The sequence below is a fragment of the Pectobacterium sp. 1950-15 genome (assembly GCF_037136835.1).
Classification (GTDB): domain Bacteria; phylum Pseudomonadota; class Gammaproteobacteria; order Enterobacterales; family Enterobacteriaceae; genus Pectobacterium.
Window position 1 is genome coordinate 1 of record NZ_JBBBQR010000010.1, and the last position, 57,671, is coordinate 57,671.

Consider the following 57,671-nt stretch of genomic DNA (forward strand, 5'->3'; position numbering starts at 1 on the left):
CGCTATTTGGGAGTGCGTGAGGAAGATAAAACCGTCAGGAAGACCAATTATGAATCTCTATATCCAAATCCGTAAAAATCAAATCACAGTACGCCACCTTGGTACGCAGCTTGAAGCTTCGACGCAGAGTGCATTCAGCAATAATAGGATCCTGGTTGCTGATTTTATGGCTGCTTCTAAGGCATTGCGAAGTGTTATCCGTCAGGTTACTCCCTTCGATTGGCGTAGCTGGTTCAGGAGCACGACTCTACTGATTCACGCACTGGAAATGAATGAAGGAGGGCTTTCTCCTGTAGAGGAGCGCATACTTCAGGAGATCACCGTGATGAGCTGTCGTAAATCCAGACTCATTGTTATTTCTAGCGCTGTTCCCCTGAGTGATTCTGACGCGCTCAAACGTATTCAGCAGAAGTAGTAGGGGGCTCGTGAAACATTTTCACCTTATGCGCTGAGCGCTCGACATTAGTACGAAAACTCGCTATCTTCGGGCATCTGGATGTCTAAACGTTTAAACGTATGCTTTGAGGATATAAGGTTATGCCAATTCGGGTTCCTGATGAGTTACCAGCCGTCAATTTTCTGCGTAATGAGAACGTCTTTGTCATGACGTCCTCGCGTGCTAAAACGCAGGAAATTCGTCCCCTCAAAGTGCTGGTGCTGAACCTGATGCCGAAAAAGATCGAGACTGAAAACCAGTTTCTGCGCCTGTTATCCAACTCTCCCCTACAGATTGATATCCAGCTGTTGCGTATTGATAGCCGTGAATCAAAGAATACGCCGGCCGAGCATCTGAATAACTTCTACTGCGATTTCGACGATATTCAGAACGACAATTTTGATGGCCTGATTGTGACGGGCGCACCGTTGGGATTAGTCGATTTCTGTGATGTTGTTTATTGGCCACAGATCGCGCGTGTCATCGAGTGGGCAAAAGAGCATGTTACCTCCACATTATTCGTGTGTTGGGCTGTGCAGGCTGCTCTCAATATCCTCTACGGCATTCCAAAAATGACCCGTAAAGAAAAGCTATCTGGCGTTTATTCGCATCAAACATTGCAACCCCATGCGTTGTTGACCCGCGGGTTTGATGAAACGTTCCTGGCTCCACATTCTCGCTATGCGGATTTCCCGGTTGATGTGATTCGGCAGCATACAGATTTGGATATTCTGGTTGAGTCGGAGCAGGCTGGCGCCTATCTGTTTGCCAGCAAAGATAAGCGCCTGGCGTTTGTTACCGGACACCCAGAGTATGATGCCCTGACGCTAGCGGGAGAGTTTTTCCGTGATTATGACGCCGGATTGGATCCGGCTGTACCGGTTAACTATTTCCCTGACGACAACCCTGAACTGGCACCTAAAGCGAGCTGGCGTAGCCACGGCCATCTGCTTTTTGTTAACTGGCTGAATTATTATGTCTACCAGATTACGCCTTATGATTTACGTCGAATGAACCCTACGCTGGATTAATCCATCTCCCTTCTTTTCTCTAAGGCACCTTTAAGGTGCCTTTCTTTTTTGTGCTGAATCATTTCATTTCTTCTAATGAGTGAAAGTCATTTCTTTTCTCTTCCTATTTTTATCTTCATTTTTATTAATGGCTTATGATTAATTTTATATAAAAATGGAAATTGTTTTTGATTTTTTTTTTCTTGTATTACGCTTAATTCTGTCGGCTAAGAAATGTACATACTGGTTTGCCGATTTGGCGGTTGTTGATGAATGAAGCGGAATCTGAAAAGGAACCACGAATGATGCAGCAGACGATAAACAGAGAATTGGCGTTTAGTCAGCGTTTTGGTGAAGGTGAGAAGCAAATTCTTACGGAGGAAGCGATTGATTTTTTAACGGAGCTGGTTGCGCATTTTACACCGGCACGTAATCAGTTGCTCGCCGAACGGCAGCTCCAGCAGCGTAATATCGATCAGGGTAAGCTGCCTGATTTTATTTCAGAAACGGCTTCCATTCGTGATAAGGCGTGGACAATACGCGGTATTCCCGATGACCTTCAGGATCGTCGTGTTGAGATTACCGGCCCGGTTGAACGCAAGATGGTAATCAATGCATTGAATGCCAATGTGAAAGTTTTCATGGCGGACTTTGAGGATTCTCTGTCACCGGGATGGGAAAAGGTCATCGACGGGCAAATCAACTTACGGGATGCCGTACGCGGTACGATTTCCTATATCAATGAAGCAGGAAAAATTTACCAGTTGAAGCCCAATCCTGCCGTATTGATTTGCCGCGTGCGCGGTTTGCATCTGCCTGAAAAACATGTGTCCTGGCAGGGGGAGGCCATTCCTGGCAGCCTGTTTGACTTCGCACTGTATTTTTTCCACAACTATCAGGAATTGCTGAAGAAAGGTAGCGGCCCTTACTTCTATCTGCCCAAGACGCAGTCATGGCAGGAAGCGGCCTGGTGGAATGATGTTTTCTGCTATACGGAAGATCGTTTTGACCTGCCGCGCGGGACGATCAAAGCGACGGTGTTGATTGAAACATTGCCTGCCGTTTTCCAGATGGACGAAATTCTCTATCACTTACGCGATCATATCGTTGGGCTGAACTGTGGCCGCTGGGACTATATATTCAGCTATATCAAAACATTAAAGAACCACGGCGATCGCGTTCTGCCTGACCGCCAGTCGGTAACGATGGAAAAACCTTTCCTTAGCGCTTACTCACGACTGTTGATCAAAACCTGCCATCGCCGTGGCGCGTTCGCCATGGGTGGGATGGCGGCGTTCATCCCAAGTAAGGATGCGGAACGCAATAACTGGGTGTTGGATAAGGTACGTAAAGACAAAGAGCTGGAAGCTCACAATGGGCATGATGGCACCTGGGTGGCTCATCCGGGGTTGGCCGATGCGGTGATGGAGGTGTTCGATCGGGCGTTAGGTGGGCGTAAAAATCAGCTCGATATTCGCCGTGAACAGGATGCGCCTATTCGCGCTGAGGAATTGCTGGAGCCTTGTCCGGGCGAGCGCACGGAAGTGGGGATGCGCGCGAATATTCGCGTTGCGGTGCAGTACATCGAGGCATGGATATCCGGCAATGGCTGCGTCCCGATTTATGGGCTGATGGAGGATGCGGCGACGGCAGAAATCTCCCGCACCTCAATCTGGCAGTGGATTCGCCACGGCAAGACATTGAGCGATGGTCGAGTGATCACCAAGGCGCTGTTCCGTCAGATGCTGGCCGAAGAGATGTTTGTGATTCAGGAGGAGCTCGGCGATGCCCGTTTCAGTGGAGGGCGCTTTGATGACGCCGCCCGGCTGATGGAGCAAATCACCACGCAAGATGAGCTGATCGACTTCCTGACACTACCTGGCTACGCACTGCTTGATTAATCCTGACTGATAATAAAAGGAACCTCTGCTATGACGACCTCTCGTACCCAACAAGTCCAGCATATTGAAAAAGAGTGGAAAACCGCCCGCTGGGAAGGGATTACGCGCCCCTACAGCGCAGAAGATGTGATTAATCTACGGGGTTCGGTGAACCCGGAATGTACGCTCGCGCAGCTCGGTGCTGCGAAGCTGTGGAACCTGCTGCATGGTGACGCGCGCAAAGGTTATGTGAATTGCCTGGGCGCGCTGACAGGCGGACAGGCTTTACAGCAGGCGAAAGCGGGCATTGAGGCGATTTACCTTTCCGGCTGGCAGGTGGCGGCGGATGCCAATCTGGCGTCCAGTATGTATCCCGATCAGTCGCTCTACCCAGCGAACTCCGTGCCCGCAGTGATTGAACGCATCAATAATACGTTTCGGCGTGCCGATCAGATTCAGTGGGCGAACCACATTGAGCCGGGTGACAAGCGTCATACCGACTACTTCCTGCCGATTGTGGCGGATGCGGAGGCGGGATTTGGCGGCGTGTTGAATGCGTTTGAGCTGATGAAATCGATGATTGAAGCGGGTGCTGCGGCGGTTCATTTCGAGGATCAACTGGCATCAGCGAAGAAATGCGGGCACATGGGGGGCAAGGTGCTGGTGCCGACGCAGGAAGCCATTCAGAAACTGGTTGCGGCGCGTCTGGCGGCGGATGTCTTGGGTGTGCCGACCTTACTGGTTGCGCGAACCGATGCGGATGCAGCGGATTTGCTGACTTCCGATTGTGATGAGTATGACCGTGATTTCATCACCGGAGAACGTACGGTGGAAGGCTTCTATCGCACGCGAGCTGGAATTGAGCAGGCAATCAGCCGCGGTTTAGCCTACGCACCGTATGCCGATTTGGTGTGGTGCGAAACCTCAACGCCGGATTTATCGCTGGCGCGTCGTTTTGCCGAAGCAATCCATGCGAAGTTCCCCGGTAAGCTGTTGGCGTACAACTGTTCACCTTCCTTTAACTGGAAGAAGAATCTGGATGACAGCACGATTGCGCGTTTTCAGGATGAGCTGTCGGCGATGGGCTACAAGTACCAATTCATTACGCTGGCCGGCATTCACAGCATGTGGTTCAACATGTTCGACCTGGCGCATGCCTATGCGCAGGGTGAAGGGATGCGGCACTACGTAGAAAAAGTGCAACAGCCTGAATTTGAGGCGATTAAAGACGGCTATACCTTCTCATCACACCAGCAGGAAGTGGGTACCGGCTACTTCGATAAGGTGACGAACATCATTCAGGGAGGCGAGTCTTCAGTGACGGCGCTGACGGGATCGACGGAAGAACAGCAGTTCTGATCCTGACCCGGTCAGTGTTCGGCTGGCCGGGTTTCATCTGGAGATCATGATGACGCGTGACCTTGAAAAGTTGGTGGCGCAGACGATCCTACAAGGATTTGATGCGCAATATGGACGTTTTCTTGAAGTGACGGCGGGGGCGCAGCAGCGCTTTGAACAGGCTGACTGGCCTGCCGTACAGCAGGCGATGAAACAGCGTATTCACCTATACGATCACCACGTTGGTTTGGTGGTCGAACAGTTGCGCTGTATTACCGGTATCCGCTGCGATGATGCGGATTTTTTAGCGCGCGTGAAGCATATCTACACCCGCTTACTGCCAGACTACCCGCGTTTTGAGATTGCCGAGAGTTTCTTTAATTCCGTCTACTGTCGGCTGTTTAACCATCGGGAACTGACGCCGGATAAGTTGTTTGTTTTCAGCTCTCAGCCTGAACAACGTTTTCGTGAGATTCCCCGACCTATCGCCAAGACGTTTGTGCCCACTGACGGTTGGCAGAACATGTTGGAAAAGCTGCTGGGTGATGTGCCACTGCGGTTACCGTGGGAGGATTTACCGCGTGATATTGGCTATATCGTTACGTATTTACAGCGCACGTTTTCTGCGGAGCAGCTTGCTCAGGCGACGTTACAGGTGGCTAACGAACTGTTTTATCGTAACAAAGCGGCCTGGCTGGTGGGCAAGCTGTCGCTCCCTGACGGTATTGTTCCGTTCCTGTTGCCGATTCATCACAATGAACGTGGTGCGCTATTTATTGATACCTGCTTAACCAGCCAGGCGGACGCCAGCATTGTGTTTGGTTTCGCCCGTTCTTACTTCATGGTGTATGCCCCGCTGCCGTCTGCGCTGGTCGCCTGGCTGCGGGATATTTTGCCGGGGAAGACGACGGCGGAGCTTTACCTGGCGATTGGCTGTCAGAAACACAGTAAAACTGAGTATTACCGTGAATATTTGCACTACATTGCCGAATCAGAAGAGCAGTTCATCATCGCTCCCGGCGTGAAAGGGATGGTGATGCTGGTGTTTACGCTGCCTTCTTTCGATCGCGTCTTTAAGGTCATCAAAGATCGTTTTGCGCCACAGAAAGAGGTGAGTGCGGAGCGGGTCATGGCGTGTTATCAACTGGTGAAAGAACACGATCGCGTCGGGCGTATGGCGGACACGCAGGAATATGAAAACTTCGTCATTGATAAGCACCGTATTAGCTCGGAACTGCTGGATGAACTTTGGCGTGAGGTGCCGGATAAGCTGGAAGATCTGGGCGATCGGTTGGTGATCAGGCACTTGTACATGGAACGCCGGATGACGCCGTTGAATCTCTATCTGGAGCAGGCAAACGCACAGCAGTTGCATGATGTGATTGAAGAATACGGCAATGCGATCAAACAGCTGGCTGCGGCGAACATTTTCCCCGGCGACATGCTATTCAAGAATTTCGGCGTCACGCGCCATGGGCGAGTCGTGTTCTATGACTACGATGAAATTTGCTACATGACCGAGGTGAACTTCCGCAAAATACCGCCACCGCGTCACCCGGAAGATGAGCTGGCCGCCGAACCGTGGTACAGCGTCGCGCCGAATGATGTGTTTCCCGAAGAGTTTCCCCATTTCCTGTGTAGCGACCGCCACATTCGTACGCTGTTTGAGGAAATGCACGGCGATCTGTTTTGCGCGGATTACTGGCGAGCACTACAGCAGCGCATCCGGGAAGGGCACATTGAGGATGTGTACGCCTACCGACGCCGCAAGCGCTTCAGCCAGCGTGCTGATCCGCGGTACACAACTGCTGAGAAGGATTCTGGTTTTTGTCGTTATCCGGCGTAAAAAATTATGCAGCGGTGGGTTTGACCGCCGAGTGAGCGACAGGACGTCGCGAAAGCCAGTGCCGCGTATGGAACGCGTCACTGGCGGCTCGACTAGCGGTCAGGAACACCGATGGAACCGCGTCAGCGGCATAATTTAGCCGGAAAGCCTGGGTACACAGGGCGGCGGCGACTGAGCGCCCTGTGTCGGGCGCGTGCTACGAAGTAGCATGAAAATAACGGCACTATTGCGCACGAAACCTTCCACAGTCTGCATAAACATGCGCCTAAAAGGCTTATAACCCGCTGTATTCCTGCATCACCTGTTTCGCAGCTTTGATCACCAGCGCGCCGAGTTCTGTGACGCGGTCGTCCGTGATGCGAGATACGGGGCCAGAGATGGAAATGGCAGCGAAGGCTTCCTGATGTTCATCCAGAATACAGGCCGCGATGCAGCGTAGCCCCAGCGCATGCTCTTCATCATCGAAGGAGTAACCCTGCTTGCGAATCAGCGACAAATTTTCCTTGAGGGCTTGTGGCGAGCTGAAAGTGTGCGGTGTGTAGCCGTGCAGCCCTTTCTTGTGTAGCAACTGTGTGACCTGCGCATCGGGCAAATGCGCCAGAAACGCTTTCCCGGCACCGGAAGCATGCATCGGTAGCTTACCGCCGATCGGTGCAGACATACGCATCAGCGCCGTACATTGCACCTGATCGATGATGATCGCCTGACTGTCTGTCTGATCGAGTACAGCCAGATTGACGGTTTCGCCCGAGTCTTCCATCAACTTGCGTACTATCGGATGCACAATCGCCAGCAGGTTGCGGCTTTGCAGAAAGCTGCTGCCGACGATAAAGGCGTGTGAGCCAATCGTCCACAGCCCCAGATCGCCAACCTGACGCACAAAGCCCTGCTGCTGCATGGTGGTGAGTAGACGGTGGGTCGTGGAATTCGGTAAACCGGCCTGCTGAGCGAGATCGGTTAGCGCCACGCTGCCGTTGGCTTTGGCGATATATTCAAGCAACGTCAGGCCACGGGTCAGCGACTGAACCTGCCCGGTTGGCTGTGCAGCGGTTCCCGTGCTGGCTCTGGGTTTTTTCCCGCGTTTGGCTGGCTCTGGTGGCGTCATGGCATCGATTCCTTTTTGTGGTAATGGAATTGATTTTCGTTTTTTTACCACAGAATGCAACTCTTCTTTCTCTGTGTTTTTTATCGGCAAATGACCTGAAAAAGTCTCATGCTACACCGCGTCAGCGTGTTCACAACTTATGCTAGGATAGACACAACATATCGTATTTATTGGCCGAGAATGGGGTTCGCGTGAGTAATCGGGTAGACGAATTGCGGCGTCAGTTGGCGCAACGCATTATGGTGCTGGATGGTGGTATGGGAACCATGATCCAGGGTTATCGCCTGCAGGAAGCAGATTATCGCGGCGAGCGTTTTGCCGACTGGCCGAGCGATGTGAAGGGAAATAACGATCTGCTGGTGCTCACCAGGCCGCAGGTGATTAGTGAAATCCATGACGCCTATCTGGAAGCCGGTGCCGACATTCTCGAAACCAACACCTTCAACGCCACCACCATTGCGATGGCGGACTATGATATGCAATCGCTGTCGGCGGAAATTAATACCGTTGCCGCACAGCTCGCGCGTGCCAGTGCGGATAAATGGACGGCATTAACGCCGGATAAACCGCGTTATGTTGCCGGCGTGCTTGGCCCGACGAACCGCACTGCCTCGATCTCCCCCGATGTTAACGATCCCGCGTTTCGCAACGTCAGTTTTGATCAACTGGTGGACGCGTATCGCGAATCGACACGCGCCTTGATCGCGGGCGGCGTCGATCTGATTATGATCGAAACCATCTTCGATACCTTGAATGCTAAAGCGGCGAGCTTCGCGGTCGAAAGCGAATTTGAGGCACTGGGGATCGTCCTGCCAGTGATGATTTCCGGCACGATCACGGATGCGTCAGGGCGTACGCTATCCGGCCAGACAACCGAAGCGTTTTACAACTCTCTACGCCATTCGCGCCCGCTCTCGTTCGGTTTGAACTGTGCGCTGGGGCCGGATGAACTGCGCCAGTATGTCGCTGAGCTATCACGTATTTCAGAATGCTATGTGAGCGCGCACCCCAATGCAGGACTGCCCAATGCCTTCGGGGAGTACGATTTAGATCCGGCCGATATGGCGAAACATATCGGCGAATGGGCGCGATCCGGTTTTCTGAATATCGTCGGCGGCTGCTGTGGATCGACACCCGCGCATATTGCCGCGATGGCGAAAGTGGTGGAAGGCGTGCCGCCGCGTAAGCTGCCGGAGATCCCGGTCGCCTGCCGCTTATCCGGTCTGGAACCGCTGACTATCGATGCCAAGACCCTATTTGTTAACGTGGGGGAACGGACGAACGTTACCGGTTCTGCGCGTTTTAAGCGACTGATTAAAGAAGAAAAATACAACGAAGCGCTGGATGTCGCCCGTCAGCAGGTGGAAAGCGGCGCACAGATCATCGATATCAACATGGATGAAGGCATGCTGGATGCGGAAGCGGCGATGGTCCGTTTCCTGAATCTCATTGCTGGCGAGCCGGATATTGCCCGTGTGCCGATCATGATCGATTCCTCAAAATGGGATGTGGTTGAGAAAGGGCTTAAATGCATTCAGGGCAAAGGGATTGTTAACTCGATCTCCATGAAGGAAGGCGTTGAGGCCTTTGTCCACCATGCCAAACTGGTGCGGCGCTATGGTGCTGCCGTGGTGGTCATGGCGTTTGATGAAGTCGGTCAGGCAGATACTCGCGCACGTAAAATTGAAATTTGTCGCCGGGCCTACCGCATCCTGACGGAAGACGTCGGTTTTCCACCGGAAGATATCATCTTCGACCCGAACATCTTCGCCGTGGCAACGGGGATCGACGAACACAACAACTACGCGGTGGATTTCATTGAGGCCTGTGCAGACATCAAGGCGCAACTGCCGCATGCGATGATCTCCGGCGGCGTGTCCAACGTGTCGTTCTCATTCCGTGGCAACGATCTGGTGCGTGAAGCGATCCACGCCGTTTTCCTCTATCACGCCATCCGCAATGGCATGGACATGGGGATAGTGAATGCCGGTCAGTTGGCGATCTATGACGATCTCCCCGCGGAACTACGCGAGGCGGTGGAGGATGTGATCCTGAACCGTCGCAGCGATGCCACCGAACGGATGCTTGAGCTGGCGGAAAAATATCGCGGCAGCAAAACAGAAGATGAAGGCAGTAAAACGCAGGCGGAATGGCGCGGCTGGGATGTGAAGAAGCGTCTGGAATATTCGTTGGTGAAAGGCATTACCGAATTTATTGAGCTGGATACTGAAGAAGCGCGTCAGCAGGCCGCACGGCCGATAGAAGTTATTGAAGGCCCGTTGATGGATGGGATGAACGTTGTCGGCGACCTGTTCGGTGCAGGGAAAATGTTTCTGCCACAGGTAGTGAAATCTGCTCGCGTCATGAAGCAGGCGGTGGCCTACCTCGAACCCTATATTGAAGCCAGTAAAGCCAAAGGTACGTCAGCCGGAAAGATCCTGCTGGCGACGGTAAAAGGCGACGTTCACGATATCGGTAAAAACATCGTCGGCGTGGTGCTGCAATGTAACAACTACGAAATTATCGATCTGGGCGTGATGGTGCCGACGGATAAGATCCTGAAGACCGCGCGTGAAGAGAAGGTCGATATCATCGGGCTGTCTGGGCTGATTACGCCGTCGCTGGATGAAATGGTCAACGTAGCGAAAGAGATGGAGCGTCAGGGCTTTACGCTGCCGCTGCTGATTGGCGGCGCGACGACCTCTAAAGCGCACACTGCCGTGAAGATTGAACAAAACTACAGCGGCCCGACGGTCTACGTGCAGAATGCGTCCCGCTCTGTTGGTGTGGTGTCAGCGCTGCTGTCTAGTACGCAATATGACGACTTTGTTGCGCGTACCCGTAAAGAGTACGAAACGGTGCGTATTCAGCATGCGCGTAAAAAGCCGCGAACGCCGCCAGTGACGCTGGAAGCGGCGCGCGCTAACGCCTCTGCGCTGGACTGGGAAAATTATACGCCGCCGGTTGCGCATCGTCTCGGTGTTCAGGAAGTGACGGCCAGCATTGAAACGCTGCGTAACTACATCGACTGGACGCCGTTCTTTATGACCTGGTCGCTGGCGGGGAAATATCCCCGCATTCTGGAAGATGAGGTGGTGGGAGAAGAGGCCAAACGCCTGTTTGCCGATGCCAATGCGATGTTGGATGACTTATCCGCACGTGGGGCGCTGAATCCTCGTGGGGTGGTGGGATTATTCCCGGCGAACCGCGTTGGGGATGACGTGGTGATTTATACCGATGAACGGCGCGACACGGTGCTGTCAGTCAGTCACCATCTGCGCCAGCAGACGGAGAAAACCGATTTTCCGAACTATTGTCTGTCCGACTTCGTGGCGCCGAAGTCCAGCGGTAAGCCAGATTATCTCGGTGCCTTCGCGGTGACCGGTGGGCTGGAAGAAGATACGTTAGCCGATCAATGGGAAGCTCAGCATGATGATTACAACAAGATCATGGTGAAGGCGATCTCTGACCGTCTGGCGGAAGCTTTTGCAGAATACCTGCATGAGCGCGTGCGTAAAGTTTACTGGGGCTATGCGCCGAATGAGAACCTCAGTAATGAGCTGCTGATTCGGGAAAACTATCAGGGGATTCGCCCTGCGCCGGGCTATCCGGCTTGCCCGGATCACACGGAGAAAGTGCAAATCTGGCAGCTGTTGGATGTGGAAAAGCATACCGGCATGAAGTTAACTGAATCCTATGCCATGTGGCCGGGCGCGTCGGTATCCGGCTGGTACTTCAGCCACCCCGACAGCAAATACTTCGCCGTCGCGCAAATCCAGCACGATCAGGTAGAGGATTACGCGGTGCGCAAAGGTATGGAAGTGAGTGAGGTGGAGCGCTGGTTAGCGCCGAATTTGGGTTATGATGCGGATTAAATTGCGACCTAAGTCGAGTATGACAACATCAACCTTGGAGAGGTTGTCATCTCAACTATGTCAGTGAGGGGGCGTTTCGTGCGTGATAGACCACATTATTTCTCTGTGGTACTAGCGCCACGCCCGCTCAGGGCGCTCAATCGCCGCTGCCCTGAGAACCCAGGCTTTCTGGCGAAATTATACCGCTGCGCGGTTCCTTCGGCATTCGAGAACGCTAATCGTGCCGCTAGTGACGCGCTCCCGGCGCGGCACTAGCTTTCGCAGCGTCCATGCTGCTCACACGGCGTCCTCGTCCGCCTCAGTATAATTTTTAACGCCAGTTGGAAAACAAAACTGATTAGCTCGTGGATGTTTTCTGCCTCTAAACCTGTCATCACATGAAACTCATTATGATGAGAATAGTTATCAGTCTTATTGATGCGTCTGTCTCGCAATGATAAGGTGATTAACAATCTCTGCGGCGAATATGTCGCTGCGTCTCACGCTATGTCCGTTAACTGCAGGCCTGATTCTGGGCGTTAAACAGGATGAGGGTATTTTCCCGCTCATGCTCAAACGACTCTTTTCCATTGAGGATTTCTTCGACATCGGTGAACGTTACGGGATTGATTACCACTTCCCGCAGCTGTCGTCTTGCCGCGATCGCACGAAAGAAAAGCGTATCGTGGTGCAGGGGGATGTCGAAGAGATGACGCTATCTTCCGGTATTTGCCTGACGAATTCCAATGTGCGCGTGTTGCAGCCTTACGAATCGACCTCTTTGCACTGCTGCCCGTTTTATACGCTGGTGGTGCTGGAAGGGTGCGTCGCGCTGCGCCTGAACGGTAAAGAATTTGTTGTGCGATCGGGCATGGCATTCAGTACCCGGTTGGGCGACCCGCTAGTCATGAACGCCAGCCACCTTGCGGATTGCCACCTTCGCACCGTATCGCTGGGTATTTTTCCCGCCACTTTTGCTTTGGATCCGCTGTTAGGCTCGCTGCTGAACGAGTGGGAACAAGGGGGAAATCCGACGTTTTTATGGCAGGTTCCCGGCTACTTGTTATCTGGGTTGCAGCACGCGCTGGAAAACACTACGCCGGGATTATCGCGCCAGATGATGTTGGAAGGCGTGATGCTACAGCTGCTGGGGCAAGGCCTGTCATTCGGGCAACGTGGCGGAGAACGGCGCGTATTGCCTCCGCCCGGCGAACAGGAGCGGCTGGAGAACGTTCGACGGCGTCTGGCACAACAGCCTGAAAAAGAGTACACCCTTAATGAGCTGGCGCAGCTGGCCGCGATGAGCAGCAGCAGCCTGCGTACCAAGTTTCGTCAGGCATATGGTCATTCGGTCTTTGACTACCTGCGCGACTGCCGGCTGGAATTGGCCCGTCGCTATCTGGCGCAGGGATACAGCGTGCAGCAGGCGGCCTGGATGTCGGGCTACCAGCACGCGACCAACTTTGCCACGGCTTTCCGGCGGCGTTATGGTATTGCGCCAAGCGATGCGCGCATGGTCAGCTAACGCTTCCCTTTATCACTCCTCTGAACCTTATTGATGTCAGAGGCTGCCTGCCTGACGCTTTCCCACTGAGTTCCCGTTTTGTCATTACGCATACGCACGCTGTCACTGCGCATAGCTATCACAAGACTAAAAACAGTAATAATTCTTATTTACAATAATAAGGTCTGTGGAGATTCCCATGTTCAGAAAAACGCGGCTGGCGCTGGTGGTCGGCTGTTTCACCAGTGGATTTACGGTGTCGGTACTGGCGCAGGATACGCCATCCTCTTCTTCTCCGGGTGATACGGTCGTCGTCACGTCTCAAACGCAACGCGGGGCGACCAAGCTGGAAACGCCGGATGTCGAGACTCCTCAGGCCGTTTCTATCATTACGCGCGATCAGATTCAGGAGCAGGGCGCGACCAGCGTTCGGCAGGCGGTCGGCTATACGCCGGGCGTGTATAACAATCAGATCGGCGCGTCCAACCGCTTTGACTACATGGTACTGCGCGGCTTTTCCGACGGTAGTCTGGATAACGTCTATCTCGACGGGCTGAAGATGATGGGGGATACCAACTCCCATAGCTCGCTGGTTATCGATCCCTGGTTCCTCGACAGCATTGAAGTGGTCAGAGGCCCGGCGTCCGTCCTCTACGGGCGTTCTTCTCCGGGTGGGATTGTGGCGCTGAATTCCCGCCAGCCGTCGTTCGATCGCAGCGGACAGATCAAACTGTTCGCAGGCAACAATGCACAACGTGGTGCGGCGTTCGATGTCACCGGCCCGCTGGATGATGACGAACGTTTTGCGTTCCGTCTGGGTGGGATGGTCCGTGAAGCGGATACCCAATTTGGGCCGCTGAAAGAAGAACGCTATGCGATTGCGCCCAGCCTGCTGTGGCGGATTTCCGACAAGACACGGCTGGAATTGATGGCTTACCTGCAACGCGATCCTGAGGGCGGAAGCCATTCGGGTTTACCGTATGAAGGCACGGTGGTGGCGCATAACGGGCGGAAAATCTCGAACACCTTCTATGAAGGGGAAGAGAATTATGAGAAGTACGATCGTAAGCAAAACATGGTGGGATACAACTTTGAGCATGGTTTCGATAACGGCTGGGCAGTGCGCCAAAAGCTGCGTTATCTGCGTACCAAAGTGCATTTGGATCAGGTGTACGCCTACGGCTGGGAACCATTGGGTAACAATACGCTGACCCGTTATTACTCGGGTTCCCGCGAGTCGCTGTCCGCGTTAACGTTAGATAACCAGCTTGATGGCAGCGTGGATACCGGTGCGGTGAACCATCGTCTGTTGGTGGGGATCGACTATCAGCAGCGTAATAATAATGTGGACTGGCCTTCTGGCACCTTCCCGGCGATTGACGCGTTTAATCCCGTTTATGGTTCCGGGCCAACAGGTATGTCCAGCTCGCAGGAAAGACACAAACTGCAACAGACGGGGATCTACGTTCAGGATCAAATGAGCTGGGAGCGCTGGCGCTTAACGCTGGGTGGTCGCCACGATCAAGTAAAAGTGACCCACGTTAACCACACCAAAGGCACACACAGCGAGTTGGATAAAAACAACTTTAGCTCACGTGCGGCTTTGCTCTATCTGTTTGATAACGGCTTTGCGCCATATGTCAGCTATTCCACGGCCTTTACGCCAACCAGCTTCGCCGATGATAACGGCAACGTACTGGAACCAATGAAAGGCAAGCAGTGGGAAGCCGGGATGAAGTATCAGCCGGAAGGTTCTCAAGATCAGTACAGTCTGTCGGTCTTCCGTATTAATCAGAAGAACGTGGCGACAAAAGTTCAGCCTAACGACCCTTACCGTTCTGTAGGTGAAATTGAATCGGAAGGCGTTGAACTGGAGGCCGTGAGCCATATTACCGATAATCTGCGTCTGCAAGCCGCTTATACCTATACGGATATTCGCTATAAGAAAAGCAGCGTGGCTGAGCAAGGGAAACGGGCGGTGTACGCACCGCGCAATCAGGCCAGCGCCTGGGCCAGCTATGATGTCAAAAGTGGTCTGCTGGACGGCCTGACGATTGGCTCTGGCATACGTTACGTGAACGGGGTGACCTCCGATCGCGCCAACACCCACACGCTGCCTTCTTATACGCTGGTGGATATGGCGATAGGATACGATCTCTCGAAGGTGGGTCTGAAAGGGCTAAGCGCGCAGCTTAATGTCAACAACCTGACCGATAAACGTTATGTTGCTTCCTGTAACTCGCTGGAATTCTGTTACTTCGGTGCCGAGCGCAGCGTAATCGGCAGCGTATCTTATTCGTTCTGATCGCGTGTTTTGCCGCAATAAAACGAAAGCCGGGTTTCCCCGGCTTTTTCATATCATGTATTCGCTAACGATCAATACAGGCCAATTGCCTTCCACCACAGCAGACCTGCGCTCATGAAGATTGCCTGATTGACCAGACTGACGACGAAGCCGGTGCGCCACCAGATGGCGGTGGGCACGTAGCCCGCGCCGAACAGGATGGGGCCGCGCGCGTGGGTATATTGCGTCAGTGAACAGTACAGGCTGCTGGTAAACGCCAGCATGAATGCCATCGGCACCGCCGGAATGTTCAGGTTGATCCCGACACCCAGGAACACCGCAAAAAGCGCGGCGATCTGCGCGTTGCCGCTGGCGAAGAAATAGTGGGTGTAAAAATAGGCCGCATTCAGCAGCAACAGCACCAATACCCAACTGGTTCCCTGCATTAAGTGGCCGATGTTGCTGCCGATGAGATCGCCAAACCAGTTCGTGAAGCCGAGCTTTTTCAACTGATTCGCCATCATCAGCAGCGCGGCGAACCAAATCAGCGTATCCCAGGCGCCTTTCTCGCTTTTCACGTCTTCCCAGCTCAGTACGCCGGTTAACAGCAGGAAAGACAGCCCAACGAACGAGGCTGTCGTGGCATCCACGCCTAATTTATCGCCAAAAATCCACAGCACCAGCAGGAGGATAACGGTGAAGGCCATCAGCCATTCACCGCGGCTCATGTTGCCCATCTTTGCCAGTTCGGCGACGGCCAGTTTTGGCGCATCCGGCGTATGGCGAATTTCCGGTTTGGTTAGCCAATAGACGAGCAGGGGGACAACAGCCAGAGAGATTAAACAAGGCACGAGCGCTGCCAGAAACCAGCTTCCCCAGGTGATGGTTACCCCCGCGTTGGCTGCAAGCTTCACCGCCAGCAGGTTGCCGGTGTAGGCGGTCATAAACAGCGCTGCCGTCACATCGTTAACGTTACCGATGCAGGTAATCAGGAAGGTACCGATCTTACTGCGTGAGGCATCTTCCGGTTTGGAATCAAAGCTGCGCGATAGCGAATCGGCAATCGGATAAATAATCCCGCCGCAGCGTGCGGTATTGCTCGGCATCGCAGGGGACAGCACCAGATCGGCGAAGGCCAGCCCGTAAGCCAGACCCAGCGTGCGTTTCCCAAGCAGGCGGATCATCTGCAAGGCGATGCGGCGGCCCAGACCCGTTTTGATAAATCCGCGCGCGATCATGAATGCCACAACAATCAGCCAGATCAGCGAGCTGTTCAGGTCGCTGAGTGCGGTCTGTATCGCGCCGCTGGCTGTTTTATCCCCTGCGGCATACGTCAGCGCAAAGAGCGTGATACTGATAATACCGATAGCCCCAATCGGGAGCACGTTAGCGACAATAGACACGATCGTTGCGACGAAAATGACGGCTGAGTGCCAGGCGGCGGGACTTAAGCCCGTTGGGGGTTCCATTTGCCAAAACAAGGCGGCGATGGCAAGAATCACGATCAGTGGGAGCCAGTTCAGTCCATACGAGGTTTTCGTCTTCATCCATTTTCCTTACACGAGCTAGCGGAATACTGCGGGGTTATAACCCATAAGAGTTATAGGGATAAAAAGAGCATAGCGCTAACCGGGGAAGGTGTGAGGCAAAATTATGGGCTTATTGATTTGGATTCTGTTTTTTAAATATTGTCAGTTAATTAATTTTTATCAGTAATTGATTACTGAATGATTTTTCTCCAGCGCGGGCTGCCTCGCAGTAAGGCCTGCTAACATCTGGTAAGATGGTCGTTCATTACGTCATCAACAGATCGTATTTCATCAACACATGTTTAGCTGGAGGCGCGGATTTTTTGTTAACACTGCTGAATCTCCTTTCTGCGATTGCGTTACTGGTGTGGGGCACTCACATTGTCCGTACCGGTATTATGCGGGTTTATGGCACCCAGTTACGGCGGGTTCTCAGCGACAGCGTTGAGAAAAAACCGTTAGCTTTTATGGCTGGTATTGGCGTTACTGCGCTGGTGCAGAGCAGCAATGCGACCGCGTTGCTGACAACCTCGTTTGTCTCACAGGGGCTGGTGGCGCTAACGCCTGCGCTGGTGATTATTCTCGGGGCAGATGTCGGGACGGCACTGATGGTGCGAATTCTGACGTTCGACCTGTCCTGGCTTTCTCCGCTGCTGATTTTTCTTGGCGTGATATTTTTCCTCAGCCGCAAGCAGACGCGGGTTGGGCAGATTGGCCGTGTGGCGATTGGGCTCGGGCTGATTCTGCTGGCGCTGGAAATGATTGTCGTGGCTGCTGCCCCGATCACGCAGACGTCGGGCGTGAAGGTGCTGTTTTCCTCGTTGACGGGCGACGTCATGCTGGACGCGCTGGTTGGCGCGTTGTTCGCGGTGATTACCTATTCCAGTCTGGCGGCGGTACTGCTGACGGCAACCTTGACGGCAAGCGGTGTGATTTCGCTGGAAGTAGCGATGTGTCTGGTCATTGGGGCCAATCTGGGCAGCGGGTTACTGACGATGATGAGCACCTCGACGCAGAATGCGGAAGGTCGACGCGTGGCGCTCGGCAGCATGCTATTCAAGCTGATCGGGTGTCTGGTCGTGCTGCCGCTGGTTGAGCCGCTTTCGCGCTGGCTGACGCGTATTCCGTTGGGTGCCGAAGAGCTGGTGATCTACTTCCACCTGTTTTACAACCTGATTCGTTGCCTGCTGCTGATTCCGCTTACCGGCGTGGTGGCGCGCCTGTCCTGCGCGATGATTGCTGATTCACCGCAGGTCGATGTCCAGATGAAACCGCGCCATTTGGATACCAGTTCGCTGGACACGCCAGCGCTGGCGTTAGCCAACGCCGCGCGGGAAACGCTGCGAATTGGCGATGTGCTGGAGCAGATGCTGCGGTTGTACCGCGAAGTGTTGCAGGGCGACCATATGCAACGCCGGGAAATTCGCCGGCTTGATGATGATGTCGATATTCTTTACACCGCGATTAAGCTCTATCTGGCGCAGATTCAGAAAGATGGCTTAGATGAGCGGGATTCTCGGCGCTGGGCGGAAGTGATCGAAGTGGCGCTGAATCTGGAGCAGGCGGGAGATATTATCGAGCGCATGGCAGACGACATCGCCAATCATTCCTCCGGCGTACGCATGGCGTTTTCTGCACAGGGTCTGGAAGAGTTGAACCATTTGCATGAACAACTGCTGGCGAATCTGCGTCTGGGGCTGTCGGTTTTCCTGTCGGAGGATATCACCAGCGCGAAACGCCTGCGTCGGGCCAAACATCGCTTCCGTATTATGAACCGTCGTTATGCGCACGCGCATGTCGATCGCTTACATCAGCACAACGTACAGAGTCTGGAAACCAGTTCGCTCCATCTGAGTTTACTCGGGGACATGAATCGACTGAACTCACTGTTCTGTGCGGTAGCGTATAACGTATTGATTGTGCAGCAGGATGGTGAGGAAGAACGCGAAGAGTCACCGCTGACACTGTGATTCCCTTTGTAGGGGCTCACTGGATACAGCCGTCTATTTTTATGCTGACTGAGAGATAGTTTCGTGCGCGATAATGCTGCCATTTTCATGCTACCTCGTAGCATGCGCCCGACACGGGACGGTTCAGACGCCGCTTGCCCCGTGACCCCAGGCTTTCGGCGGAAATTATGCCGCTGACGCGGTGCCTTCGTCGATATCGGGCTTAACGGACCGCTTGCGACACGCTCCATGCGTGGCGCAAGCTTTCGCCGCGTCCTGCGGCTCATCCTAAGCCTGCTATCTCCTCTGCATAATTTTTTACGCCGGATAACGGCAAAATCCGCGTCTGCATAAAAATATAACGAAGAGACCGACTACGCGTCGTGAATTTACTCGAACAGGCTGCGGTGCAGCGTCTGCACGACTCGCTCGGCATCATCACCCGGTACCAGGAAGCACAGGTTGTTGCTGCTGGCGCCGTAGCAGATCAGGCGAATACGGAAAGGTTCCAGTACGCCAAACACTTCTTTTCCGACCCCACAGGCCTGAGACAGATTGTTGCCGATCAGTGCGACCAGCGACAGATTCTCTTCAACCTCGACACGACACAGCGATGACAGTTCGGTCAGCAGGGCGCTGGACAGCAGGCTGTCGCCCGTGGAGGTGGAACCGGTGGTGTCGAGCGTCAGCGCGACGTTGACTTCTGACGTGGTGATCAGGTCAACGGAGATGTTGTGACGCGCCAGAATGCTGAACACTTCGGCCAGAAAACCGCGTGCGTGCAGCATGTTCAGGCTATACAGCTTAAGCAGCGTTTGTTTACGACGCAGCGCCAACGCGCGGAACAGCGGCGGGTTTTCGGTTTTATTGCACACTAGCGTACCGCCCGCGGCTGGATCTTTGCTGGAGCCGACAAACACCGGTATATCGCTACGCACAGCGGGCAGCAGCGTCGCGGGGTGCAGGACTTTCGCGCCAAATGTCGCCATTTCGGCGGCTTCTTCAAACATGATCTGGTCGATTCGTTTTGCCGTCGGCACCACGCGTGGGTCGGTGGTGTAAATGCCGGGAACATCGGTCCAGATATCAATCCGGCTGACGTTGAGGGCTTCGCCCAGCAGCGCCGCGGTATAATCGCTACCGCCGCGGCCCAGCGTAGTCGTGCGGCCTTTCGCCTCACTGCCGATGAAGCCCTGTGTGATCACCAGACCTTGCTCAAGGCGCGGCTGCAGCTGGCTGCGCGTCAGTTCGCCCAGCACGTCGCAGTCCGGCTGTGCACGGCCAAAGTGATCGTCTGTGCGCATGATTTTGCGCACATCGAACCATTCTGCCACGACATCACGCTGGCGCAGAATCTCGACAAACAGCAGAGTCGACATGAGTTCGCCGTGGCTGACCAGTTCATCGGTCAACGCGTTGGACGTCGCGAGCGCCGCGGCTTCAGACAGCGTGGTGACGCTGTCTAGCATGCGGTCAATTTCATCGCGAATAACGCTTTGGTTGGTCAGCCTATCGATGATGGCGTATTGGATCTGGCGGATTTTCGCCAGATGCTCGGCGCGAATTTCCGGCGCCTGGCCTTCGGCGAGCGCAACCAGTAAATTGGTGATACCTGCCGACGCCGACAGCACCACAACTCGTACATTTGGATTCGATAACACCACATCGGCGCTGCGATTCATGGCGTCAAAGTCCGCCACGCTGGTGCCGCCAAATTTGGCAATAACGGTAGAATTCGCGTTTGCGGAAACTTCAGTTGCAGACATGTCAAAAAACCTCGTGTCAGGGGTAGGCTGTTTTCAGTAAACAGCATTCCATTAATCAGCCTTGGCACAGGGGGAGAGCAGAAGTAGGGGGCAGGCGTAGAAAATGACTACGATACACCCAGAAGCGCTCCACCTTGCTGGACGTCCATCAGGACAAATCCGGTGACAACCCAGAGGATTCAGCCTCTGTAGTCGATAGGGTGAAAGCCGTATTTCACTCCATCTCGGCGTCGCTCCCCCTCGGATATCATCAGCGGATTACGGTTCCTCCGATATCTTACCTGGGCGACGCGCCTCTTCTGGCTTGCACACCGAGTGTGCAAGTACGGTGTTACAAATAACGGGTTATGCGGTTTCTGTCAATAAACAATCTGTCAGTAAACAATCTGTCCGTAACCTACAGGGCATAAATCGCTTTTAGCAAGAAAAGGGATCTCAATCTGGATTTTAAGGGATACAATCGATTCAGTCACTTTGAACTCATGCTTAGAGAGAAAGTCGCATTATGAAAAATATCAATCCAAGCCAAACTGCCGCCTGGCAGGCATTACAACACCATTTTGACGCGATGAAAGAGGTGCAAATCAGCGAGCTGTTTGCACAAGATAGCGATCGTTTCGCGCATTTTTCCGCGACGTTCGACGATCAGATGCTGGTGGATTACTCCAAAAACCGCATCACGGCCGAAACGATGGAAAAACTGCACGCGCTGGCGCGGGAAACCGACCTGTCTGCGGCGATTAAATCCATGTTTTCCGGTGAGAAAATCAACCGCACGGAAGACCGCGCCGTTCTGCACGTTGCCCTGCGTAACCGCAGCAACACGCCGATTCTGGTAGATGGCAAAGATGTGATGCCGGAAGTCAACGCGGTGCTGGCGAAGATGAAAGATTTCAGCGAACGCGTGATCGGCGGTGAGTGGAAAGGCTATACCGGAAAAACGATCACCGACGTGGTGAATATCGGTATCGGCGGCTCCGATCTGGGGCCGTTCATGGTAACGGAAGCGCTGAAGCCGTATAAAAATCACCTCAACATGCACTTTGTCTCCAACGTTGACGGCACGCATATTGCTGAAACGTTGAAGCCGCTGAACCCGGAAACCACGCTGTTCCTCGTCGCGTCAAAAACCTTCACCACGCAGGAAACCATGACCAACGCCCATAGCGCACGCGACTGGTTCCTGAACACGGCGCAGGACGAGAAGCACGTTGCCAAGCACTTTGCCGCGCTGTCCACCAACGCGAAAGCCGTCGGCGAATTTGGCATTGATACCAACAACATGTTCGAATTCTGGGACTGGGTGGGCGGACGCTACTCCCTGTGGTCGGCGATTGGACTGTCGATCATTCTTTCTCTGGGCTTTGAGAACTTTGAAAAACTGCTCAGCGGCGCGCACGCGATGGATAAGCATTTTGCTTCCACGCCAGCGGAGAAAAACCTGCCTGTGCTGCTGGCGCTGATCGGTATTTGGTACAACAATTTCTTCGGTGCCGAAACCGAAGCGATTCTGCCGTATGACCAGTACATGCACCGCTTCGCCGCCTATTTCCAACAGGGAAATATGGAATCCAACGGAAAATATGTCGATCGCAATGGCAATCCGGTGGATTACCAGACTGGGCCAATTATCTGGGGTGAGCCGGGCACGAACGGCCAGCATGCGTTCTACCAGTTGATCCATCAGGGCACCAAGCTGGTTCCGTGTGATTTCATTGCGCCAGCGATTAGCCATAATCCATTGAGCGATCACCACAGCAAGCTACTGTCGAACTTCTTTGCACAGACGGAAGCGCTGGCGTTCGGTAAGAGCCGTGACGTGGTGGAAGCGGAATTTGCGGCGGCAGGCAAAAGCGCCAAAGACGTGGAACACGTGGCGCCGTTTAAAGTCTTTGAAGGCAACCGTCCAACCAACTCCATCCTGCTGCGCGAAATTACCCCGTACAGTCTGGGTGCGCTGATTGCGCTGTATGAGCACAAGATCTTTACTCAGGGCGCGATCCTGAACATCTTCACGTTCGATCAGTGGGGCGTGGAGTTAGGTAAACAACTGGCGAACCGTATTCTGCCAGAGCTGGAAAATGACAGTACGATCGACAGCCATGACAGTTCCACTAACGGGCTGATCAACCGTTTCAAAGCGTGGCGTAACTAAGCGGGCCTGTGCCCTTTGGTTTTTCAATCGCAAGGAGGAAGACATGCAGGTTCGTATTTTGTTGGGACTCGCCGCGGCAGTGCTGCTGGCGGGATGCAGCAGTAGCAGTAGCCAACTCAGCGCCGCCGGGCAGGCCGTGACGTTCACGGATACCAAGCCAGGCAGCGAATGTCAGCTGTTGGGGCAGGCCAGCGGTAGCCAGTCTAACTGGCTGGCGGGCAATCATAGCGATGGCAGTTCTATGCGCGGTGCGGCAAACGATCTGCGTAATAAAGCGGCGGCGATGGGGGGCAATACGGTCTATGGCGCAACCAGTCCGAGTGAGACCTTCTGGTCAAGCTTTGCGCCGCTGGACAGCAAGATGAGCGGCAGCGTCTACAAATGTCCTTAAGCTAGAGAGAAACCGGGTGAGAGTAGGGAAACCTGCTCTCACCTTATAATTAACCTACCGATCGCTCAGTGTCGTCCTGATGCTGTTTCATCCCTAAATCCAGCGGTGTTTTGCTGGCTTCGCCACCGATTTCCCGCGCCAGACGCGGTACCAGATAGCCGGATACCTTCTTCATTAGCGCTTTCACCAAGACGCGCGCCTCGTTGTCATCCACTAGAAAGTGTGCAGCACCCTGTACCTTATCCAGTACGTGTAGGTAATAAGGCAGAATACCCGCGTCAAATAATGCATTGCTGAGTCGGGCGAGCGTTTCTGCGTTGTCATTCACCCCGCGCAGCAGCACGCTTTGGTTGAGCAGCGTCACGCCTGCGCGGCGCAAACGCGCCATACTTTGTGTTAAATCAGGATCAATTTCCTGCGGGTGGTTAATATGCGTCACCAGCAACACCTGAAGCGAACTGCGGGACAGACGATCGCACAGCGCGTCGGTAATACGTGCAGGGATCACCACCGGCAAGCGGCTGTGAATGCGCAGGCGTTTCAGATGCGGGATATGCTCCAGCTCGGTGATTAGCCAGTCCAGCTCGTGGTCTTTGGCCATCAGCGGGTCGCCGCCGGAAAAAATGATCTCATCCAGTTCGGGATGCTGGCGGATATAATCCAGCGCCTGACGCCAGTTGGCCTTATTGCCCTGATTATCCTGATACGGGAAATGGCGGCGGAAGCAGTAGCGACAGTTCACCGCGCAGCCGCCTTTAACCAGCAATAACGCGCGGTTGTGATATTTGTGCAGTAGCCCCGGTACGACACTGTGTTGCTCATCAAGCGGGTCGTGGGTGAAGCCTGGCGTGGCAGTAAACTCCTCGCGTGCGGTTAATACCTGTAGCAGCAACGGATCGTCAGGATTGCCTTTTTGCATCCGTGCAGCGAAGGCGCGCGGTACTCGCAGAGCAAAAAGCCTGCGTGCATCGTTACCTTGTCGGAGTTTAGCGTGATCGTTCAGTGCCAAAAGTTGCAGTAATTCATCAGGATCGGTAATTACGTCTGCAAGTTGCTGCAACCAATCTTCTCTGGAAGGTATATTTAGGGTTACAATGTGTGCCATTTTTTTGGCTTCGTACCAGTATTAAATTGTAGAGGGCCTTTATGGCGACTTATTCTAGCAACGATTTCCGTTCCGGTCTTAAAATCATGTTCGAAGGCGAGCCGTATGCCATCGAATCCAGTGAATTTGTTAAGCCGGGTAAAGGCCAGGCTTTTGCTCGCGTAAAAATGCGTCGTCTGTTGACGGGTTCTCGCGTTGAGAAAACCTTCAAATCTACCGATTCTGCAGAAGGCGCAGACGTTGTAGATACCAACATGAACTACCTGTATAACGACGGTGAGTTCTACCACTTCATGCACCCTGAGACGTTTGAACAGCATCAGGTTGAAGAGAAGACCGTGGGTGATTCTGCAAAATGGCTGCAGGACAACGCTGAATGTATCGTTACCCTGTGGGATGGTCGTCCTATCGCCGTTCAGCCACCGAACTTTATCGAAGCTGAAATCACCGATACCGATCCAGGCCTGAAAGGCGATACCGCAGGTACTGGTGGTAAGCCAGCAACGCTGAGCACCGGCGCGGTCGTTAAAGTGCCATTGTTCGTACAGATCGGCGAAGTGGTCAGAGTTGACACGCGTTCTGGTGAGTACGTTTCACGCGTTAAATAATGTATCTGGAAATGCCGCCTTCTATAAGGGCGGCTTTTTTAATTCCTTTTTTCCTCACTTAAGTTTCCCTCTGTTTTGCTCCTCGTCCGAAAAAACCGTCACAAGCATTAAAATTGGCTACGCTTAAAAAGCAGTCACTTTCGTACCGTTGAAGTCCTACTCTCATAAAGAAGGAACCGAGTATGTTAAAGAAAGCTTTTGTTGCCATTTTCTCTCTGGTTATTCTCTCTGCGGTGGTGGGGTGTAATACCACCCGAGGCGTTGGGCAAGATGTGGAAGCGGGCGGAAAGGCCATTCAGCGCAGCGCCCAATAGAAATAAGTCGTAATAACTTTTCCGAGTGGAAGAAAATGCCGTTTATGGTGTTTTCTTCCCCGCGGCGAGATAATGTGAAAGTGGATCACTCGGAGAAGTAATAATGTCGCCTATTTTCATTACTGTCGGCATGCTGACATTGAGTAACATATTTATGACGTTCGCCTGGTATGGACATCTACGCTATTTCAGCGGCCGTACCTGGATAATTGCCGCATTGGTTAGCTGGGGTATCGCGTTATTCGAATACCTCTTGCAGGTGCCTGCAAACCGGATTGGCTATCAGGTTGCTTCAGCCGGCCAATTGAAAATATTGCAGGAAGTGATCAGCCTTTCCGTATTTATCCCTTTCTCTATGATCATTTTAAAAGAGCCGTTCCGCACCGATTATATTTGGGCGGGGCTGTGTCTCTTAGGCGCGGTTTTCTTTATGTTTCGCGATAAGATCATGGGGTAACACATCGGTTATCCCCTGTGTTGTGACTGATTCGCTCAGGTTACTGATTGACCCAGATAAGGGCTTCTGTCGGGAAGCCGTAGCGTTTGGCTGTAGCGACCAGTTTGTCGCGTGTCGCGGCATCCAGCGTTGGCGTGCGTGAGAGGATCCACAGGTAGTCGCGGTTCGGCCCGCAAATCAGGGCGTAGCGGTAATCGTCATCCAGCTCAATAATGTTGTAACCGCCATAAAACGGCCCGAAGAACGACACTTTTAGTGCGCCTCGCTGAGGCGAGTCCGTGAAATAGGCTTTCCCGGTGCTCTCTTTCCATTCCTGTTTTTCGACATTAAAGCCACGGTTGATAACCTTGATGCCGCCGTCTTCCCGCGGGCTGTAGGTTGCTGTTACGCGTTCGAGATGGCGTTCAAAGCGATGGTCGAGACGGGCGATCTCATACCATGTGCCGAGGTAGCGATTGACGTCAAAATTTTCCACCACGGCGACGTTATCGGGCGGTGTTACGCTACAGGCGACAGAGAAGAGCGCCACCAGCGCGGCAATGCAGGCTTTTCCGCGGCGTCTGATGGTTAATAACAGAGTTTTGAAGAAAAGAGCGTTAAAGCGAATAGCGGTAAAATGCATCATATTGACGTCTCATCGTTTTCATCTCTGTTCCAGTGTAGACGATGAGCGTGGTCCGGCGGGAAAAATAAACGGCCTGCGACGATGTCGTGCAGGCCGTTGAGTACAAATTTACAGTATTACATTTTACAGCGTGACGACGCCGATGACGGTCACCACAGTCAGGATTGCCGCCAGACCGTAGAACACCCATTTCCCGGCAGGAACGTGGATTTTCAGGTCATGCATCGCGTGGTGGATACGGTGTAAGCCACACCAGAGCGGCAGCACGATCATTAGCAGCAAAAAGACGCGGCCGATAAAGCTCTGGCTGAACGCGGCGATGCGTTCATAGGTTAGCGCGTCTGGGAACAGCCCCAGAGGCAGCATCACGCCGACCAGCAGGATAATCACCGGGGCGAAGAACGCGCTCCACATCCCGCCGGCGCCGAACAGGCCCCAGAAAGGCGGTTCGTCAGAACGTTTTGGCGTTGGGTTAATCACGTTATTTCTCCTGTTCAGAATAGTAAGGCGATCGCCAGAACGGCTACGGTTACCACCACGGTGACAGCCCACAGCCCTTTAATGAGTGGCTCTGGCCCCATTTTTTCATCTTTAACGATGATGATGCTGGCTTTTGGCGCCAGTTCAAACCAGGTCTTGGTGTGCAGCACGGCGGCCAGCAGCGCAACGATATTAATCAGCAGCACCAGTGGGTTTTGCAGGAAGCTGACGAAGTGTGCCCAGCCTTCCGGCCCGTTCTTCAGTGCGAAGACGCCGCACATCAGTACGATGCTAAACCAGACGGCGGGGACAGCCGTCCCCTCACGCAGCATATAAAAGCGGTAGAACCCCAGCTTTTTCCACCAGGTCGGCGACATGTCGCGAACATACGCTTTACGTTTAGATGTCATCATTGTCCCTCCCTTATTGTGGTTTCAGCATGGCGATCATGAAGTCTTTCGCGCTCTCGACTTTGCCTTGCTGGATAGCAGCGGCAGGGTCGACGTGCTTCGGACACACTTCTGAGCAGTAGCCCACAAACGTACAGCTCCAGACGCCGTTATTGCCGTTCAACTGCGGCATACGCGCTTTCTTGCCGTGATCGCGGGTGTCCAGGTTATAACGGTGCGCCAGCGTAATCGCCGCCGGGCCGATGAACTCAGGGTTCAGGCCAAACTGCGGACAGGCCGCGTAGCACAAACCACAGTTAATACAGCCGGAGAACTGGTGATACTTCGCCATTTGCGCTGGAGTCTGCTTGTTCGGGCCATCAGCAGGTTTACGATCGTTACCGATGATATACGGCTTGATAGCTTCCAGGCTCTCGATGAAGTGGGTCATATCGACCACTAAATCGCGCTCAATGGGGAAATTGCCCAATGCTTCGACCTTCAGACCGTTCGTGTATTCACGCAGAAAGGTTTTACAGGCCAATTTAGGGACGTTATTCACCATCATGCCGCAGGAGCCACAAATCGCCATACGGCAGGACCAGCGGTAGGAGAGGTCCGGCGCCAGGTTATCTTTGATATAACCCAGTGCATCCAGCAGGGAAGTCTGCGTGTTGTACGGGACATCGAACGTCTCAAAATACGGTTCATTGTCCTGTTCAGGGTTATAGCGCATGACTTCCATTTTCAGGGTTTTGATCGTCTCAGCCATTCGCCTGCTCCTTCTTGCTGCCTTCCTGCGCATCACCTTCTGCACCGTATACGCGTTTGGCCGGTGGCAGCTTGGTAATTTTCACATCGCTGTACTCCAGACGAGGTGCGCCTTCCGGGTTATAGAACGCCAGCGTATGCTTCAGGAAGTTAACGTCATCACGCTCGGTGCAACCCTCATCCAGACGCTGATGCGCACCGCGAGACTCTTTACGGTTGATCGCCGAGTGCGCCATACATTCCGCAACATCCAGGCTGTGGCCTAGCTCAACGGTGTACAGCAGATCGGTGTTGAACACGCTGGAACGGTCGGTGATTTTCACGCGTTTGAAGCGCTCTTTCAGTTCAGCCATCTTATCGACGGTTTTCTGCATCAGATCGGTGGTGCGGTAAATACCACAGCCTTCTTCCATCGACATGCCCATTTCGTCGCGGATTTTCGCCCAGCTTTCGGTGCCTTCCTGATTCATCAGGTCATGCAAGCGCTGTTCGATGTCGCGCGTTTGCGCGTCCAGCGCTGAACCGTTGGCCGGCGCTGCTGCCTGTGCGCGCTGTACGGCGTGTTCACCTGCAACGCGCCCGAAAACCACCAGTTCGGCCAGCGAGTTGGAACCCAGACGGTTCGCGCCGTGCAAGCCAACAGAGGAACATTCGCCGACGGCGAAGAGACCCTTGATGCGAGTTTCGCAGTTTTGATCGGTTTCAATGCCGCCCATGGTGTAGTGCGCGGTAGGGCGAATAGGAATCGGCTCTTTCACTGGATCGACGCCAACATAGGCTTTTGCCAGTTCGCAGATGAACGGCAGACGTTCCAGAAGCTTCTTCTCGCCGAGGTGGCGCAAATCGAGATAAACCACGTCGCCCAACGGGGTTGAGACGGTGCGGCCTGCGCGCCATTCGTGCCAGAACGCCTGCGAGACTTTATCGCGTGGCCCCAGCTCCATGTATTTGTTCTTCGGCTGGCCGAGCGGTGTTTCCGGGCCCATGCCGTAGTCTTGCAGGTAACGGTAGCCGTCTTTGTTGACCATGATGCCGCCTTCGCCGCGGCAGCCTTCGGTCATCAGGATACCGGAACCGGGCAGACCGGTCGGGTGATACTGAACGAATTCCATATCACGCAGCGGTACGCCGTGGCGGAACGCCATGCCCATACCGTCGCCGGTGACGATGCCGCCGTTGGTGTTGTAACGGTACACGCGACCTGCGCCGCCTGTTGCCAGCACCACAGCGTTAGCGCGGATCTGAATCAGCGACCCTTCCATCATATTGATGGCAACGAGACCGCGCGCCTGGCCGTCATCGACCAGAACGTCGAGGACAAAGTGCTCATCAAAACGTTGGATTTGCGGATATTTAAGGGAGGTTTGGAACAGCGTATGCAGCATGTGGAAGCCGGTTTTATCGGCGGCAAACCAGGTGCGTTCGATCTTCATCCCGCCAAAGCGGCGAACGTTGACAGAACCATCCGGTTTACGGCTCCAGGGGCAGCCCCACTGTTCCAGTTGAATCATCTCTTCCGGGCAGTGTTTGACGAAGTGCTCAACCACGTCTTGTTCGCACAGCCAGTCGCCACCGGAGACGGTGTCGTTGAAGTGATAATCGAAACTATCGTGTTCCTGAGTCACTGCTGCTGACCCACCTTCTGCCGCCACGGTATGGCTACGCATTGGGTAGACTTTTGAGATCAGCGCAATTTTCAGTTGAGGGTTGGCTTCTGCGGCAGCAATTGCCGCTCGTAGGCCAGCACCTCCGGCCCCGATAATGGCCAAATCGGCATTAAAGGTTTGCAATGCATTCCTCCAGTTACTTAAGTTAATTAAGTTAAAATAAAAAAATAATATCTATTCATTTCTGTCTTTATATCCGAGCTTAATATCAAACCCGCTGAAAATTATGTGATAGAGGTATAAAGAATAGATAAACCTATAATTTTTGTGTGGGAATAATTATACCGAATTATAGGTAGATGAAATTTGATGTGATCCCGCATTTTGTCGTTTTTTCAGCGAGTCTCGTATTTATTGATAAAAACGTGATCGAAAGACTTATTTAGGGGGAAATGATGCTTTTATTTCTTTAATAACCCTTTTGCGGGGGATATAAGAAAATGATCCACTGGATATAATTTACGGCTGCTATCCTGACTGCTCCCTTCTAAAGGGTAGAACATACCTTGCTGAAAAGCGCGTCTTGCCTTTTTTCCGCTGGAAATTTGGGCTGATGCGGGTAGACTGCACCCCCTGTTTGACTTTGGAGTAAGAACCATGAGCGAGACGACAAGTTGGCAACCTAGTGCTTCTGTCGCTAATTTGTTGAAACGAGCGTCGATCATTGCTGCTGTCCGACGTTTCTTCACCGATCGTGGTGTACTGGAGGTCGAAACGCCTGCCATGAGCCAGGCTACGGTAACGGATATTTTCTTATACCCGTTCCAGACCCGCTTCGTTGGTCCCGGTGCTGCGGATGGCATGACGCTGTATTTGATGACTAGCCCGGAATACCACATGAAGCGTCTGCTGGCTGCCGGTAGCGGACCGATCTTTCAGCTGGGCCGCAGTTTCCGCAATGAAGAATCAGGCCGACACCACAACCCAGAATTCACTATGCTGGAATGGTATCGCCCTCACTATGATATGTACCGCCTGATGAATGAGGTCGATGACCTGTTGCAGCAGGTACTGGATTGTGAAAGCGCGGAAATGCTCTCCTATCAGCAGGCGTTTTTACGCCATCTGGAGATCGACCCTCTGTCTGTTGATAAAGCGCAGCTGCGCGAAGCAGCAGAAAAACTCGGGCTGGGCGATATCGCCTACCGTGAAGACGATCGCGATTCGCTGGTGCAGATGCTGTTCACCTTTGGCGTTGAGCCGCATATCGGGCGCGACAAACCGGCGTTTGTCTATCATTTCCCCGCCACGCAGGCTTCACTGGCCGAGATCAGTTCGGAAGACCATCGTGTCGCCGAGCGCTTTGAAGTCTATTTTAAGGGGATCGAACTGGCGAACGGTTTCCGCGAACTGACCGATGCCGATGAGCAACGTCAGCGTTTCGAGCAGGATAACCGTAAGCGTGCCGCGCGTGATTTGCCACAGCAGCCGATTGATGAAAATCTGCTGGCGGCGTTGAAACACGGTCTGCCGGAGTGTGCTGGTGTAGCGTTAGGCGTGGATCGTTTGATCATGCTGGCGCTGAACGCCGAAAAGCTGAGTGACGTGATTGCGTTCTCGGTAGAGCGCGCGTAACAAGCCTCATGAAGGGCGGTGCCATCTCTGGCCGCCGCCCGTTTCCCCTCTTATAAACTGCCCGGCGTCCGCTGCCGCGGCGTCAGCGTTCTTCCACTGCGCGATAGATTGTCCATTCTTACCTGGAACGGTGGGAAAGGAAGATCCAGATTGTGCTTGCGGTAGTTTTCCAGAATTAACTGGTGCAGTTCATGGCGCAGCGGCATACGGTGCCCCATTTCGGCGGCGAACACGCGCAGCTCGAAAATCTGAATCCCCTGTTGCAGGTCAACCAGAAAGGCTTCGGGCTCTGGCGTATCCAGAATCAGCGAACAGCGCTTCACCGCATCCATCAGCAGTTCAGTGACTTCCTGACTGTTCGCGTCCGCCGGAGCAGGCACCGTCAGCACAACACGCGTGACGGAATCCGACAGCGACCAGTTGATAAACTGCTCGGTGATAAATGCCTTGTTTGGCACGATGATCTCTTTGCGGTCCCAGTCGGAAATGGTGGTAGCACGGGTATTAATGCGCATGACGCTACCTGTGAGATCGCGGATCGTAACGGTATCGCCGATACGGATCGGTTTCTCAAACAGGATGATCAGGCCAGAGATAAAGTTGGCGAAGATCTCCTGCAAGCCGAACCCGAGTCCCACACCCAGTGCGGCTACCAGCCATTGCAACTTCGACCATTCGATCCCGATCAGCGAGAACCCCATCAGACAGCCGATCAGCATCAGAATATATTTGCTGATGGTGGTAATGGCATAGCCGCTGCCCGGTGACAGATCGAGATGCTGGAGGATCGCCAGCTCAAGCAGGGCGGGCAGGTTACGCACCAGCTGTGCGGTAATAACAAAGATCAGAATGGCGATCAGCACCGAGCCTAGCGTAATCGACTGTACGCTCTCCACGCCTTTGACCGTGCTGGAAACATCCCACAGGCTGATATTTTCCAGGAATGCGAAGGCGGAGTGAATTTCTGACCACAGCGCGATAACGGAAACCAGCGCGATCAGCGTCAGAATAGATCGCACCAGCTGCAGGGATTTGGCGCTGATGGCGTCCAGATCGACGACGGGCTCTTCCACCGCTTCCGAACTGCTTTCATGGGATGACGCAGACGGCGCGTCTTCTTCACCTTTGGCACGCTGCGCCAGAATTTCTGAACGCCGCTGTTTGGCGCGGTCGAAGGCGATGCGGCGTCGCTGAATCAGCATCCAACGGCGAATGATGTGGTAGACCACCAGCAGGAAGAACCAGATAGAGACGGAGGTTTCCAGACGCGCCAGCAGCGCCTGTGCGGTCGCCAGATAGCCGATGCAGGAGGCCAGCGCGGCAATAAGCGGCATGGCAATCAGGATATTCCACATCGCACGGTTAACGGAGTTTTCCCCAGAGCCTTCTTTATCCAGATACAGGGGGATGCCGGCGCGTTTTAACCCGGTTGTGACCAGACTCAGCGCCATACAGAGCAGGATGAAACAGAGCCGCCCCAGCGTGCTGGAAAACTCGCGATCGTTGAGCTTATCGAACGTAATCAGCGCCATAATCAGCGGCACGATAAAGGCGATGGAAAGGCGATAGTAGCGCATTGCTCTGGCGACGCGCTCCGGCGACCAGCGGAAGTGGACGATGAACAGCCCCTGCGGATGCGCGAATGAGGCGCTAATCATCACCAGCCACATCAACGGCACGGTGGCGGTCACGCTGTCGCCGATGGCGACAGCAATCGGATAAGGCCAGGCGTTTTGCAGCCCGTAGCCCAGCGCTGCCCAGAGTACCGGCAGTGGCAGAGCGGTAAGGATGGACCAGAATACGGTACGCAGCGTCAGCATAAAGTGATCGAGCGTGACCTTGCCGACGCGACTGCTGGCGCGCTCCATAAACGCATGATAGTGACGACGGGAGCTGATGCTGAATCCCACCAGCAGCAGTGCGCCCAGTAGCGGCAGCACGGTTTCCTGACTGGTGACCATCATCACCAGCGCGCTACCCAGCTGCGTCAGCGTATCCAGTGACAGCAGGCGCGTCAGATCCTGCACCAGTTTGAGTGGATAGGCGAACGTTACGGGATCGACATCCGCAACCCAGAACAGATCGCGATGGGCCGCTTCCCGTGTTTCGGTCAACGCATCCGCCAGTTGGTTATTGGCGACTTTGAGTTTGGTCAGTTCCAATATCTGTGAGTCACAGCCGGAGATCAGTGAAGTCAGCAGGTCGCGCTGGGTACGCATCTGGTCGGTCAGAATACGCTGCTGTGTGCTGGTTAGCGGATCGCCGTTGTCCTGTTTGGCTTTATCAAGATCCTGGGGTTTGTTGATCAGGTCTTCAAAGTGCAGCCGCTGTACGCGGAGCTGCGCCATGTCGCTATCCAGCAACTGAGGCTTGGGCATTTCCGGCAGACGCGCTATCTGCGCCCGTAGCGTTTCTCCCAATATCGGTGAGACGCCGAGCCACTGTGCCTGTTCGCGGATCGTGCTTAGCGCCTGACGAACCTGAATGGTGTGCGTGGCAGCCTGACGCTGTTGAGAAGCGATAAGGTCCATCCGCTGTGCCTGTTGGTTCAGCGCGACGGAGAGCTCACGGTTAACCTGTAGCTGTTTGCTGATGACGCTGGGTAAATCGCCGCTTTGTTCCGCAAGAAGCTCTGTGCGCTCTAATGCCTGCTCGGCTTCGCGCTGGCGTAGGTTATTGAGCCGGCTGCGTAAATCCTGTTGCAGCAGATCCAGCCTGTCGTGGCGCTTTTTATACAGCTCGACGCGTAGCCGGGACAGCTCCTGACGATTGCTGGCTGACAGTTGCGCCAGCTCCAGTTCGTCCACCCGACTTTTACGCAGCGCGGATTCGGCCTGAAGCGCGACGAGCTGCGCTTGCCCCAGCGGCGTGGCAGGCGTACCGAGAGACTGAATACGGCGTTCCGCATCGCTTTGCATGCGGCTGGCTTCCGTTTGCTGCTGCGGAAGCTGGCTCAGTGAATCACTGATTTCACGCAGCCGATCCTGCTCCTGTTGGAGCTGGCGGGCCTGTTCCAGCAGTTGGCTGCTCGTTTGTAACAGCTGCTGTTCAAGATCGTTGCTGGAGAGTCCCTCTGGAATCGACGAGGGTTTGCCGTCTTCGGCATTAAGCTGGCGACGCAGTTCCTGAACCAGCTTGGGGAAATCATCAATAACGCGCTGATATTGTGTGGCGCGTTCCTGCGCCTCTTTGCGATCCTGTAGGGTGTTCAGTGCAGCCTGATATTCTTCAACGACTTTTGCCTGATCGGCTGCACCTTTGTTGGCTTCAGCCTGCTGTAGCTGCTGGCGTAGCTGCGCCTCATTGGGCGCTGTGGCAGCCAACGTGGCAGTTGATAATAAACATCCCAGAAGAAAAGTCAGAATCAGACGCACGTTAGCTACCTTATTACAAACAACACTTTTACAAGCGACTAAAGTTGGACGCTATTTATGGTGCGTCGGGTTTGTGACCTGCCTGGCCGGATGCGTCAGCCGCAGTATTTTGTCCTTCAGCCTGAACCGGTTCAGACGGTGTGGCGTCGTTGGCTGCCAGCTCGGTTCCTTCCGGGAAGACGACAGGCGTTGAATCGTCCTGACGGACTTCGGCAAACGGTTCACCCATACGCGTTACGCTCATGTTATTCAGGTGGGCGGCAAACTGGAGATTATTGCCTGCGGCAAACAGGTTAATCACGGTTGAGCCCAGCTTGAAGCGGCCCATTTCCTCGCCTTTCGTCAGCACGACGGCACCTTCTTCACCTGCTTGCGGATAAGTCCAGCGCTTGATAATGCCTTCACGCGGTGGTGTCACCACGCCTGACCACACGGTTTCGATGCTGCCGACAATGGTCGCACCGACCAGAATTTGTGCCAATGGGCCGAATTCCGTATCAAACAGGCAAATGACGCGTTCGTTACGCGCAAACAGATTCGGCACGTTATCGGCCGTCAGCAGATTGACGGAGAACAGGTCGCCCGGCACGTAAATCATCTCGCGCAGTACGCCGTCGCACGGCATGTGGAGGCGGTGATAATCACGCGGTGAAAGATAAATGGTGGCAAACAGACCGTCGCGGAACAGATCGGCCATCATGTAGTTGCCAGCCAGCAGCGCTTCCAGCGAGTAGTCGTGCTGCTTCGCCTGAATCAGCTTGCCGTCGGTAATGGGGCCAAACTGCGACAGCACGCCGTCAGCAGGTTGCACCAGACGGTGCGCATGAGGATCGACAGGCCGAACGCCTGGGCGCAGAGGGCGAACGAAAAATTCGTTAAACGTGCGATAGGATGCGGTATCCGGCTGCTGCGCTTCCTGCATGTTGACGTTGTATTGGCGGACAAACAGATCGATCACCAACTTGGTGAGTTTTCCCGCACGCTTATTTGCTCCCCACCCCGCTAAGCGGGTCAGCCAGATCTTGGGAAGCCAATACTGTAATTTGATTTTGATATTATCCAGCACTGTGAGCCTCTTGGATTAATAGTGCGCCATAAAACAAACAGTCTGGGAAACACGCCTGACGTTGCCAGCGGTAGCCCAGAAAGAGAGTCAGCGGATTCGTTAACTCTCAAAGGGGGCGCATTGTAACGATGGTCATGATAAATGTCAGTTATCTGTATCTGAAAAGCCTTTACGCGTTTTTACTTGCGCCATGCTTTCCAGAATCCGGTGATAGTTATCATAGCGCTCTACGGCAATCTCTCCGCGCTCCAGTGCGGCGTTAATCGCACAGCCCGGATCGTTTTCATGTTTACAGTCGCGGAACTTACACGAACCGATGTATTTGCGAAGCTCGATGAAACCACGCGTAACTTGTTCGGGTTCCAGATGCCACAGACCAAATTCGCGCACGCCCGGTGAGTCGATGACGTCGCCGCCGTGCGGGAAGTGGTAAAGTCGGGAAGCGGTAGTCGTGTGCTGTCCCAATCCTGAGGTATCGGAAACCTCATTCACCAGAATCTGTTCTTCACCCAGTGCGAGCAGCGCGTTAAGCAGGCTGGATTTCCCCACGCCTGACTGCCCGGCGAAAATACTGATACGGTCAGTGAGCGCCTGCTCCAGTTCAGGGATACCCTGTTGAGTATGGCTGGACACCATCAGCACGCGATAGTTGAGTGCGCGGTAGATATCCATCAATTTATCCACAAACTGGCGGGATTCGTCATCCAGCAGATCAATCTTGTTCAGTACGATCAGCGGTTCGATCTCCAGCGTTTCGCAAGCAACCAGATAGCGATCGATAATGTTCAGCGACAGTTCAGGCAAGATCGCAGAGACGATCACGATCTGATCGATATTGGCGGCGATCGGTTTAATGCCATCGTAATAGTCAGGGCGTGTCAGGACGGAATGACGGGGGTGAACGGCTTCCACGATCCCGCTGATGCCAGCGAGTGATTCATGGCCGGGCCGCCAGACGACGCGGTCGCCGGTAACCAGCGATGAAATGGTCCGACGAATGTTGCAGCGGTGCACCACACCATCGGCGGCTTCCACATCGGCGTGCATACCGAATCGGCTGATGATAATGCCTTCCTGCGCATCGCCCAGCTGGCTATCTTCCCATTCGACTTTGCTTTCCGTTTTTTTCAGGCGACGCTGGTGGTTTGCGCTAACCCGACGCTGCTGACCTTTCGACAGTTTCTTTTTGCTCACTAAGCCTCACTTAAGACGATTCATCGTTCGCGGCAGTGCGTTATCGCCCGTCGCGTTTCAACCGACTATAATACACCCTATTTGATTTTAATTAACTGATACCACCTTGTCGGTATCTGCGCTGGGACTGATACTGCTATCCTTGTATCGATGACAGGGCACAATGCAACAGGAACACCCACGATGGTAGATGAAAATAATCTGATCTGGATCGATCTCGAAATGACCGGCCTGAACCCGGATCGCGATCGTATTATTGAGATCGCAACGCTGGTGACGGATGCTAATCTGAACGTGTTGGCCGAAGGGCCGGTACTGGCGGTGCATCAGTCGGATAGCCAACTGGCGCTGATGGATGACTGGAATGTGCGTACACACGGCGCTAGCGGCCTGACGGATCGCGTCAAAGCCAGCACCACGGACGAACGTGCTGCCGAGCTGGAAACGCTGGCGTTTCTACAAAAATGGGTGCCGGCGGGTAAATCGCCGATCTGTGGCAATAGCATTGGGCAGGATCGCCGCTTCCTGTTCCGCTATATGCCGGAGCTGGAAGCCTACTTCCACTACCGCTATCTGGATGTCAGTACGCTCAAAGAGCTGGCGCGACGCTGGAAGCCGGAAATCCTGACGGGCTTTAAGAAACAGGGCACGCATCAGGCGATGGACGACATTCGCGAATCATTGGCGGAGCTGTCCTATTACCGTGAGAATTTTCTGCGGCTGTAGATGAAGCAAGACGGGGAGGCGTGATGTGCAGCGAACCTCTGCTATTTACGCCACAACATCTGTTTTGTCGGTGTATGTCTACTTTATCAACATATTGTTTTTTTTATCAGCAGTCAGACGATTTTTCATTTTTTGGGGCTTGCGGTTAAACGGATTTCTCGTATAATGCGCACCCCATACCGATGAAGAATTTCAATTAAAGAACTTCAACATCGTGTGAAGATTTCCCGGGCGGGAATAGCTCAGTTGGTAGAGCACGACCTTGCCAAGGTCGGGGTCGCGAGTTCGAGTCTCGTTTCCCGCTCCAAGTTTTATCACTGTTTGTCACCATACAATCAGTGTGCAGTAATCAGACGTAACGCCTGTTAATGTCTGTCCGATATGCGGGAATAGCTCAGTTGGTAGAGCACGACCTTGCCAAGGTCGGGGTCGCGAGTTCGAGTCTCGTTTCCCGCTCCAATCTTTTTATCTCTCTTTTTGCTTCTATCATCACTTTCCTTGTTGTAACTAGAATCTGTTCACTCTTTTCCGTTGTGCAACGATACCGTTGGTACGCTGAGTCGTTTCCTTATCTGGCAATACACTGTTGTTCTACTCGATGAACACCGTTAGCTGTGCATTCGAGCCGTGCCTTTACCGTTGATATTGTAGATAAATCATTTTATGAATTACTTAGCTTGATTATATTTGTTCTGATTCCTTTTTCTATTTTATTCTCTGTGTCGATTGGGTTTTGACGTAATATCAAAATTTGACTATGTTTATAACCAGAATGCATTTATAAAAATTACACCATCTAAAATGATTAGTGCTGTTATTTTTTTAGTGATTTTTCTATTCAACTCTATCTGGGAAATATCATTTAAATTCCATGAGGTGTTCCGGTTTTTTATTTAATAAATAACGGATTGCTATCATGGTTCATATGGTTATCCCTACAGATAAAAGAGGATGGAAAAATGAAAGCAATGAATAGCACTATTTTACATGTTGTAGCAACGGCGGCTTTAGTGATGAGCGGGTTTGCTCAGGCTGCTGACACGGCAAAAGCGCATACCGGAAAAGATCAAGTTGAATTAAAACATATTCACGCTGTCCTGCAAAATGGGACGCCTAGCCCGCAGCACGATGCGATGTGTGAGAAAAAGCTGAATATGCCTGAATCCAAATACGTCGGCATGAAAGTGACAACAGAATATAACATCGATACCCAGTCGATGATGATGTCGGCAAAATCCATGTTCCCTTCGCCACACAGTACACAACCCATGGAATTAACGGCCGATTTATCCCCTCTCGGTTTAGCTGATAGCTACTCATTTGGTGCATTTAAACCTAGTTCCTTACCCAATTCTTATATTATTTTCTCTGTTGATAAAAAAATGAAAAACCCGGTGAGCACTTTTATGGTTATTAATGAAAGTGAAACGTATAACTGTGTTATTAGCAGTTCAACGCACGGGTTAAGCAAAGAGGCAATGAAAAGCCTTGAAATGAAGAAATAATAACGCTTTCTTTCCTACCGTAAATTGCAGGTAATCACCTGCAATTTACGGCTATTCACACGCCCCGCACGGCTATTCAGAGGGCGAACGGATATCACCGTGCCATATATATAAAGCAAGCACGGGGTCTTCTTGCGCCCGAGTCGCATGTGTAACACCGCTACGGTGAAAAATTAATTCACCAGGTTGACGTGGAAAATAGCCCTCATTCCCCATCGACCACAAACCCGTACCAGCCAGAGGAAGGTAAATCTCCGCCGCGGGGTGATAATGCGCTGGATAATGTGTTTTTGGCGCAATGAGCGTCAGACCTATCGCTAAATGGGATGATATCCAGCGATCTTCAGGCCCGACAAATTGCGTAAAGGCAATTTTTTCGTCCAGATACGGAAAGTCAGGATGCGGAGAATAATCAAAATTCCAGCTTAATGCGGGGGCTAATAACCTGATCATCGAGCATATTTCTTTGTCTCCCGATACTTCCCCGATTTTCAATGCTTGTTCAAGATAATCCACCGCAGGTAGATGTGCAGCGGGACTCGACCGCGCGTTTTTTATTGGCAGGGAAGGCCAACTATTGATGATGGGGAGGAGATCGCCACGTAAATGTTGCTCTATGGGGAGAGAGACCAACCGTTTATGGATCGTGAAGAGTAGACGCTCGAGAATATGGTTACTGCTGCTCATGATTGCCGCCTTATCGTGAGGATTGTCTTTCCACCCGCTGTAACAGCAAGGAATACATGGATTGAACGATGACTTCGGGAGAGTCTTCCTGAACAAGGTGACCTGCGTTTTTGACGATCTGTAAGGGTATACCGCCGAGCCGATGAGCCAGACGTTGACCGACATCGAGCGGTATCCACTCATCCTGTTCGCCCCACAACATATTCACCGGACAATCAAGCCCGGTGAGCAAAGGCTCAATGTCGTCGGTATAGCATTGGTCCATCTGGGCTATTTGCCGATAGAAAGCGGCTTGCCCGACTTCTCCTTGCCACGGTGACATGTAAATGTTCAGCGCTTCTTCCGATAACGGCTGGTAAGCTGCCCCCTGCAAATATGCCTTGAGTAACGCATCATGAACGTATTCCGGCAAGCCAGTGAAGGCGTCCTGATGTTTTCTGACATGGGTGACAAAGGGCGAACCCCATGGGGAAAGGGCAACGGCGTCAAACAACGTCAGCGAGGCATAACGGAGGTTGTGTAGGAAATAGCCACGTAGCGCCGTTGCGCCGCCGAAATCATGGCAAAGTATATCGGGCCGCGTAAGTTGCCACGCTTTCAGAAGTGCGGCCAGTAACCGATCCTGCACGCCGAGCGACACCTGCTGTCCGGCAGATTTATGTGATTGGCCGTAGCCCACCATATCGTAGTAATAAACGGTCCACTGGGAAGCGAGTAGAGGAGCGATGCGCCGCCATACCTGAGAGGAAAAAGGCGTACCGTGAATCAGCACCAGCGCGGGGCCTTGCCCCATGCATCCCCAGGCGACAGGCTGACCTTCGAAAAGAAAATTATGTTTTAGCTCAAGCATGTTATCATCATATTTAAAATTAGCTATATGACTATATAATACGAAAGATGAAGATGAGATCAACCCAGATTAAGGCATTAGCCAGTGAGCCGCGATTGGAAATCCTCCGTCTGCTTAAGCATCCACAACAGCATTTCAGTGGGCAGACGTCAGCCGATCCACAGGAATTTGGTGTGTGTATTACGCTGATCGCTGATGCATTGCATATCGCCCAGCCGACCGCCAGTCGGCATGTCGATCTATTGCGGCAGGCAGGCTTCATTACGATAAAACGTTACCAGAAATGGACGTATTGCCGGAGAAATGAGGCGGCGTTGGTGGATTACATTCAATGGCTGTCTGAAGAACTGTGTGGGAAAACCGAGAGCTAAAGAAAAACATTCTGCTTCTGACAGCCTGCAATAATAAAAAACATTCAAATTGACAGAAATTTAGCAAGCTGGCGAAACGCACTAGATTTTTTCCTGAGCTTTGATGTTGAAAGCGGTAATTTATCGTCATAGACGTGCATGGTTTTTTTAACCGCATTGGTTGAGGTCATCTGAAACTGACCTGATTCACTAAAATCGCTCTCAATAGTGACAATCGAATATTGTCCTTTTGCACTCCATTGATTAAAGCGAATGACGACGGAGTCACCGACTATAATGGCCCCGTCTTTCTTATCCTCTGAAAAATAAAAATCAAAGACAGGTTCAGTAATCCCATCGGCTAAACAAACGGCCTTATAGCATTTCAAAAGAGAAATAAGGTTCGCTCCCCGTCCTATGGAGAAGCCGCTTCCGGCATTTTCATCGAGATAAAAATAGCGTTTAAAAACAATATTCAGATTTTTATTGTGATAACCAACAACATAGTCCTTCTCATAAAAATGAAAGTCGGTCGGATCGCCGACTAACTCGTATCCTTGAGAAGCCAGCGCTATCGGTGAAAAATCCGTAAGCCCAAAAACGTCTGGATGCTGAACGGTCGATGCTTTTAGATACCTGATAAAGAGAGTAAAGAAAGAGATTTTCAACATTGTTTACCCACCGCGTTGTGCCTCTGAATGCGTATCAGCAGTATGATAGCTGTCAAGAATCATCATGTTACCTGTTTGTATACGGATGTAGTGATATCATCTCTGTTCAGGTGGCAAAATTCAGCGTGCCACGACAGGCCAGCGTTACAGGTAAATAATCATTTTGAGTGCAAATCGAATCCAAACCCCGTCTCTCCCCGTGTTAAAGCTCCTCGCGCTTGCGACAGCGGCGTTTCTGACCTTACTCACTGAGATCATGCCGGCAGGGCTTCTCAGTGCGATTGCAGCGGGTCTTGATGTCTCGGAAAGTCTGGCTGGCCAGTTCATCACCGCGTTTGCTCTGGGGGCGCTGTTATCTGCGATTCCCGCGACGGCGCTGACGCGCGGCATGCGGCGTAAACCTCTGCTGCTCATCGCGATTAGCGGGTTTGCCGTCGTGAATGCGGTGACCGCCTTTTCCGACAACTATATTTTATCGCTGTCCGCCCGCTTTGTTGCTGGCCTGTTCGGTGGCGTGGTCTGGTCGATGCTGGCCGGGTACGCCTCGCGTATGGTTCCACGGTGGTTACTCGGGCGCGCTATTGCCATTGTCGGTGCGGGTTCTACGGTCGCGCTGGTGCTTGGTGTACCGATTGGCGGCCTTCTCGGATCTGTCATTGGCTGGCAGGGCGCATTTGGACTCGTGTCGGCCATCGCGGTGCTCCTTGTTGTCTGGATTGCGCTTTTTGCTCCCGATTTCCCGGGTGAATCGGCGGATAAGCGGTTATCGCTGCCCCAGGTTGCCACCAAGCGCGGCGTCGGGGCGACGCTGGCGCTGATCCTCACCTACATCGTCACGCACAACATTCTGTATATTTATATCGAACCTTTCCTCGCGGCTTCCGCCGTGGGGGATTGGCTCAACGGTGTGCTGTTCATTTTCGGGGCGGGGGCGGTGTTTGGCCTTGTGCTATCAGGCATTATCGTTGATGGCAACCTCAAGCGTCTCGGCCCTGCCGAAGTGCTCTTATTCGCCGCTGCGACGCTCCTTTTGGGCCTTTGGTCCGATGTACAGCTCATTCTGGTGCTGGCCGTCTTTATGTGGGGGATCTCGTTCGGGGGATTCTCCGTCGTCACGCAAACGGCAATGACTCACCTTTCCTCTGATGCCGTGGACGTCGCACAGTCGATGTCTACCACATCGTGGAACACGGCCGTGGCAACGGGGGGCGTCATCGGAGGATTGCTCCTCAGCAGCGCAGGGGCGAGCGCATTTCCGTGGGTGATGATTGGACTATTGACGCTCTCCTTCCTTGTTGTGATTCTAGGTGTTAACCGCGCGCTGACGGCTGTGAAGCCGGCGCAGTCCGTCTCCACCAAAAGTGATTCCTTGATTTCGAGTAACCAACATTTATGAAATACCGCCATTTCCTGTTTGACCTTGACGACACGCTGTTGGACTTCAAAGCCTCTGAGCGTCTTTCGTTCGCGCGTACGCTGACCAATCTTGGCGTCGATATTGAAAATACGAGCCTGTTTGCCGACTATCAGCGCGAGAATTCCCAGCTATGGAGCGAGTTTGAGAAAGGGGAAATCACCAAAGATCGACTGAAAGTAGAACGATTTCGGCGCACTTTTTCCCTTCATGGCATCGATATCGATCCCCACAAAGCGAGCAACCTCTATCTGGAGTGCCTGCCTGAAACCGTGGTGCTGGTAGATGGCGCGGTTCAGATCTGTGAAGCGCTTGCCGAGATCGGTGAAGTTGGCATTATTACCAATGGCATTGAGTATGTGCAGGCGCAGCGAGTGGCAAACTCGGGTCTGGCGGATTGGCTCTCGTTTGTCGCCACCTCTGAGGCTTGCGGCTTCGCCAAGCCGGATGCGCGCTTCTTCGAGTTCTCCGCCCGCAAATTCAGCGCATTCAAAAAAGCCGAGGCGATCATCGTGGGCGATAGGCTTGATGCCGATATTCTTGGGGCAAACCTCTACGGCATCGACAGTTGCTGGTTCAATGCAGGCGGGGCCGCCAATGATTCGGACATCGCGCCAACCTACGAGGCCGCAACGCTTCAGGATGTATTCATACAGCTCAGTGCGAAGTCTTAAGCCAATATAAAACTGCGCCGACGACAATCACCATCATTAACTCATGATGGGTTGTCGTTGCTCTCCTCCACAAATTCAGTTCGCTGATCAACTGCGCCTCGCTTCTCTCTGAACGGCTACTGCCATCCTCTGCATCACTCGTAAGGCATTTTTGTAACGTTTTGCTTTTTTTTGGTGCGCTAACGCCACGGGAACAGCGTATTTGCTGGGTTTTGTGGTGCTGATAAACATGGCACGGCCTGTGCTTAGTCTTATATACCGTCTTGTGTACAAGATGGCGCGACTCAGGCAATCGACCTGATCGGTTTTTTCAGGCTGATGGTTATCAGCTGTTGTTAGCTCACCATTGAAGGGGGAACACAATGAAAAATAACAATGACAAGATCGATCGTAAACGCAGGCAGTTAATGAAGTGGTCAGCGGTTAGCGCAGGCGCGCTGACGCTAAGCAGCCTGCTGCCGGGCATGGCTTTTGCTGCCGAAAGTGAAGAAATCCGCATCGGCTACTGGCCGATTGTGGGCGGTTTGCCTTTATACGTGGGCGTTGAACGGGGCTTTTTCAAAGAGGCAGGGTTGAATGTGCGAGCGGTGAAATTCGCCAGCCCGCAACAGATTGTCGAGGGGATGATTACAGGACGTATACACGGGTGTGCCAACGGTACGGCCACCGGCGCGTTGGGATTAGGCGAGATTACCTCGCCCGGTTTGTTCAAGATCATTTGCTCGAACCCGTCAAATCATCAGATGGTATTGGATGAATTTCTGGTGCCGTTGAACAGCGATGTAAAAAGTATCGCGGAGCTGAAGGGCAAACGTATCGCCTGTGGGCCGGGTATTCAGAATGTGGTGATGACCAAAATCATTCTGGAGAAAAACGGCTTTACGGCGGATGAACTGCGCGTGACTGAGTTGCCCGTTGGGCAGCATGCCGCGGCGCTGGCTGCGGGTCAGATTGACGGTGTTTATACGCTGGAACCCACGGGAACGGTGGGTCGACTGAAAGGGCTGTCACGTACACTGGAGACGGGCGTGATCTCACGCTATGTGCTCGGTAACCCTGATGCGCCGTGGTTTGGCGGTGCGGCGGCATTAAATAGCGGTTTCATCGACAGCCGTGCGGCGGATGCAAAACGCTTCACGCAGGCCTATACCAAATCAGTGCAGTTTATTCAGCAGAACCCAGAAGCGGCGCGCGAGCACATTACCGGGTACACCAGTATCGAGGCCGAGCTGAGTAAAGAGGTGCCGTTGCCGGGGTTTGTCATGTACGACGAGCTAAAAGGCGACAATCTGGCGTGGTTCCAGAAGTTTTATGATGTGTTCACCGAAAGAAAAATCTTCCGGCAGCCGGTAGATGTCAGCAGCCTGATTTATCAGCCTTAAGGGAGATGCTCGATTATGCGCCAGCACTGGACGTCTAAATTATTACCCGCCGTCGGCCCGATTCTGCTGTTTCTCTTTTGGCAGTTGGCGGTCAGCGCGAAATGGCTGAACCCCATTTTATTACCGTCGCCGGTCGACACGTTGAGCTATATGTTCCAGTCCTTCGCGGATGCCAGCATGCGTACGGATATCGGTGCGACGCTGTACCGTACGCTCGCCGCATTTGGTTTTGCCGCACTGATTGGCGTGCCGCTCGGCGTTATTCTGGGCAGCAATGAAAAGATCTACCGCAGTCTGGAGTTTCTGATCGACTTCTTCCGCTCTACGCCGTCGTCAGCGCTGATCCCGCTATTTTTGCTGATTTTCGGCATAACCGACGCGAATAAAATTGCTATTTCGGCCTTTGCGGCCGTGCTGGTGATTCTGTTCAACAGCGCCTATGGCGTGATGAATGCCAAGAAAACCCGTCTGATGGCGGCACAGGTCATGGGGATCTCCCGCTGGCATATTTTTAAAGACATCATGCTGCTGGAAAGTCTGGCGCAAACTTTTGTCGGCCTGCGTACCGGTGTGTCGATGGCGTTGGTGATTGTGATTGTCGCGGAGATGTTCATTGGCTCGGAAACCGGGCTGGGTCACCGCATCATCGATGCACAGCAGGTGTTCAACATTCGGGATATGTACGCCTCTATCCTGATTACGGGCGCACTGGGATATCTGCTTAACGTGCTGTTTTTAGTCGCAGAAAAACGAATTGTTCACTGGAGTGGCAAAGCATGATGACACCTCATAACGCGCAGGTGGAAAAACCGGATACCGCGCTGCCGCCTTATCCCGCACCGAATACCCACGTCACTATTCGTGGCTTGAACAAATCGTTTGCAGGCCAGCCGCTCTATACCGATCTGAATCTGGATTTGCCGCGCGGTAAGATCGTGTCGATTTTCGGGCCGAACGGCTGTGGTAAATCGACGCTGATGAACATGATTGCCGGGCTGATTCCCGTCGATAGCGGCGATATCCTGTTTGATGGTAAAACGCTGGCGGAAACCAGAATTGGCTATGTGTTCCAAAACTATCGTGATGCGCTTTTTCCCTGGATGAGCGCCTGGAAGAATATTGCCTATCCGCTGGTGCGTAGCGGCATGCGGCAGCAAGACGTTCAGGCGCGGATGGACGAACTGATCGCGATGTTTGATATTCGTTTCGATCTTCAGCGTTATCCGTATGAACTTTCAGGCGGACAGCAGCAGACCGTGTGCATCATGCGGGCGCTGGCGACGGGGCCGGAGGTCATGTTTCTCGATGAGCCGTTCTCTGCGCTGGATTTTGAAATGACGCTGTTCATCCGCGACAAGCTGCAAGAGGTTCAACTGGCGACTGGCGTGACGATGGTCATCGTGTCACACGATTTGGAGGATGCGGTGTTTCTGGCAGATGAAATCCTGCTGCTGACGCGTCGACCCACAACGGTGTCGGAGATTGTTCCGTTTGATTTAGCACGTCCACGCGGGGCGGAGGCGATGAGCGATCCTGAGTTCATTCGCGTCAAGGCGCACACGCTGGAGGTGTTCAAACGCGAAATGGCCGCATAAGCGCCCCTTCTGTCGTATCTCTTTCAGTCTCACCAGGCTGTAGCTGGCTTGGTGAGACGGATGCCTACGTTTACTCTTCCCCCAGCGAACGCGATACGCGTGCTTTTCTTAATACGCCCTGTATGCCGACAAACAGCACGCCAGTTAGCAGCAAGGTGGCAATCAGACCGTCGTAGCCGTAAAACGTGATGGCTGCGCCGGAGAACAGCGGCCCGCTGATACTGCCCGCAGACCACACCAGCCCCAGAAGGGAATTCATCACAATCAGTCGCTGACCAGCAAACCGTTGCCCCGCCCGGACCAGAGACAGCGTGTAAAGCCCGCCTGCGGCGGCGCCCAGTACGATACAGACGGGCACCAGAAGTGTAGGGGAGGAGAATGAGAATGAGAAGGTGATCAAGACCAGCATCACACAGAAAAGGACACCGCAGCCGATGTGGGTTCTGATGATGCCGCATTTGTCTGCCAGCCAGCCAATCGGCGTCTGAAAGACGGCGTCGCCCAGAAAGATGAGCGTAACCAATAAGATCGCGGATTTTTCGTCTAAGCCTTGCTCCATGCCGTAAAGCGGAAAGAGCGAAAGGATGCTGGCATCGAAGAAGGAGAAGCAGAGCACGCCAGAGGCGATGGCCGGGAGAAAAGGGATCAAATCCCGATAAGATGCTGAGGACGATTCCTCTGCCTGAACCATCGTGGCACAGTTCCTCAGCATGAACGCACACGCGGCGGATAGAGCGCAAATCAGCCATAGCGCATAGGTTTGCAGCGACTCGCCAGCGGCAATGAGCAGCGGCCCGATCAGCTGACACCCTGTGAAAACGGCAGCATACAGCCCCGTCAGCGTCGCTTTGTGTTTGTCTGAAGCCCGACTGGTGACCCAGGTTTCTCCCAGTACCACCAAAACCCCCGAAGCGAGCCCGGTAAACAGACGGGGGAAAATGAGCGAAACAGGGTGTAACAGCAGGAATGAAGCAACAGTGGATGCCGCCAGAATAATCAAGCTGCCGGAGAGCAGATAGCTGGCGTGCAGATGGCGACTGAGCCACGGGGTAACGAATGAAGAGAGCATCATCCCGGCTGCCGGAAGGGCCGCCAGAACGCCGAGTGTTGTCGTGCTGTGCCCGTGCTCGGCCAGCTTCAGGCTGATCAGCGGCAGGGTGTACCCTGTCACCAGCCCCACAAGCGAGGCGGCGATAATCATATTCAGTGTCGTGAAATTGGTTTCACGGGAATGTGCTGTCATTGTCTTTCCAGTTGCGGGTTTAACAAGCGTCCTCAACCCCGGAAAGGCAGGTGGACACTTCCTGCATTAGCCAGGTATGAAATCGTATGTACTTCTCATTTTGTTCAAGAGGGATGGGCGACAGCAGATAATAAGCTGAACCATCTTGCGCAAATCCGTAAGGGGCATGCAGTTGTCCGTTCGCAATCTCGTCCTGCACCATCAGGAAAGACGCCATTGCCATGCCCAACCCCGAGACCGCCGCCTGAATACAGAGATAGAAGTGCTCGTAGTCCGCTCTGACGCTGCCTTTGATGGACACGTGCGTCTGCCGTTGCCAGGTTGCCCACGCTTTCGGCCGTGTTCCGGTATAGAGCAAACGCATCCCTTCCAGACTGTTTTTACGCTCGGCTTTGTCACGGCTTACCGGCCCCATCCATTCGTCGCACACCTTTACGCCATGCGTTTGCGGATCCCAGTGAAAATCGTCACGCCGCAGTGCAAGGTCAACGCCGCTGCGCACAAAATCAATCGGCCCGCCTGCCGCTACCAGATGGAGTTTGATATCGGGATTTGCCTGATTAAACGCTGGTAGCCGTGGAATCAGCCATTTCATGGCAATCGTGGGCTCGCATGACAGCGTCAGCACGTCATCCTGCGCACCTTGCTGTAGCCGATAGACCGCCCCTTCGAGCTGTTCGAAAACGGACTGTGTGACCGTATGCAAAGAACGGCCCGCTGCGTTTAAAAAGATCGCGCGGTTACGTCGTTCAAACAGTTCAACCCCCAGCGCCTCTTCCAGCAATCTGATCTGCCTGCTAACGGCGCCATGCGTGACATGCAGGGACTCGGCGGCTTTAACAAAGCTACCGGTTTGTGCGGCCGCTTCAAAGAAGCGAAAAGAGGCTAACGAGGGAAGTTTCATATACACGATGAAATTTGACAGATTTACACCAAGATAAATCGCTTTTTTGCCACATGCAAACGCTGAATAATCACACCGTCCTCAAACGATAAGAGAGGTAATGGTTTAAATAATGAGGAATTATCGTGAGGTTGGCATCGTTGATGGCCGTATTTCGTCGGTCACCTTTGCATTCCTCTTTTAGCTCGCCTGTCACCTATCTGTGCAAAATCATCGTGAAAAAAGATGGCTTGCCGAACAAGGAAAACGTTAATGAATGAGTTAATTGCCGTCGCGACGATCACTATTTTGGCGGTGATCAGTCCGGGGCCTGATTTTGCCATGGTGACCCGCAATAGCTACGCCTTTGGCTCGCGCACCGGATTACTCAGCGCGTTTGGCATTGCCTGCGGCGTCCAGATCCATGTGATGTATACCGTTTTTGGCATCGCGGTATTCATTGTCAGCTCCCCGATGATCTTTATGATGATGAAGATTCTGGGGGCGTCATATCTGATTTATCTGGGGTATAAGTCGTTAACCAATACGGCAAAAATAACATTAGAAGAGGCATCCGGTCATGCGCCGTCAGCGCTTGCCGCGTTTCGCATGGGCTTTCTCACCAATGCGCTTAACCCAAAAACCATGCTGTTTGTCGTCGCCACCTATACTCAGGTTGTGCAGCCTGGTAGCCCAGTAAGCCATAACGTTGGCTACGGGTTATTCATGTCAGTGGCGCACTGGGTCTGGTTCAGCATGGTTGCGCTGTTTTTTGCCGCTCCTGCTATGCGTCGTCGGCTGCTCGACAGGCAACATCTGGTCGACAAAGGTATCGGCGTTGCCCTGATTGCGTTAGGCGCTTCGCTGGCGTTGACCAAAATGACCCTCTGATGAATGACGGTGGTGAATAACGTCGTCTGTAATACGTCATGCGAACATAAAAATGCAGAATTAGGCAAGAAAACAAGCGGAATGCTATACCTGTTTGCTGGGGGAATTGAGGAAAATAGCGTGTTTTTCCACATAGTCGGTTTCTTTACACGATAAGTTTCTCAACATAATTGGTTTCTCAACAGAAAAGGAAATAGCCATGCTTGTTCATGCGTATGGGGCCCATGCGGGCGATAAACCTCTCGAACCGTTGCAGATCGTCCGCCGTGCGCCGGGAGCTCACGATGTCCAGATTGAGATTGCGTACTGTGGCATCTGCCACTCGGATCTGCATCAGGTGCGTGCTGAATGGGCGGGCACACAGTTTCCCTGTGTGCCTGGCCATGAAATCGTCGGGCGGGTATCGGCGGTAGGGGCCCATGTCTCCGCCTTTAAGGCGGGCGATCTGGTGGGTATCGGCTGCATCGTGGACAGCTGTCGACACTGTGAAGAGTGTGATGATGGCTTAGAAAACTACTGTGATGGCATGGTCGGCACCTATAACGGCCCGACGGCGGATGAGCCCGGCTGGACGCTCGGCGGTTACTCTCAGCAGATCGTCGTGCATGAACGTTATGTGCTGCGCGTCCGTCACTCTGAGGCGGAGCTGGCTGCTGTTGCGCCTCTGCTATGCGCGGGGATTACGACTTATTCGCCGCTGAGACACTGGAATGCCGGGCCGGGTAAGAAGGTCGGCGTCGTAGGTATCGGTGGGCTTGGCCACATGGGGATCAAACTGGCGCATGCCATGGGGGCCTATGTTGTGGCGTTCACCACGTCTGAATCCAAACGTGAAGATGCTAAGGCGCTGGGCGCTAATGAGGTCGTGGTGTCTCGTCACGCGGAAGAGATGGCAGTGCACGCGGGCAGCTTCGATTTAATCCTGAATACCGTTGCCGCGCCGCACGATCTGGATGCGTTTCTGGTGCTGCTGAAGCGCGATGGCGCGCTCACGCTGGTCGGTGCGCCGGCATCGCCGCATCCTTCTCCTAACGTGTTCAACCTGATCATGAAACGCCGTACGGTGGCAGGATCGATGATTGGCGGCATTCCTGAGACGCAGGAGATGCTGGATTTCTGTGCCGAGCACGGGATTGTGTCCGATATCGAGCTTATCCGCGCCGACGAAATCAATGAGGCCTACGAGCGGATGCTCAAAGGCGATGTGAAATACCGCTTCGTCATTGATAACGCCACGCTGAACGCTTAATTGGCCTGGGTCCCACAGCACGGACTTCCTCCCGACGCTGTGGGACTATCATCAAGCATCAAGTGATTTATCACGCCTTCTCGACATCATGAGAAAAATCAAGCCGTCGTAATTTCCTGTCACCAAAGAGGCATGGATGCGGTACTATTCGTCGACACTCCTCATTGTTACACCAACGCGTTGATTTTCCTTCTCTATCACAGCGAAAAGACAGTTTAAAATGGAAATTTATCTTGGTTTAGCTCTCCTGCAATGTTCGCTACCTCTTACTGCTACAGAATAACGAGCAAGGCATATCTTTTGGGCGGTTGGTAGACACCATTAATACTGTTCTTTGGGGCAACGTTTCATCTGCGATAAGTAAGGATAAAGAGAAAAATGACGGACAGGCATTCAAACGAAACCGAGGCATTACCACAACACGACCTGCCGATGCGGGATGAATCGCTTACGGCAATCAACAAATGGTTTGATACGCAGGAGCAAAGGGCCGGGCTCGATGAGATTATATCGCGAACAACATTGCAGGCTGGCATCCATGACGATCTGATACTGGATTATGCTCCTGGGCGTACGTCGATATCCTCTGAAGCGAAGCCGGATGCCGATGGGCTGTCGCCCGGCAGTCGCAAAGGGGCGCTGAGCGTCGCGCAAATACAGGAGGAGGTGGTTCCGGTGCTGGCGCAGGCTATCGCGCAGCGTGTTGAGAAATTGGCCGATACGGCGCTGATTGACTACCGGTTTTGTTTTCGGGCTGTATTTCCGGCAACGGAAGGTCGCTTGCTGATTACGCTGTTTACATTCACCAATGAGGTGAAAAAACAGCGGCTACTTAACGCGATTCACGACTATATCGATCGCTATCTTACCCACGGCACCGCGCCAACAAAGAAGTTACAAACTTTCTTTCTGGTTCGTCACCTGTTCGATGCGCATCTCTTTCCTGCGATGGATATCGACAACGTCATCACTCTGCTTGAGCTGATTCAGCAGCGAAACGCAGGAAGTGCGGAATTGCCTGAGCACCGACGCACCATTACCCGTGAGTTAAAGGCGTGGGTGGATCAGCACTTTTTGTTGCGCTATTGCGACGTGTCCAAACCCGAGTATTTTTTTGAACCAGATAAGTATACCCTCAAGCCCGGTATCGCACTGGAGTTACAGGGTTCACAAGCGCTTCATCCCGTTGAATTAGTGCTCTATGCGGCCGTTATGATTCTGCGCTATGAACCTTCTTATAGTAAGTCCCAGGCTCTGGAATATCTGGATATCGCGAAGCAGTTGGGTTATCCGCGCGCGGTAAGCATGATGGAAGAGGGAAGCGGTACGTTTGAGCACGCGCTGATTAACCTGAAGAATGAAGAAGTCGAATGCGTGGCGAATGACGTATTTGCGACCATCACCGTTCGTATTCGCAAGGAAAGCGCTGAAGCGTATGAACAGGCGCTACGCTTCATTACGCGCTTACTGACGCTCGGCTTCCCAAAGAGCTACAAGATCGTCCTGAAATCGTCTGTGCGACAGTACCTTCCCATCAAGGGGCTGGCAAAATCGGATACGCATCGTTTTTTTGCTAACGCGTTGCAGTATGCCTCGAACTATCCGCTTCTTGAGGATTATGCTCGTGCAGCGATTGAGCAATTTGAATGGTACGCCGATTCGGAAGGTGAGAAGTGCATCATGCCGGGAAGCTATGCGGTATTTGGGCTGGGTCTGACCGATGCGGGGTATTTCCCGCTCGTAAAAGCGTATATGGAAAGCGTGGATGATGAGCATCAATCGGTACAGGATGCTTTCATTCGGGTGTTTTTCGATAAGCATAGCGTGACGTCGCAGAACGTGGCGGCGCTGGTTGCCTGTCTGAGCCATGCGACAGAAAGCCTAAAGTTGAATATGTTGCCTGCGTTAGAGAGTGACGCGCTGTTCGAAAAACTGGTCGAAGAAGTGCGGATGCGGGAACCCGCCGTGATAGAACATATCTTGTATCTCATCTGGGGCAATACCAAGAAACTCGCCGCACTGGTGAAAAAATCGGAAGCGAAGCGCGGCGCGCTGTTGACGTCACTCATTCAAGCTTCGGCCGAATCGTAAATGTAATAACGACAATCATCGGGGTGAAGCCGTAGGTGCTTCATCCCGTTAAGGAACGTGTTTATGACCGCTATTCTGCTGCTGGACTCGCGTGCCGATGAGATCGGCTCTGTCTTAAATCATAGTGCGCCGGAGCTTGAGCTGGTGCTCTCAAACGGTACGGCGGAGCAGGCGGCGAGCTGTCCGATTTGGCTGGGCGAGCCGGATACCGCCGCGGCACTGCTGGCTCAAGGGGCTAAACCAACGTGGCTACAGTCGACCTGGGCGGGGTTCAAGCCGCTGCTGGCCGATGGGTTACCGCGTGATTACCGTCTGAGTCGCGCCGTTGGCGTATTTGGGCAGCCGATAGCCGAATACGTGATTGCCTATATGCTCAGGCATGAGCTGCGTCTGGGAGAACGGCAAGCCAGTCAGGAAGAGCGGCGCTGGGATCACCGTTTACCGGGATCGCTGGCGGATAAGAACGTGCTGATTGTCGGTGCGGGAGAGATCGGCTGTGAGGTTGCGGGCTTTCTACGGCCTTTTGGTGTCGAGCTATACGGCATTGTCAGTACGCCAAGGCAGCGGCCTGATTTTAAACAGATCATGAGCTTAGCGGAGCTACCTGCCGCAGTACCGAAGGCCGACTATGTCATCAACCTCCTTCCCGATACCTCGGCAACCATCGATATCTATGATGCCCGCCTGTTTGCAGCCATGAAGCCTTCGGCGCTGTTCATTAATGTCGGGCGCGGTAGCGCCGTGGTGGATGATGATTTACAGGCAGCGCTGCTTGATGGACAGATTGCGGGAGCGGTGCTGGATGTATTCAGGCAAGAGCCGCTACCGTACAGCCATCCGTTCTGGAACACGCCAAACCTGACGTTGACGGCGCACATTGCCGGGCCGATGGTGCCGGGGCTGATGGGACGATTATTTCTGGATAATCTCGCTCGCTTTCATGCTGATAATACGCTGCGTGGTGAGGTGGATTTTAGTCGCGAGTATTAAATGTATTATTAGTGTTGAATTAATTTTATTGATAATTATTTCGTGATGACTCTATTCTAAAGAATTCTGAAAAATAACCGTTAAGACTATATTAGGGTTGCATAATGCAGTCCTAATGTAGCCTGTTCCAAATCCTGCGTTTAGGGGAAGTTACCTTATTAGGCTTATTCAAAGATAAGCGAATATTGAGATAATCTATCGCGATATATTTATATCCGGTAGTTTGCATATTTTTCGGTGTGCTGGTGGCTCAGTTCAGAAAGATGTTGGTGCAGGAGAAAACACATTACTCATGTCACATTGAGCACATTTGCAGGGAAACCTTGCCGCATAGCATAAAATGATGACACACAGGAGCAAATGGTATTATGGATAGTATTTCTACCTTGGGATCGTACGCAGCGACATTGTCAGGACAAAGCAGCCTGGCACTGAATAACAACGCTGAACAACAGAATGTCACGAATAATAAAGTCTTATTAACTGAGAAAAACATCGAACGTCAGGTTGTAGAGATAAGCCCAGAAGCGCTCGCTAAATTTCAGGCTGAAGTCGCAAAACCGAAGTTGGATGGTGCGACACCTGAGCAGCTTAGAACGACTGAAGGGGCGAGCGTTGTTCAACCTAGTGAAGAAGAACTGGCCAGACGCAGACAATTAGCCTCTGCGGATATTAATATCGAGGAGTATATTGCTGGAAATCATCGTATTCGTGAATCTGATGAGGCAATTCTCCATCGTATCGCTGTGCAAGATCAGATGGAGAAAACGTACTTGTCTTTCCTTGAACAACTTGCCGATGAACATCCTGATTTACAGGGGGCATTTTTTGGCTTCAGTGTAAATAAAGATGGAACGTTGTTCGTGACGCAAACTGATGGGTTGAACTGGGAACAAATTAATCGCTTGGAAAAGGCGCTGAATGATTCTGAAGGAATGGTTACCTTAGCCAACCAACTTGCGGATGCCCAGATTGCGGAATTTAATAGTCGCCTTGGACTAAAACCCAATGTAACGCTTAACCGAGATACTTATGGGCAAACCATCGATATGGGGCTTGAATTTTTCACCAAGCACATGTCTAGTCTCGCGACTCGTGATGGAGATGCTGGAGGGATCCATAAAAAAGCGATGGATAGCACGTGGGATAGTCAACTCTATAAATAGGCTATCTATTGCCGAGGATGCTAAATGTAGAGGTCGGATTTTTGGCGGCCTCTACAGAACGATCTGTAGGCATCGTTCACTCCAAAAGTGTGGATCTATTCACATTGCCTGAACGATAGGAAGACTATTTCTGGATAATCTCGCTCGCTTTCATGCTGATAATACGCTGCGTGGCGAGGTAGATTTTAATCGCGAATATTGAATTAATTAGTTTGAGAATTATCAATGAGTGATTTAATTACATTAATAATATTTAAAAATCACTCATTAAAAAATTTCATTTTAAATATTTTTGTAAAAATTCATTGGGATTATATAGCGTGCTGGTGTAATACTACTCCCGTTAAGAATCAATTTTTATTAATTTTTAAATAATAACTCTGCGTTCTATTTGAGAATCCTCAAAAATAAGGAAATCTTGGGATGAAATATCACCGTTTGAATTTATGTCTTGCGGCAGTTGGGCTGGCATTCTGCATGGGTTCAGCGCTTGCTGAAACCAGCGTTTCTGTCGAAGTGAAGGATATTGGGAAACTGCAAAAGAAAGGCACGGTTTCTGTATTTGATGCCCCTAATAGTATACAAGCGCATGCTGCAAGTAATTATAAATTTCATAAAGCGGAAAATGAGGGCGTTGTCGTTATTTCCCCTAATACATCAACTGCGCAGGCTGATGCAAAAAGCGCGCAAACAAAACCGTTATCCAGCACCCAACTTCTTGCGAATAACGCTGCCTTCACCCCTTTGTGTCCGACCCTTGCCGTAAATTCAATTTATACGCTGGATGGGCTGCAAAGTGGAGGTAGCGCCTGTTATCACTTTGAAATCACTCAGCGTTCTAAAACAACTGCTTTCGTTGTAGGCATGAGTCCTGAAACAGATATTGCACTCAGCTTGATGCGCGATGATGGCCAGAATAATGTGACGGCAATTAATTATTCAAATCAAGCGGGGAATGCTGATGAGGCTACATTAGATTTAACTACGCCGGGGCACTATTACTGGTTTATGGAGGCCAATACTGCTGATGGCTCCGGTTTTAATTTTGGCGCTATCGTTAATGCGAATATAGATGCTTATGAGTTAAATGATATTCCTTCTCTGGCTTTTTCTCTGCCAGATGGCCTGAATCGAATTGCTGGTAATTCTGATAGCAATTCTGATGCGGATTACTACGCCTTTACCGCAATACGTGGTCAGCAGGTTTTCCTGCGTCTTGATGGCGTTGAGAGCGGAACGAATAACAATTGGTTACTGGCGTCTTCTACCGATGGTGGAAATAATTGGACAACGCGCAATACTGCGCAGGGATATACTATTGTTCCATCTCAGCCCAATGAGAAGATTTTGGTGAGAGTGTTACCTAATCCATCAAGATTACCGACAGTCTCTCAGATTTACAGAATGTCATTAGGCTCCAGAATTGCTGCAGGGTCTATCGCTGTTGAGGGAGAAAGTAACGTTCTGCGTATCCCTAACTCAGCATGGGCGCCTTATGGCTTTATGACGACGCAAGCTTATCGCGATGTGACCTGGCGCGTTCGTTCGTCTGATTCAACAGGGGTCGGTATTCCAAATGTTGAAGCTGTTCTTTATCTTGACCAGCGCGAAGATAATGGTGCATTAGAATTTGGTGCGAGCAATGCCCATATTATAAAGACGGGGTCAGATGGAAGTGCCTCGGGGGTTGTGAAGTTGGATACCTGTTATGCTGATTACACGACACAGTTCCAGGACCATAATCTGGGTTATATCAATACGTGGAGCACAACTTTTGATGTTGGCGCATGGCGTGTTGAAATCCCTGCTCAGCCTGGGTCTGGTGTCGGTGGGGATAATGTCACTCACGTCACCTTCGGGCATATTTGTAAGCAAACCTTGTTGAAAAGCGTAAAATCCTGATACGCAGAAGACTATGAAATATCAGGCCGCCTTAACGTCAGGCGGTCTGGCTGTGGAGGCGGCATCATAGCTTCGCCTCCACAGCGATGTTGCTGATACACTGCGCGACAATGTTTTTCCGTGAAAAGGGCTTGCCACGCTGAGTTGGTTGGTACATAATGCTGTCCGTTGAATCGCTTGGTTATTAAATAGTGATTAAATTCATTAGGTTACGAGTGATTTGGCAGGGTTTGATAAATTTTGATTCAGTGTAGTTTGCTGAAGTAAAAGATAGTAAATCCGATTCTATGCGGGAATAGCTCAGTTGGTAGAGCACGACCTTGCCAAGGTCGGGGTCGCGAGTTCGAGTCTCGTTTCCCGCTCCAAAATCTTTCATCGTTTTTTCTAAAACCTTCCAATACACTGATATTAGGTTCTTATCTCTATACCGCCTATTATTCATCCTGGCTAAATATTGATACCTCGAAGACTCTTTTAGACACCGATTTTCCTACGGTTAAGAACATCGGCGTGGCCGCAGATTAACGCTAGCTTAGTTGATTTGAGTTCTTGGCATGTTGTTCAGAAACTAGCATCGAATGTGGCTATTTCATACTATTCCAGAGAGTGTTACCTGTCTTAAGGAGATCCAGCATAATCATTGGAAGCCCCTGTACAGGATTTCCATCGATAAGGTTAAATCCATTCTTTAACCCGGTTTCGGTGACAAAGAATACCCCATCGACATTTC

Annotated in this window: 47 protein-coding genes, 3 tRNA genes and 1 riboswitch (1 of these 51 running past the window's edge); of the genes, 32 read left to right on the forward strand and 18 right to left on the reverse strand. The window is 52.5% G+C overall.

Annotation, left to right across the window (positions count from 1 at the left end):
* The 5 genes from WCT94_RS12595 to aceK form a co-directional block, all read left to right on the forward strand.
* Positions 1–415, forward strand: a 415-nt coding sequence (locus tag WCT94_RS12595) for a YjaA family stress response protein (protein ID WP_336869828.1), incomplete at its 5' end; no start/stop codon positions are given.
* 122 nt (positions 416–537) lie between these two features.
* Positions 538–1,467 carry a homoserine O-acetyltransferase MetA gene (gene metA / locus WCT94_RS12600; protein WP_180779201.1) on the forward strand — a complete coding sequence of 310 codons (930 nt, stop codon included), beginning with the start codon at positions 538–540 and terminating at the stop codon, positions 1,465–1,467.
* 281 nt (positions 1,468–1,748) lie between these two features.
* Complete coding sequence (gene aceB / locus WCT94_RS12605) at positions 1,749–3,347, forward strand: malate synthase A (protein WP_336869829.1); 1,599 nt, start codon at positions 1,749–1,751, stop codon at positions 3,345–3,347.
* 30 nt (positions 3,348–3,377) lie between these two features.
* The gene (aceA, locus tag WCT94_RS12610; protein WP_015841904.1) at positions 3,378–4,685 is read left to right on the forward strand and encodes an isocitrate lyase; all 1,308 of its coding nucleotides are present in this window, start codon (positions 3,378–3,380) and stop codon (positions 4,683–4,685) included.
* A 49-nt stretch (positions 4,686–4,734) separates the two neighbouring features.
* The gene (aceK, locus tag WCT94_RS12615) at positions 4,735–6,510 is read left to right on the forward strand and encodes a bifunctional isocitrate dehydrogenase kinase/phosphatase (protein WP_336869952.1); all 1,776 of its coding nucleotides are present in this window, start codon (positions 4,735–4,737) and stop codon (positions 6,508–6,510) included.
* Positions 6,511–6,784: 274 nt separating this feature from the next.
* Here the strand turns inward: aceK and iclR are convergent, their stop codons facing one another.
* Positions 6,785–7,615, reverse strand: coding sequence for a glyoxylate bypass operon transcriptional repressor IclR (iclR, locus tag WCT94_RS12620; protein ID WP_015841902.1), 831 nt, complete (start codon positions 7,613–7,615; stop codon positions 6,785–6,787).
* Between the two features lie 191 nt (positions 7,616–7,806).
* Between iclR and metH the strand changes: the two genes are divergently transcribed.
* From metH to foxA, 3 genes are all read left to right on the forward strand, one after another.
* The gene (gene metH / locus WCT94_RS12625; RefSeq protein WP_336869830.1) at positions 7,807–11,490 is read left to right on the forward strand and encodes a methionine synthase; all 3,684 of its coding nucleotides are present in this window, start codon (positions 7,807–7,809) and stop codon (positions 11,488–11,490) included.
* Positions 11,491–12,037: 547 nt separating this feature from the next.
* The gene (locus WCT94_RS12630; RefSeq protein ID WP_336869953.1) at positions 12,038–12,994 is read left to right on the forward strand and encodes an AraC family transcriptional regulator; all 957 of its coding nucleotides are present in this window, start codon (positions 12,038–12,040) and stop codon (positions 12,992–12,994) included.
* A gap of 178 nt (positions 12,995–13,172) precedes the next feature.
* The gene (foxA, locus tag WCT94_RS12635; protein WP_336869831.1) at positions 13,173–15,278 is read left to right on the forward strand and encodes a ferrioxamine B receptor FoxA; all 2,106 of its coding nucleotides are present in this window, start codon (positions 13,173–13,175) and stop codon (positions 15,276–15,278) included.
* 71 nt (positions 15,279–15,349) lie between these two features.
* On the opposite strand, the gene WCT94_RS12640 is transcribed toward foxA, so the two are convergent.
* Positions 15,350–16,804 carry a DASS family sodium-coupled anion symporter gene (locus WCT94_RS12640; protein WP_336869832.1) on the reverse strand — a complete coding sequence of 485 codons (1,455 nt, stop codon included), beginning with the start codon at positions 16,802–16,804 and terminating at the stop codon, positions 15,350–15,352.
* Positions 16,805–17,109: 305 nt separating this feature from the next.
* Here WCT94_RS12640 and WCT94_RS12645 point away from each other — a divergent pair, with 305 nt between their 5' ends.
* On the forward strand, positions 17,110–18,756 hold the full coding sequence (locus WCT94_RS12645; protein WP_336869833.1) for a Na/Pi cotransporter family protein: 1,647 nt from the start codon (positions 17,110–17,112) through the stop codon (positions 18,754–18,756).
* Between the two features lie 368 nt (positions 18,757–19,124).
* On the opposite strand, the gene lysC is transcribed toward WCT94_RS12645, so the two are convergent.
* Positions 19,125–20,501: a lysine-sensitive aspartokinase 3 gene (gene lysC, locus WCT94_RS12650; protein ID WP_336869834.1), complete on the reverse strand. Its 1,377-nt coding sequence runs from the start codon at positions 20,499–20,501 to the stop codon at positions 19,125–19,127.
* 114 nt (positions 20,502–20,615) lie between these two features.
* Positions 20,616–20,808, reverse strand: a riboswitch (Lysine riboswitch).
* A gap of 198 nt (positions 20,809–21,006) precedes the next feature.
* Here lysC and pgi point away from each other — a divergent pair.
* Positions 21,007–22,656 carry a glucose-6-phosphate isomerase gene (gene pgi / locus WCT94_RS12655; RefSeq protein WP_336869835.1) on the forward strand — a complete coding sequence of 550 codons (1,650 nt, stop codon included), beginning with the start codon at positions 21,007–21,009 and terminating at the stop codon, positions 22,654–22,656.
* 43 nt (positions 22,657–22,699) lie between these two features.
* Positions 22,700–23,047, forward strand: a complete 348-nt coding sequence (locus WCT94_RS12660; RefSeq protein ID WP_014916786.1) for a DUF4156 domain-containing protein — start codon at positions 22,700–22,702, stop codon at positions 23,045–23,047.
* Positions 23,048–23,096: 49 nt separating this feature from the next.
* Here the strand turns inward: WCT94_RS12660 and epmB are convergent, their stop codons facing one another.
* The gene (gene epmB, locus WCT94_RS12665; protein ID WP_336869836.1) at positions 23,097–24,152 is read right to left on the reverse strand and encodes an EF-P beta-lysylation protein EpmB; all 1,056 of its coding nucleotides are present in this window, start codon (positions 24,150–24,152) and stop codon (positions 23,097–23,099) included.
* Between the two features lie 41 nt (positions 24,153–24,193).
* Here epmB and efp point away from each other — a divergent pair, with 41 nt between their 5' ends.
* The 3 genes from efp (at position 24,194) to WCT94_RS12680 (ending at position 25,531) form a co-directional block, all read left to right on the forward strand.
* A complete protein-coding gene (gene efp / locus WCT94_RS12670) occupies positions 24,194–24,760 on the forward strand; it encodes an elongation factor P (protein ID WP_180742814.1) in 567 nt (188 codons plus the stop codon).
* Between the two features lie 182 nt (positions 24,761–24,942).
* The gene (locus tag WCT94_RS12675) at positions 24,943–25,074 is read left to right on the forward strand and encodes an entericidin A/B family lipoprotein (protein WP_005972977.1); all 132 of its coding nucleotides are present in this window, start codon (positions 24,943–24,945) and stop codon (positions 25,072–25,074) included.
* Positions 25,075–25,177: 103 nt separating this feature from the next.
* Positions 25,178–25,531, forward strand: coding sequence for a DMT family protein (locus tag WCT94_RS12680; protein ID WP_015841889.1), 354 nt, complete (start codon positions 25,178–25,180; stop codon positions 25,529–25,531).
* Between the two features lie 40 nt (positions 25,532–25,571).
* On the opposite strand, the gene blc is transcribed toward WCT94_RS12680, so the two are convergent.
* The 5 genes from blc to frdA all read right to left on the reverse strand — a co-directional run bounded on the left by blc (position 25,572) and on the right by frdA (position 29,586).
* Complete coding sequence (gene blc / locus WCT94_RS12685; protein ID WP_336869837.1) at positions 25,572–26,156, reverse strand: outer membrane lipoprotein Blc; 585 nt, start codon at positions 26,154–26,156, stop codon at positions 25,572–25,574.
* Positions 26,157–26,279: 123 nt separating this feature from the next.
* Positions 26,280–26,636 carry a fumarate reductase subunit FrdD gene (gene frdD, locus WCT94_RS12690; RefSeq protein ID WP_005972985.1) on the reverse strand — a complete coding sequence of 119 codons (357 nt, stop codon included), beginning with the start codon at positions 26,634–26,636 and terminating at the stop codon, positions 26,280–26,282.
* A 14-nt stretch (positions 26,637–26,650) separates the two neighbouring features.
* Positions 26,651–27,046: a fumarate reductase subunit FrdC gene (gene frdC, locus WCT94_RS12695; protein ID WP_182101166.1), complete on the reverse strand. Its 396-nt coding sequence runs from the start codon at positions 27,044–27,046 to the stop codon at positions 26,651–26,653.
* A gap of 13 nt (positions 27,047–27,059) precedes the next feature.
* Positions 27,060–27,797: a succinate dehydrogenase/fumarate reductase iron-sulfur subunit gene (locus WCT94_RS12700; protein ID WP_336869838.1), complete on the reverse strand. Its 738-nt coding sequence runs from the start codon at positions 27,795–27,797 to the stop codon at positions 27,060–27,062.
* Positions 27,790–29,586 (reverse strand): fumarate reductase (quinol) flavoprotein subunit, encoded by a 1,797-nt coding sequence (gene frdA, locus WCT94_RS12705; RefSeq protein ID WP_182101136.1) that lies wholly within the window; start codon positions 29,584–29,586, stop codon positions 27,790–27,792. Before frdA ends, WCT94_RS12700 begins: the two co-directional genes overlap by 8 nt.
* Positions 29,587–30,060: 474 nt before the next feature.
* On the opposite strand from frdA, the gene epmA reads away from it, so the two are divergent.
* Complete coding sequence (gene epmA, locus WCT94_RS12710) at positions 30,061–31,038, forward strand: elongation factor P--(R)-beta-lysine ligase (protein WP_336869839.1); 978 nt, start codon at positions 30,061–30,063, stop codon at positions 31,036–31,038.
* A 50-nt stretch (positions 31,039–31,088) separates the two neighbouring features.
* Here epmA and mscM read toward each other — a convergent pair whose 3' ends face one another.
* The 3 genes from mscM to rsgA form a co-directional block, all read right to left on the reverse strand.
* A complete protein-coding gene (gene mscM / locus WCT94_RS12715) occupies positions 31,089–34,412 on the reverse strand; it encodes a miniconductance mechanosensitive channel MscM (protein ID WP_336869840.1) in 3,324 nt (1,107 codons plus the stop codon).
* 55 nt (positions 34,413–34,467) lie between these two features.
* Positions 34,468–35,478 carry an archaetidylserine decarboxylase gene (gene asd, locus WCT94_RS12720; protein ID WP_336869841.1) on the reverse strand — a complete coding sequence of 337 codons (1,011 nt, stop codon included), beginning with the start codon at positions 35,476–35,478 and terminating at the stop codon, positions 34,468–34,470.
* A gap of 144 nt (positions 35,479–35,622) precedes the next feature.
* The gene (rsgA, locus tag WCT94_RS12725; RefSeq protein WP_336869842.1) at positions 35,623–36,672 is read right to left on the reverse strand and encodes a small ribosomal subunit biogenesis GTPase RsgA; all 1,050 of its coding nucleotides are present in this window, start codon (positions 36,670–36,672) and stop codon (positions 35,623–35,625) included.
* Between the two features lie 183 nt (positions 36,673–36,855).
* Between rsgA and orn the strand changes: the two genes are divergently transcribed.
* The 4 genes from orn to WCT94_RS12745 all read left to right on the forward strand — a co-directional run bounded on the left by orn (position 36,856) and on the right by WCT94_RS12745 (position 38,903).
* On the forward strand, positions 36,856–37,398 hold the full coding sequence (gene orn, locus WCT94_RS12730) for an oligoribonuclease (RefSeq protein WP_336869843.1): 543 nt from the start codon (positions 36,856–36,858) through the stop codon (positions 37,396–37,398).
* Positions 37,399–37,629: 231 nt separating this feature from the next.
* A tRNA-Gly gene (locus WCT94_RS12735) sits at positions 37,630–37,705 on the forward strand.
* A gap of 76 nt (positions 37,706–37,781) precedes the next feature.
* Positions 37,782–37,857: transfer RNA gene (locus WCT94_RS12740), tRNA-Gly, on the forward strand.
* 500 nt (positions 37,858–38,357) lie between these two features.
* Positions 38,358–38,903, forward strand: a complete 546-nt coding sequence (locus WCT94_RS12745; RefSeq protein ID WP_336869844.1) for a hypothetical protein — start codon at positions 38,358–38,360, stop codon at positions 38,901–38,903.
* Positions 38,904–38,975: 72 nt separating this feature from the next.
* On the opposite strand, the gene WCT94_RS12750 is transcribed toward WCT94_RS12745, so the two are convergent.
* Both WCT94_RS12750 and WCT94_RS12755 read right to left on the reverse strand, forming a co-directional pair.
* Positions 38,976–39,590 carry a dimethylsulfonioproprionate lyase family protein gene (locus WCT94_RS12750; RefSeq protein ID WP_336869845.1) on the reverse strand — a complete coding sequence of 205 codons (615 nt, stop codon included), beginning with the start codon at positions 39,588–39,590 and terminating at the stop codon, positions 38,976–38,978.
* 10 nt (positions 39,591–39,600) lie between these two features.
* A complete protein-coding gene (locus WCT94_RS12755; RefSeq protein ID WP_336869846.1) occupies positions 39,601–40,440 on the reverse strand; it encodes an alpha/beta fold hydrolase in 840 nt (279 codons plus the stop codon).
* Positions 40,441–40,493: 53 nt separating this feature from the next.
* Here WCT94_RS12755 and WCT94_RS12760 point away from each other — a divergent pair, with 53 nt between their 5' ends.
* Positions 40,494–40,811, forward strand: coding sequence for an ArsR/SmtB family transcription factor (locus tag WCT94_RS12760; RefSeq protein ID WP_336869847.1), 318 nt, complete (start codon positions 40,494–40,496; stop codon positions 40,809–40,811).
* Positions 40,812–40,855: 44 nt separating this feature from the next.
* Here the strand turns inward: WCT94_RS12760 and WCT94_RS12765 are convergent, their stop codons facing one another.
* Positions 40,856–41,461, reverse strand: coding sequence for a hypothetical protein (locus tag WCT94_RS12765; protein WP_336869848.1), 606 nt, complete (start codon positions 41,459–41,461; stop codon positions 40,856–40,858).
* Between the two features lie 163 nt (positions 41,462–41,624).
* Here WCT94_RS12765 and WCT94_RS12770 point away from each other — a divergent pair, with 163 nt between their 5' ends.
* The 5 genes from WCT94_RS12770 to WCT94_RS12790 all read left to right on the forward strand — a co-directional run bounded on the left by WCT94_RS12770 (position 41,625) and on the right by WCT94_RS12790 (position 46,526).
* On the forward strand, positions 41,625–42,857 hold the full coding sequence (locus tag WCT94_RS12770) for an MFS transporter (RefSeq protein ID WP_336869849.1): 1,233 nt from the start codon (positions 41,625–41,627) through the stop codon (positions 42,855–42,857).
* A complete protein-coding gene (locus WCT94_RS12775) occupies positions 42,854–43,549 on the forward strand; it encodes a YjjG family noncanonical pyrimidine nucleotidase (protein ID WP_336869850.1) in 696 nt (231 codons plus the stop codon). The genes WCT94_RS12770 and WCT94_RS12775 overlap by 4 nt, the downstream gene beginning before the upstream one ends.
* Positions 43,550–43,911: 362 nt before the next feature.
* Positions 43,912–44,931, forward strand: coding sequence for an ABC transporter substrate-binding protein (locus WCT94_RS12780; protein WP_336869851.1), 1,020 nt, complete (start codon positions 43,912–43,914; stop codon positions 44,929–44,931).
* A gap of 15 nt (positions 44,932–44,946) precedes the next feature.
* Positions 44,947–45,711 carry an ABC transporter permease gene (locus tag WCT94_RS12785; protein WP_336869852.1) on the forward strand — a complete coding sequence of 255 codons (765 nt, stop codon included), beginning with the start codon at positions 44,947–44,949 and terminating at the stop codon, positions 45,709–45,711.
* Positions 45,708–46,526 (forward strand): ABC transporter ATP-binding protein, encoded by an 819-nt coding sequence (locus WCT94_RS12790; RefSeq protein WP_015841872.1) that lies wholly within the window; start codon positions 45,708–45,710, stop codon positions 46,524–46,526. Before WCT94_RS12785 ends, WCT94_RS12790 begins: the two co-directional genes overlap by 4 nt.
* A 70-nt stretch (positions 46,527–46,596) precedes the next feature.
* On the opposite strand, the gene WCT94_RS12795 is transcribed toward WCT94_RS12790, so the two are convergent.
* Both WCT94_RS12795 and WCT94_RS12800 read right to left on the reverse strand, forming a co-directional pair.
* On the reverse strand, positions 46,597–47,769 hold the full coding sequence (locus WCT94_RS12795) for an MFS transporter (protein WP_336869853.1): 1,173 nt from the start codon (positions 47,767–47,769) through the stop codon (positions 46,597–46,599).
* 19 nt (positions 47,770–47,788) lie between these two features.
* Positions 47,789–48,673, reverse strand: coding sequence for a LysR substrate-binding domain-containing protein (locus WCT94_RS12800; RefSeq protein ID WP_336869854.1), 885 nt, complete (start codon positions 48,671–48,673; stop codon positions 47,789–47,791).
* 252 nt (positions 48,674–48,925) lie between these two features.
* On the opposite strand from WCT94_RS12800, the gene WCT94_RS12805 reads away from it, so the two are divergent.
* From WCT94_RS12805 to WCT94_RS12835, 7 genes are all read left to right on the forward strand, one after another.
* Entirely contained in the window at positions 48,926–49,543 is a 618-nt protein-coding gene (locus WCT94_RS12805; protein ID WP_336869855.1) for a LysE family translocator, read from the forward strand.
* Positions 49,544–49,742: 199 nt separating this feature from the next.
* Positions 49,743–50,792 (forward strand): NAD(P)-dependent alcohol dehydrogenase, encoded by a 1,050-nt coding sequence (locus WCT94_RS12810; protein WP_336869856.1) that lies wholly within the window; start codon positions 49,743–49,745, stop codon positions 50,790–50,792.
* Between the two features lie 378 nt (positions 50,793–51,170).
* A complete protein-coding gene (locus WCT94_RS12815; protein WP_336869857.1) occupies positions 51,171–52,883 on the forward strand; it encodes a DUF6138 family protein in 1,713 nt (570 codons plus the stop codon).
* 63 nt (positions 52,884–52,946) lie between these two features.
* Positions 52,947–53,873, forward strand: coding sequence for a D-2-hydroxyacid dehydrogenase (locus WCT94_RS12820; protein ID WP_336869858.1), 927 nt, complete (start codon positions 52,947–52,949; stop codon positions 53,871–53,873).
* 368 nt (positions 53,874–54,241) lie between these two features.
* The gene (locus WCT94_RS12825) at positions 54,242–55,039 is read left to right on the forward strand and encodes a hypothetical protein (RefSeq protein WP_336869859.1); all 798 of its coding nucleotides are present in this window, start codon (positions 54,242–54,244) and stop codon (positions 55,037–55,039) included.
* A 423-nt stretch (positions 55,040–55,462) separates the two neighbouring features.
* Positions 55,463–56,941, forward strand: coding sequence for a hypothetical protein (locus WCT94_RS12830; protein ID WP_336869860.1), 1,479 nt, complete (start codon positions 55,463–55,465; stop codon positions 56,939–56,941).
* A 289-nt stretch (positions 56,942–57,230) separates the two neighbouring features.
* Positions 57,231–57,306: transfer RNA gene (locus tag WCT94_RS12835), tRNA-Gly, on the forward strand.
* A gap of 219 nt (positions 57,307–57,525) precedes the next feature.
* On the opposite strand, the gene WCT94_RS12840 is transcribed toward WCT94_RS12835, so the two are convergent.
* Positions 57,526–57,671, reverse strand: partial view of a hypothetical protein gene (locus WCT94_RS12840; RefSeq protein WP_336869861.1) — the 3' portion only. The gene runs 724 nt beyond the window's last position; 146 of the gene's 870 nt are visible here — the last part of the coding sequence; the start codon falls outside the window, past its right edge; it ends in the stop codon at positions 57,526–57,528.

Coding starts and splice junctions, on each gene's coding strand:
- metA (WP_180779201.1), top strand. CDS start 538: ATGCCAATTCGGGTTCCTGATGAGTTACCAGCCGTCAATTTTCTGCGT.
- aceB (WP_336869829.1), top strand. CDS start 1,749: ATGATGCAGCAGACGATAAACAGAGAATTGGCGTTTAGTCAGCGTTTT.
- aceA (WP_015841904.1), top strand. CDS start 3,378: ATGACGACCTCTCGTACCCAACAAGTCCAGCATATTGAAAAAGAGTGG.
- aceK (WP_336869952.1), top strand. CDS start 4,735: ATGACGCGTGACCTTGAAAAGTTGGTGGCGCAGACGATCCTACAAGGA.
- iclR (WP_015841902.1), bottom strand. CDS start 7,615: ATGACGCCACCAGAGCCAGCCAAACGCGGGAAAAAACCCAGAGCCAGC.
- WCT94_RS12630 (WP_336869953.1), top strand. CDS start 12,038: ATGCTCAAACGACTCTTTTCCATTGAGGATTTCTTCGACATCGGTGAA.
- foxA (WP_336869831.1), top strand. CDS start 13,173: ATGTTCAGAAAAACGCGGCTGGCGCTGGTGGTCGGCTGTTTCACCAGT.
- WCT94_RS12640 (WP_336869832.1), bottom strand. CDS start 16,804: ATGAAGACGAAAACCTCGTATGGACTGAACTGGCTCCCACTGATCGTG.
- lysC (WP_336869834.1), bottom strand. CDS start 20,501: ATGTCTGCAACTGAAGTTTCCGCAAACGCGAATTCTACCGTTATTGCC.
- pgi (WP_336869835.1), top strand. CDS start 21,007: ATGAAAAATATCAATCCAAGCCAAACTGCCGCCTGGCAGGCATTACAA.
- WCT94_RS12660 (WP_014916786.1), top strand. CDS start 22,700: ATGCAGGTTCGTATTTTGTTGGGACTCGCCGCGGCAGTGCTGCTGGCG.
- epmB (WP_336869836.1), bottom strand. CDS start 24,152: ATGGCACACATTGTAACCCTAAATATACCTTCCAGAGAAGATTGGTTG.
- efp (WP_180742814.1), top strand. CDS start 24,194: ATGGCGACTTATTCTAGCAACGATTTCCGTTCCGGTCTTAAAATCATG.
- WCT94_RS12675 (WP_005972977.1), top strand. CDS start 24,943: ATGTTAAAGAAAGCTTTTGTTGCCATTTTCTCTCTGGTTATTCTCTCT.
- WCT94_RS12680 (WP_015841889.1), top strand. CDS start 25,178: ATGTCGCCTATTTTCATTACTGTCGGCATGCTGACATTGAGTAACATA.
- blc (WP_336869837.1), bottom strand. CDS start 26,156: ATGATGCATTTTACCGCTATTCGCTTTAACGCTCTTTTCTTCAAAACT.
- frdC (WP_182101166.1), bottom strand. CDS start 27,046: ATGACATCTAAACGTAAAGCGTATGTTCGCGACATGTCGCCGACCTGG.
- WCT94_RS12700 (WP_336869838.1), bottom strand. CDS start 27,797: ATGGCTGAGACGATCAAAACCCTGAAAATGGAAGTCATGCGCTATAAC.
- epmA (WP_336869839.1), top strand. CDS start 30,061: ATGAGCGAGACGACAAGTTGGCAACCTAGTGCTTCTGTCGCTAATTTG.
- orn (WP_336869843.1), top strand. CDS start 36,856: ATGGTAGATGAAAATAATCTGATCTGGATCGATCTCGAAATGACCGGC.
- WCT94_RS12745 (WP_336869844.1), top strand. CDS start 38,358: ATGAAAGCAATGAATAGCACTATTTTACATGTTGTAGCAACGGCGGCT.
- WCT94_RS12750 (WP_336869845.1), bottom strand. CDS start 39,590: ATGAGCAGCAGTAACCATATTCTCGAGCGTCTACTCTTCACGATCCAT.
- WCT94_RS12755 (WP_336869846.1), bottom strand. CDS start 40,440: ATGCTTGAGCTAAAACATAATTTTCTTTTCGAAGGTCAGCCTGTCGCC.
- WCT94_RS12760 (WP_336869847.1), top strand. CDS start 40,494: ATGAGATCAACCCAGATTAAGGCATTAGCCAGTGAGCCGCGATTGGAA.
- WCT94_RS12765 (WP_336869848.1), bottom strand. CDS start 41,461: ATGTTGAAAATCTCTTTCTTTACTCTCTTTATCAGGTATCTAAAAGCA.
- WCT94_RS12775 (WP_336869850.1), top strand. CDS start 42,854: ATGAAATACCGCCATTTCCTGTTTGACCTTGACGACACGCTGTTGGAC.
- WCT94_RS12780 (WP_336869851.1), top strand. CDS start 43,912: ATGAAAAATAACAATGACAAGATCGATCGTAAACGCAGGCAGTTAATG.
- WCT94_RS12785 (WP_336869852.1), top strand. CDS start 44,947: ATGCGCCAGCACTGGACGTCTAAATTATTACCCGCCGTCGGCCCGATT.
- WCT94_RS12790 (WP_015841872.1), top strand. CDS start 45,708: ATGATGACACCTCATAACGCGCAGGTGGAAAAACCGGATACCGCGCTG.
- WCT94_RS12795 (WP_336869853.1), bottom strand. CDS start 47,769: ATGACAGCACATTCCCGTGAAACCAATTTCACGACACTGAATATGATT.
- WCT94_RS12800 (WP_336869854.1), bottom strand. CDS start 48,673: ATGAAACTTCCCTCGTTAGCCTCTTTTCGCTTCTTTGAAGCGGCCGCA.
- WCT94_RS12805 (WP_336869855.1), top strand. CDS start 48,926: ATGAATGAGTTAATTGCCGTCGCGACGATCACTATTTTGGCGGTGATC.
- WCT94_RS12810 (WP_336869856.1), top strand. CDS start 49,743: ATGCTTGTTCATGCGTATGGGGCCCATGCGGGCGATAAACCTCTCGAA.
- WCT94_RS12815 (WP_336869857.1), top strand. CDS start 51,171: ATGACGGACAGGCATTCAAACGAAACCGAGGCATTACCACAACACGAC.
- WCT94_RS12820 (WP_336869858.1), top strand. CDS start 52,947: ATGACCGCTATTCTGCTGCTGGACTCGCGTGCCGATGAGATCGGCTCT.
- WCT94_RS12825 (WP_336869859.1), top strand. CDS start 54,242: ATGGATAGTATTTCTACCTTGGGATCGTACGCAGCGACATTGTCAGGA.
- WCT94_RS12830 (WP_336869860.1), top strand. CDS start 55,463: ATGAAATATCACCGTTTGAATTTATGTCTTGCGGCAGTTGGGCTGGCA.